The sequence below is a fragment of the Methylobacterium sp. AC433 genome (assembly GCF_979253015.1).
Map to the genome: position 1 here is coordinate 1 of NZ_CEEDBN010000003.1, position 56,378 is coordinate 56,378.

The window sequence follows — 56,378 nt, forward strand, 5'->3', positions numbered from 1 at the left end:
CTTCCGTCCCATGACAACATCCTCCACATGGCTCGAAGCCATACCTCAGGGAGGACCACTTTTCAGGAGGCAGGCCAGCGCATTATTCTTTACTCGCGGGTCCTATCACGGCTTTGAGCGGCATCCGATCAGCGTACGGTGTTTCCACGACCGCGAGTTAGTTAGACGGCCTATCCGGTGCGAGCTGCCGGCATCGCCTGCTTGCCTTGGCGAGGCTGATCCCGAAGCACTCGGCGGTTTAAATCCGCGAAAGCGTGAGCGCAACGGCGCCGATGGCGTGTTTGCGCTGGCTGGGGGATTTGGCTGAGGGCACTGGCGCTTTCCTTGCCCGAAACATTCTGAGGATGCCCGCCTGTTTTAAGCCGCTCAAATTACGCTCGGATCGTTCTAGAACCGCATTTCCGTCCATTTGGCGCCCTATCGCTCATGCGAACAGCGATGACATCGGGATAAACTATGCCTCCCCTAGAAAACGCAGGGCCGACAAAACGTAGCAACATAGAGGCCTACGTCCATGTCATCCGGGCTTTGATGCTCCGGGACATGCGGACCCGCTTCGGTGGCTCGTACTGGGGCTACGTAGTTGTCGTGCTTTGGCCGGTAGTCCACATTTTCGTCATTGTCGGAGTAATGATTTTCCGCGGCATGTCCTCTCCAATGGGCAATGATCCTATTCTTTTTGTTACGACCGGCGCGGTACCTATCCTAGTATTTCAATATACCTCTCGCGAAGCGATGAAGGCGGTTGTCTTGAATCGGCCTTTGATGTATTATCCGCAAGTTAAGTCGTTCGATGTGATGATTTCTAGGTTCTTCGTCGAGATCGTCAAGGGTTTCCAGGGGCTGATTATTATCGCCCTGATACTGCTTTGTCTTGGTGTCGATCCAATACCGACCGATCCTGCAATGTTGGTCGAAGCTTACTGCATGGCGCTTCTACTCGGTCTTGGGCTTGGCGCTGTCAATATCGGTATCATGTCGTTCTTTCCCGCCTGGTTGTGGGGCTATATCGTTGTAACCATCTCGATATATTTGACGTCGGGCGTTTTCTTTCTGCCCCATTTGTTGCCCGAGGAGCTATATCAGCTCATGAAGTGGAATCCGATGGTTCAGATCGTCGAGTGGTATCGACTTGCCTACAACCCTCAGCTCGGAGTTAGTGTTGATTATTTCTATGTCCTTGTATGGGGATTTGGATCACTATGCATAGGTTTGATCATGGAGCGAACCGTCGTGCGACGTTTTCTGTAATCTCATCTCCGGTCTCGGCCGGCTTTCGGTGGATTTTCTGATCAAAATCGATCCTGCCGCTATCCATTGAGATGGTGCTCGTTCGACCGAAAGATGTGCTGAGCGGGTGAGCGTAGATAGGGCAACGAGGGAACCATTCCCTCGACCCCGCCGGTCGACTCACTGCAGCGTATCGCATCCGCCCCTTCTGCCGGATCGGCCTGCCGGAAAGCGGATGAGCGCTTCAAAATGTGCTCAGCCAACGCAAGTCGCTAATCGTAGCAAAATCAGTGCATGAGGCATATTGGTCCCACGCCGCTGACTTGGCACTAGCGCTCTCGCTGCAGCTGAGCGCATCACGGCTGCATTGTGCAAACCTACCAGGTTCGCATTTAAATGAGGCGTTGGTTACTCAGGGCTCTCTCGAAACGTGCCCTCGAAGGCAGTACAGGCAGCCCCTCGCGCCTCTTCGCCCGTTCGTGTTTCCGGGTGTGGTGTAGCTGAGGGATGGTCATCGGCGGTTGCCGGTTAGGGTCGGGTTGCGACGACTAACCCCAAACCCGAGAACCTCCCGATGAGCGACGAGATGATGGCCCAGCGCGGGCTGATGGAGAAGGGTGCCGACGCCGATCTGCTACGCGAGATGATCGGCTTTGCCGCCGAGCGGCTGATGGAGTTGGAGGTAGGCGGCCTGACCGGGGTGGCTCACGGCGAGAAGAGCGCCGAGCGGCTGGTCCAGCGCAACGGCTACCGCGACCGGGACTGGCGGACGTGGGCCCGCAAGGTGGAGCTGCGTATTCCGAAGCTGCGCAAGGGCAGCTACTTCCCCGGCTTTCTGGAGCCGCGGCGGATGGCCGAGAAGGCGCTCACGGCATTGATCCAGGAAGCCTACATCCAGGGGCTCTTGACCCGGTCCGTGGATGATCTCGTCCAGGCGTTGGGTGGTACGGGCGTGTCGAAGAGGCAGGTCTGGTGCAAGTGCCACAAAATCGACGAGCGCGTGGGTGCGTTCCTCGACCGGCCGATCGAGGGCGAGTGGCCGTATCTCTGGATCGACGCGACCTACGTGAAGGTCCGCCATGACGGCCGGATCATCTCGGTGGCGGTGATCTTGGTGGTCGGTGTCAACAGTGATGGTCGCCGCGAAGTGCTCGGCATGGATGTCGGTCCATCAGAGGGCGAGACGTTCTGGACGGACTTCCTGCGCAAGCTCGCCCGGCGCGGCCTGCGCGCGGTCAAGCTCGTGATCTCTGACGCCCACGAGGGCATGAAGGCCTCGGTGGCCAAAGTGATGAACGCGGCCTGGCAACGCTGCCGCGTCCACTTGATGAGGAACGTGCTCGCCCACGCCGGGCGCAGTGGGCGGCGCGTCGTCTTCACCTTCATCGCCACGGCGTTTGCGCAGGACGACGCTGACGCGGCCCGTCAGCAATGGCGGCGGGTGGCCGATCAGCTCAGGCCCAAAGTGCCCAAGCTCGCCGCCCTGATGGACACAGCCGAACCCGACGTACTGGCCTACATGGAGTTTTCGTTCGCCCACCGGGTCAAGCTCCACTCCACAAACCTCCTCGAACGCCTGAACGGTGAGATCAAACGCCAGACTGAGGTCTTGGGCATCTTCCCCAGCGACGCTGTCATCACCCGCCTCGTCAACACAATCCTGCAAGAACAAAACGACGAGTGGGTTGTCCAGCGCTCCCGCTACATGACGCTGGAAAGCATCGCTCTAATCGGCGATGATCCCATCGTCAGCCTGCCGACCCTGGCAGCTTGATCCGCCCGGCTCAAGCCGGTGATCATGGTGGCCGTCACTGAGCTACAACACGCCGAGGGACACGATCAGTTCGCCCAACACCGATCTACGCGCAAACAGGGATGTTGCACGCAGTAAAGCCTCCGGGCGAAGCCGCGCAAGCGACGCGTGAGAACGCAGACGTTCGGCGATACGCTGGCGGTTTGAGCGTGAGACTAGATCGCGCGCTATTCCGGAAAGCGGATCACTGATCGCGAGCTGCTCGAATTTTCATCCGCTGGTCCCACGCGTCGTGGCTCGGCCTCGTGCAAGACCGGGGTGTCGAGCGGAGTAGCCGAAGGCGCGCTTGGAGGATTAGCGCCTCACCATACGCGCCTCAGGAAAGCGAGCATCGGCTTCATGCGCTTCCTCCGCTTGTCTCCGCTCTTGGACCCAGTTGATGCGTAAGGGGCCCGAGATCTCACTCCTGGGCAGCGATCGTCGATAAGCGGTTGGATGGACTGGCAAGATCTAAGCCGGCCTTGCGTCCCTCCACGGTCGCGCGATTTTGCTGGAATCGACGCTGACGGACGAGTTCGGGAATCCCCGTGTGCAGAGCGAACGCCCGGTCGCGCTCGTTCATACCGTTGATCGCCGCCTCCGAGTCCCGGTGGAGCTCGATCCCGAAACGTTCGGCCCAGAACCGGCCCTCTGTGGCCGAGACAGCGTATTGCTGCTTCACGTCGAAGGCGTGGGAGTGGTAGACCACCGCTTCGTCGACATAGGCCTTCTGGAAGCCAAGGCGCAGGGCCTCCGCCGCCCAGATCTGGTCCTCGCCCCAATCCACCTCGGGATAGGGCAGAATCTTCCAGGCTTCCCGGGACATCGCCGAATTGTTGTCGGAGTAGAAGTGCATCGTCATCCCCCAGCTCTGACCGCCGGGGTAGAAGTAGCTCGGCAGGCCGCCGTCGCGATCGATCACGTCGGGCAGCAGCGCGAGGCCGTCGAACATCTCCTGCATGTCGCGGCGAGTGAAAGGGTCATGTTCAGGGTAGGCCTCGTGTCGACCGATCACCCCCGCAATGCGCGGACCCCGCGCGAAGCCGCCGATCAGGGCCGACAGCCAGTGCGCGTCCTTCGGACAGGCATCCTGGGTGATGATCGCGACGTAGTCGCCCTCGGACCGGGCGATCCCAAGATTGCGTGTCCGGCCGTGCTGGAAGTCCGACTTATCGATCGTCTCGACCCGGAACGGGTTGCCGCGCTCGCGGACGCGCTCCGTGGTGCCGTCCGTCGAGCCGCTGTCGATGACAAGCACGTCGTAGGGGAATTCGCAATTCTGGCGGGACAGCGCGTCGAGGACGCGGGTGAAGTCCGAGCCGGCATTGTAGGTCGGGATGAAGACCGTGGCACGGGTGCCTTTCAGCGAGGCGGGCGCGGGAAGCGTCCCGAAGGAGACCGGTGTGAAGCCGTTCTCGCCGAGCCGCTCCAGGAGGGCGCCCTCCAATACGCGGGCGCTGCGTTCCCAGGAGGTTGCCTGCGTGAAGGCGAAGCCCCGCGCCCGTTGCAGGGCTTGGCGATCCCGATCGGCGGCGAGGCTCTCGATCGCATCGGCGATGGCATAGGGCATCGGCCCCGCGAAAGTGACCTCGTCGTTCTTGAAGATTGCCCGGGTGCTCTCGGTGTCGATCTCGATGACCGGAAGGCCGCAGGCCATCATCTCCAGCGGAATCAGCGAGTAGTTCGTCGTCGAGAAGACCACGCCGAGGTCACAGGAGCGGTAGAGCTCGCCGAGCTCCGTCGGCGTCAGGATTCCGTGCTGAACATGCGGGAACGCATCGTCGAACTGCAGGTCCGCCTCGCCGAACAATTCGGCCCGGAAGGGAAATCCGCGCTGCTGCAACAAGGCGAAGGCAGCGAAGCCGAGCGTGACCGCCCGGCGCGGCGTGTAGCGGCGTGCATAGAAGGCGATCCTGAGCGGCCGGTCGGCGAGCGCGGGCAGCGTCTTGCCCGGAAAATACACGTCGTGGTCGGCACAGAGCTCCCAGGCCCGCGCCCAACCGCCGCGCGCCTGCATACGCTCGAGGAGCCAGGTCCCGGCACAGAGATTGGCGAACCCAAAATCGTAGGTGGCCTCGGCGATCAATGCGAGGTCCCCGGTGGCATGAAAATAGGGCTCGAAGTCCTGGATCAGGTAGAAGCGTTCCTTGACGTTCTGCACCTGCGCCACCGGATAGGCCGTCCAGCAATCCGTCGCGATGATCACGTCGGCCGAGATCTGCCGCACGTCGTCCGGCAGGAAGCGGACATGGACGCGCGATCCGATCGGCCGATACCATCGCTGGATCAAGCGTTTAGCCAGTGCCTGATCGGCGAAGTGGCCGGCATTCTGCAGCCAGAGGGTCTGGTGGTGTCCGAAGCGCTCGAGACACTCGACGAGTCGGAAGATTGTCATGTGGCCACCGGCGCCACCCTGCGCGAAGGCGGGCAGGATCCAGTGCACGTCGAGGGCGCCCGGATTGTAGAGGCGGCTGACGGGCGCCACTGGGAGCGGCGGACGACGGGCGATCCGCGGCGTATCCCGCGGCCAGAGCGTCGCTGGCCGGCTGGCGCTGCTCTCGCGATCAGGCAGCCCTGAGACCGGAATCAATCGTTCCCGTCGCTCGGTCATGTAGTTGCGCACCGCGTAGCCCGAGGCGCGCACGACCAGCGTCATGATCCGCTCCAAGGCGTGCGCGAGCGTCAGGTCGACCTGATCCGCCTCCTCCTCGAATCGCTCCAGGGTCGTCAGCGCGTCGGCGAGCCGCGCCAGGCCTGCGGTCCGGTACCAGGCCATCGACCCCGCCGGGTAGTCCGGCTGGATGCCGGCATCGACCGGAAGTCCGAGGACGTCGAGGAAGTCGCTGATCGCGCGGCTATTCTGCTCGGCATTCACGTATTCCCGGATTCGGTAGAAATTGCGCGGATACAGGCAGCCGAGCTTCGGGTCCGCAGCGAAGCGCTCAAGGACCCAGTCGACCAGCGCCTCTGATCCCAGGGTCTGATCGAAGAGGTAATGCCGCCATTCCGCGCCCCAAGGGACGTGGGTGCTGACCTTGGTGTGCAGATGTAGGACGATGTCGAACGCGCGCCAGATGTCCTGGCACCCGACCAGGAAGGGGGCGATGTCGCGGCCCCGGTTCGGCACAACCCGGATCTCGGTGGGCTGCACCACCGAATGCCGGGCCAGGGCGCGGGCGATGAACTGCGCATCGGCCGAGGAGACGGTGGTGAGGACGAGGGTGGCGCTCGTCGGCAGGTTGCGGAAGCCCGGAATTAGCTCCTTGATCAGCTCCGGGTAGAAGCAATGCGCATGGACGCAGAGGCGCATCGCCGGCGCGGCGGCCTGGACGGAGTGGTTTTCCACGTCGACGGAGAGCGACTCGGCGTTGGCCGTTTGGGGGACGGTGCGCTGTACCTGCTCGTGATAGGTGTCGACGAGGCTTTTGCCGCGCGCCCCCTGCCAAACAACCGTCCGGTGATAGAAGTCGGTATCGAAGCCCGAGGCTGGATCCCGGTGCTCGAACTGTCCCATGTGAATGAAGTGCTGCAGCGGATCGATCTTTGCTGCCGCGACGTCCGAGTTGTGGGACACGTAGAAGTCGGCATCGAAGACCGACTGGAAGGTTGCTTCGGCCACCCTAGACGTCGTCGGCCGAGGCGCGGATTGATCGCGCCAGTGGTAGCTCCCGTAGAGTTCGACACAGTGCTCCGCTGGCGTCTTTTGTGTGACGTCGAGGGTCGGATGCGCGGCAACGAAGCCCTGGACGTCGAAGTCATCCGATGGCTTACGCAATTCGGGGCCGCCGTCCAACAGGTAATGGATCAGTGGATTAATACCGAAGTCTTGGACGTCGCGGTAGACACTGAGGTAGAACGGCGTGTCGAAGAAGGGTGACGGATTGAAGCCCATCTTCCAGCCGACGGTATAAAAATGCCGTTCCGCGCTGATATAGCGGCTCAGGCCGTAGCTCTTCCTGTAGAAATTTTTGTTGAACAGGACTGTCTTGCGAATCAAGCGAATATGTCGCTGAAAAGCTCTCCTCTTCCGCAGAAACTTCATGCCGATCCAAACCATGTTATGGAAAGTGAGACGCCTAGGTCCGGGATATGGTCTCGTCGAGAAAACGCCCGGAGACCTTCCCGCATCTGCCGGACCGGACACGGGCCGCCCGTGTTGCGCAGGCCCCCGATCCGAGTATGGCCTGTTAGCACTCGGCCTTTGCCGGCGGCAATGCATCGTGGACCGGGCGCCGTGCCGCTAGGCGAGATTCGCGCACGGTGTTGGTTTCCCGCTAGGCGGCCGACACCATGAGGTTGTTGTCTCGGTCGCTTCTGTCCTGGCGATCGTCGCGGGTCTTCGGTATTCCGACCCGTGTCGGGGTGCGATGGGCTTCCGGAGATCGGCTCCCTGGACCGGGCGGTTCGGTTTCGTGGTCGTCGCTTCTCAGTTCATGGACGTCGAATGAAAGCAATCTACACGGCGCGCGGTGATGGCCTCGGCACCCGGATGCTGTCGGCACTCTATGCCCGCATTCTAGCGCAACATCTCGGCCTGCCCGTAAAGGTGATCTGGTCGCCGCTGGGCGGTGCGAACATCTATGCCGATTACGTGCTGATGCACCCCAGATTCCTGCTCGAGATCTTCGCCGATCGGTCGATGTTCATCGACCCCGACCCCGACCTTTGTGGAGAGATCCTGACGAGCGAAGAGGCCGCGCATATCAGGCTTCGAAGCTTGTATCATTCTCAAAACAAGCTCTCCGGTTTGAGTCGCCAGGAACTGCCTGTTGCCTTGGATGCGTCCGAGGATCTGCTCTACGATTTTCCGGGGCGGCTCATCGACTTCATGTCCACCGAGATCGACCTGGGCAGCGCTCTCGCCGCTGCGTGGCTAAAGGTGAATTGGAGCGCGCCCGTCCGCGACGCCATCGCAACCGTCAGCAGGCGCATCGACCTCCCGACCTGCACCGCAGTTCACGTCCGCCGGGGCGACATTCTCGATGTCGTCAATCGCGGCGACCTGGAGCATCTCGTCAATGACGGGATGATGCAGATCCTGCAGCGCTACACGCCCCTGAGTGCCTTCTACCGGCAGATCGACACGTCAATGCAGTCGGGCGACATCCTGGTCTGCACGGAGGACGAGGATGTGGTGCGTCGATTCGGCGATCGGTATGGACGGTCACGCGTCGCCTCGAGCGTCGGGCTCGATCTGACCGAGAATCAGCGGGCGGCCACCGATCTGCTGCTGCTCTCGAAGGCTCGGCAGATCTTCGCGCCGGCCGTCAGCTACTTCTCGCATTGCGCCGCCGCCGTGAGCGGGGCCCGTCTCACGAACACGGCCTGGGAGCTTGGAGCGAGCATCGACGAGATCCTGGCCTTCGTCGATCGCAGCGATGCCACGCGGGTGCGGCAGATCTCCGCCATCGCCTATGCCGCCGCGAGCCGCCTGGTCGCCGCGCAGGACCCGAGCCTCGCGGGACGCTTCCGGGCCCAGGCTCTGACCTTCGACGAAGGACTGTCCCGCCGCGTGCTGGGCGAGCACGAACCGACGGCTTGAGCCGGTACGCCCTGTCCTCGTCCGCGCCGGCGAGCGGTCCGGTGGGTTCGGGTGCGGCTCACGGTCCTCCGGGCGCGCCCCGTATCTCGGCCGCCCGAACCAGCGCCGTCAGCGCCTGATTGACCGGTGTGGCGAGGCCGGCCGCCTGGCCTTTTCGCAGGATGAACCCGTTGAGATGGGCGATCTCGCTGGGCCTGCCCCGCGCCAGATCCTGGGCGGTGGAGGAGACCTGGTCCGGCATGGTCGCCGCGAGGGCGAGGACCTGGGCCAGGATGTCGGGCGCGACCGCGATGCCCGAGGCTTTCGCGACGGCGACGCATTCGGCTACGAGATCGGACATCATGGCGTCGATGCCGGGTACGGCGAGCAGGCGGCCGTAGGGAAGCTGCGTGATCGCCGAGAGGGCGTTGTAGGCGCAGTTGACGATCAGCTTGCCCCAGAGGGCGTCGAGGGCGCGCTCGGAGACCTCCGTCGGGATGCCGGCGGCGGCGAACAGGGCGGCCACCGCCTCGCTGCGGGGGAACGGACCCATCACCACGTCGCCGCGGCCGTTATGCCGGACGTGGCCGGGTCCCGGCATCCCGGTGGCGACGTAGACGGCCACCGGCACCACCGGCCGGCCGAGCACCGCCTGCAGCCGCTCCGGGTTGTCGACCCCGTTCTGGAAGCTCAGCACCGCCGCGTCCGGCGCCAGGAACGGGGCGATCGCCCGCCCGACCGTCTCGGTGTCGCCGGACTTGACGCAGAACAGGACCAGATCGGCGCCGGCCACCCCCGATGCCTCGGTGGTGGCCCGCAGGGGCACGGCCTGCCGACCGGTCGCGGTCTCCAGGAGAAGGCCGCGCGCCCGGATCGCGTCCACATGGACCGCCCGTCCGACCAGGGTGACGCTCGCCCCGGCGCGCGCCAGCAGCCCGCCATAATAGCACCCGACCGACCCCGCCCCCATCACGGTGACCTTCATCCCGTCGTCTCCCTGCGTTCGATCCGGCCGCGAAGGCTTAAGGGAGGGCGATGCCCGCGGCCAGCGCTCCCCCTGCCCCGTTTCCCACGGCCGGCGCCCGGGCGGCCGTCCTGCCCGCGCGGATGTCGCCAGGACGACGGACAGAACCAGGACGACGGACAGAAGAGGTCGCACCGGGCCGGGCAGCCCGGCCGGAGCAGGCTCGGCCAAAAAAATGGGTTCCGGCAGGAACCCGGCCCGAACGTCCGCGTTACGCGCGTGCGAGGCTCGATGGCTCGCGATGGGCGCCGGCTCACGGGGCCGGTGTCCCTCGTCATCACGTTGCTCAACGGAGGATGTGGTCATGAGGACTTACGATGTGTCGCCCCTGTTCCGGTCTTCGGTCGGTTTCGACCGGCTGTTCGACCTGCTGACCCAGGCCGAGCGGGTGGAGGCTTCCACGGCCTGGCCGCCCTACAACATCGAGAAGGCGGCCGATGACAGCTATCGCATCACCATGGCGGTGGCCGGCTTCACGCCGGATGAGATCGAACTCGTCCAGCACGACACCACCCTGCTGGTCTCGGGCCAGAAGAAGGGCTCGGAGGGCGAGCACCAATACCTGCATCGGGGCATCGCCGCGCGGTCGTTCCGCCAGACCTTCAGCCTGGCCGAGCACGTCACCGTGCTGGGGGCCGCGCTGGAGAACGGCCTGCTCACCGTGACGCTCGAGCGCGCGGTGCCCGAGGCCCTGAAGCCACGCCGCATCGCGATCGGCTCCACGCCGGGCGCCGTCGGACAGGACAATGCGCCCGCCCGGATCGCGGAGACGATGGCCGACGCGGCCGAGGGCGGCCGCCAGGAGATTCCGCGCGTCGGGCGCCCCGAGGCGGCCTGAGCGGGCGCGCGGTCCTGGCGACCAGCCCATCGATCCCGTGCGGATCGGCGGGGTCGCTACACGACACGAATACGACGCGGCGGACGCGGGCCCTCGATTCGCGCCCGCCGATCCCTTGCTCATCCAGCGATGCCTTGCTCACGAGAGAGGAGGATTCCATGCCGCTGTCGGACACCACGATCGAGCGCCTCGGACCGCTCGCCTCGGCCACGCTCCGGGCGACGGCCGTCGATCCCTTCGAGGCCTTCGTCGCGCCGGGCGACGTCTTCCGGCACCCCCGCGAGGTGCTGACCTATCCCGGCCTGTCGCAGGCGGAGAAGCGGGCCGTCCTGGCCTCCTGGGCCTCGGATTCCCGCGCCGTGGATTCCTGCCCGGCCCTGCGCTGCCTCGAAGGGTGCCGGGCCGAGCCGGTGCCCCTCGATGCGGTGCTCGCCGCGCTCCAGGCCCTGGACGGGGTCGCGCCCGCCCCGGCCGATGGCCTCAACTGAGCAGGGAGGTGCGGCATGCCGACCTTCCCTTTGCCGACCTTCCCTTTCGGGAATCGGCCGCGCGGAACCCGGCCGATCCGGATCCGGCGTCGACCGGACGTGCGCCGGTGGGTGGCTGCGCCGGGACGCCAAGCCGATGCGGCGCGCCTCGTCGACGGAATCCTGACGACGGGCCTCTGCGTCGGGCTCGCCGCGCTCCTGCCGACCGCGCAGATGGGGCCGGCGCTCGCGGCCCTTCTCGGTGCGGCCGGCTCCGTCTGGCTTGCCGTGGCGATCTCCGGCGACGCGATGGCCTTCGGTGCCCGGCGCGAGAACGCCTGGGACTCGACGGCCTGGGACATCGCCCTGGTCTCCCTCGCCGCCAGCGTCGGCGTGCGGATGATCGCGCCGCTCGGCCTCTGATCGGACGCGCGAGGCAGCCATGAACGCAGCCACGAATGCAGCCATGAACACACCGATGAACGCTCCCATGAACACGCGCGATCTCGCAGTCCGACCCGGGCCGTCGGAGCCCCGGCGCGCGCTCGTGCCGGGGCGCGCGCCCGTGGCCGATCCCGCGCGCCGCGATCCGGATTGGGAGCGGGCGCTGATCAACCCGGCCGCGGTGTTCGGCACCGTACGGGCCGTGCTCGACCACCCGCGCCTGATGCGCGGCTTCAAACGGGAGGTCCTGCGGCGCTGGGCCTGGGACGAGCACCTCAAGGAGGTGGCGGCCGCCGAGGGCATGGCGGAGGGGGAGCCCTCGCGCCTCGACGAGGTCAGGGCCGCGCTCCTCAGCCTCGACGCGATCTGGCGGCCAAAGCCGTCGGCCCCCGCGGCGGCGATCCCGCTCCTGCGCGAGACGGACGAGCGCCTCGCCGCCTGAGATCCCCCGTCGCAGCCGAGCCAGGGGCAGGTGCCGCTCGGGCCTGTCCGGCCGGCTGCGCGCTCGAACGCGCCCGCCCCGGCCTGCCCTTGCCGCCGGCGAGTGCGAACGAGGCCGCCGGCAGCGCTGTGCGTCGGGTCTCGGGCCGGCAAGCCGGCCGCGAGACGTGAGCGGGTCAGTCGTAGGGATCGTAGGCCGGTCCGTAGCCGTAGCCGACCGGGCGCGGACCGAAGCGGCGGGGGCCGTAGAAGTCCTCGCGCTCGACCACGACGTCGCGGATCACGGGCCGAGGCCGATAGACCACCGGCGGCTCCTCGATCACCTCGCGCAGGATGCGGCGCGGCGGCGCCGGCCGCTCCACGACGACCTCCCGGACGATCTCGCGGGGCGGGAGGACGACGCGCCGTTCCACCACCGTGCGGCGGGTCACCACCGTCTCGGGCGCATCGTCAGCGTCGTAGCCGTAATCGGCGGCCCGGGCGGCCGGAGAACCCAGGAGCGCTCCGGAGAGGAGTCCGGCGGCGGCGAGCCCAGCCAGTGCGATCTGTCTCATGCTCTCGAATCCTTTTCGTCATCGAACAGGGCCGCGCGGGGGCGGCCATGCCCGATAACGCGAAGGGACGGCGTTTGGCCGATTCTCGGCTTGGAATCCGGCGTGGTCAGTCGATGACCTCGACCACGCGGCGGGTGCCCGGCTCGACCAGGACCGGGTGGTCGTTGACGATGGTGTAGTTGTAGCCCTTGAGCGCGAATTCCGCCGGGACGTCGTAGTAGACCACCCCGTCCTCGGGCAGCACCGCGCCGACCCGGACAATGCCCTGGTAGGCGTAGGACGGGCGCCGCTCGGCGCTGGCATAGATCCGGAAGCGCTCGCGCCGGTCGACGCCGAGGATGCCGTTGGCCGTGCCGACGGCGGCGCCGATCGCGCCGCCGACCACCGCCCCGAGGGGCCCGGCCGCCATCTCGCCCCGGGCGGCCCCTTTCTGCGCGCCCTGGACGAGACCCTGCGCCTGGGCCGAGCCGAGACTGGCCAGGACGAGAGCCGAGGCGGCGGCGAGACACTTGAGCATCATGGGGACGGTTCTCCGGTCGAATCTTCGCGCAGGCGGGGCTTGGATGCAGGCAGGGTTCGGGGCATGCCTGCGAGCGGGCAACGCGGGTCGCTGCCTCCGGTGCCGGCCGCAAGGCCGACAAAGGCGGCCCGTGGCACGGCGGACACAGCGGCGTCACGGGCCTCGGTCATGGCTGAATCCAACCGGGTTCGGCGGCGGCGCCCGCGCCTGCCGCGCACCGAGCAAACGGGGAGAGGGACCGATGGCGGCCGTCGAGACGATCGAAGAGCTGGAGCGCATCTACGGAGCCTTCGGCGCCGTCGGCGAATCCTCGACGGCCAAGGTCGCCGACCACATCACCGCCGATTACGGGCGCTTCATCGCGGTCGCGCCCTTCGTCGCCCTGGCGACCGTCGGCCCGGAGGGGCTGGACTGCTCGCCGCGCGGCGATGTCCCGGGATTCGTCCGCGTCGCCGACCCCCGCACCCTCGTCCTGCCGGACCGGCGCGGCAACAACCGGATCGACAGCCTGCGCAACGTCGTGCGCGACCCGCGGGTCGGCCTGATGTTCCTCATCCCGGGCATCGGCAACGCGCTGCGCGTCAACGGCCGGGCCGTGATCGAGGACGATCCGGCCCTTCTCGAGTCCTTCGCGGTCGACGGCAAGGCGCCGCGCACCGCGATGGTGATCACGGTGGGCGAGGTCTATTTCCAGTGCGCCCGGGCGCTGATCCGCTCGGGCCTGTGGCGCTCCGACAGCCAGGTCGAGCCCCGATCCCTGCCGAGCCCCGGCCGGATCCTCGCCGGGCTCAGCGACGGGCGCCTCGGCGGCGAGGCCTACGACGCGGCCTGGGCCGAGCGGGCGCGGCAGACGATGTGGTGAAGGCCGCGGCGTGATCCGTTCGGCGCGGGAATGCGAATTCGCACCGCGCCTGGCCGGCTTGGCGCTGATGATGCATCAGAGCCGCCTCCGTCCCGAAGTCCCCCGGACCCGATGATCGCCCTCCTCTCTCGTTCCTCAGCCGATTCGGCCGACCGCCCTGCCCCGCCCGCGACCGGGACGGCGCGCGGCGCAGGGAGGCCCGCATGAGCGAGCTCGACGGCTGGGCCGAGCGCCGCCGCATCGCCGAGCAGGGGCGCGGGGAGCGGCCCTGGTCCCTCTGGGGGCCGTATCTCAGCGAGCGCCAGTGGGGCACGGTGCGGGAGGATTACAGCCGGGACGGCAATGCCTGGCGCTCGCTGCCGCACGACGAGGCGCGCTCGCGGGCCTATCGCTGGGGCGAGGACGGGCTCGCCGGCCTCTGCGACGAGCGCGGGCAGATGTGCCTCGCCCTCGCCCTGTGGAACGGGCGCGACCACATCCTCAAGGAGCGCCTGTTCGGCCTCGCCAACGAGGAGGGCAATCACGGCGAGGACGTGAAGGAGGTCTACCACTACCTCGACGCGGTCCCGAGCCACGCCTACCTCAAGTTCCTCTACCGCTATCCCCAGGGGGCCTACCCCTACGACGAGCTCGTGCGCGAGGGCCTGCGGCGCGGCCGCGACCAGCCGGAATACGAGATCGAGGAGACCGGGCTGTTCGCCGAGAACCGCTTCTTCGACGTCACCATGGAATACGCCAAGGAGGATGTCGACGACCTCCACGTGGTGATAACGGCGGTCAACCGCGGCCCCGAGCCGGCGGAGCTGCACATCGTCCCGCAGCTCTGGTTTCGCAACACCTGGTCCTGGCGCGAGGAGGCGGCGAAGAACCGCCCCAGCCTCACCCTGTGCGCCGACGGCGGCGTCGCCTGCGATCATCCCCGCCTCGGGTCCTACCGCCTGAACTTCGACGGCTATCCGGACCCGCTCTTCTGCGAGAACGACACCAACCTGCGCCTGCACGGCTGGGAGCCCGACGCCCCCGGGCCGTTCAAGGACGGCCTGCACGCGGCGATCGTCGACGGCGACGACGGCGCCGTGCGGCGCGATGCGGGCACCAAGGTCGGGCTGCACTACGAGCGGCAGCTCGAGCCGGGAGAGACCACCCGGGTCAGCCTGCGGCTCTCGGCCGGACCGCGCCTGCGCCCGGTCGATCGCGAGGGCACCATCGTCCATCGCCGGATCGCGGAGGCCGACGCCTTCTACGATTCCCTCCAGGACGGCATCGGCGACGCCGATTCCCGCGCCATCTACCGGCAGGCCGCCGCCGGCCTGATCTGGTCGAAGCAGCTCTACGCCTACGACGTCCGGCTCTGGCTCAAGGGCGACCCGCTCCAGCCAGTACCGCCCAAGGAGCGCGACGGCGGCCGCAACGTGCACTGGCGCCACTTCGCGGCGGCCGACGTGCTCTCGATGCCGGACAAGTGGGAATATCCCTGGTTCGCCGCCTGGGACCTCGCCTTCCACTGCCTGCCGCTCGCGCTGCTCGACCCGGACTTCGCCAAGAAGCAGCTCCTGCTCCTCACCCGCGAATGGTACATGCATCCGAACGGTCAGCTGCCGGCCTACGAGTGGGAATTCGGCGACGCCAACCCGCCCGTGCATGCCTGGGCGACCTACCGGGTGTTCGAGATCGACCGCGACCGGCGCGGCGGGCGCGGCGACCTCGCCTTCCTGGAGGGCGTCTTCCACAAGCTCCTGATCAACTTCACCTGGTGGGTGAACCGCAAGGACGCGGACGGCCGCAACGTCTTCCAGGGCGGCTTCCTCGGCCTCGACAATGTCGGGGTGTTCGACCGCTCGCGCCCGCCGCCGGGCTTCGGCCGCATCCACCAGGCCGACGGCACCGCCTGGATGGCGATGTACGCCCTCAACATGATGCGCATCGCCCTGGAGCTGGCGCTCCACAACGACGTCTACGAGAGCACCGCCTCGAAGTTCTTCGAGCACTTCCTCCTCATCGCCGAGGCCATGACCGACATGGGCGGCGAGGGCTTCGGCCTCTGGGACGAGGAGGACGAGTTCTATTACGACGAGGTCGACATCCCCGGCGGCGGCATGCTGCCCCTGCGGGTCCGCTCGGTGGTCGGCCTGGTGCCGCTCTTCGCCGTCGAGGTGATCGAGCCCTGGGTGCTCCAGCGCCTGCCCGATTTCGCCCGGCGCCTGAACTGGATCCTGGAGAACCGCCCCCACCTCGCCCGCCTGGTCTCGCGCTGGGACGAGGGCGGCGTGCAGGACCGCAAGCTGCTGTCGCTGCTGCGCGGCCACCGGATGAAGGCGCTGCTGCGCCGGATGCTCGACGAGGCCGAGTTCCTCTCGGCCCACGGCATCCGCTCCCTCTCGAAGGCGCACCGGGACCAGCCCTACGCGCTCAACGAGTTCGGGGCCTCCTTCACCGTGCGCTACGACCCGGCCGATTCCACCTCGAACATGTTCGGCGGCAACTCGAACTGGCGCGGTCCGGTCTGGATGCCGATGAACTACCTCATCATCGAGGCCCTGCGCCGCTTCCACACCTATTACGGCGACGACTTCCTGGTGGAGTACCCCACCGGCTCCGGCGAGCACCTGACCCTGGCCGCCATCGCGGACGCCCTGGAGGACCGGCTGATCGCCCTCTTCGCCAAGGACGCGGAGGGCCGCCGCCCCGTCTTCGGCGACCGCCCGCCGATCCCGCCGGCCCCCGGCGCCGAGGAGGCGCTGCTCTTCCACGAGTTCTTCGACGGCGACACCGGCCGCGGCCTCGGCGCCTCGCACCAGACGGGCTGGACGGCGCTGATCCTGAACCTGCTGCACACCCGTGCCCGCCGGGCCTCCGCGCCGGCGCCCGGCGGCCCGTCCTAGGCGTCGTGCCCGAGGATCGCCAGGATCTCCCGGCGCCGGCGGATCAGGTCGGGATCGTCCCGGTGACGCGGATAGGGCGCGTCGTTGGCGATGTCGGCGCGGATGCGCGCCGGGCGGTCGCTGAGGACGATGACCCGCTGGGTGAGCACCAGCGCCTCCTCCACGTCGTGGGTGACGAGGATGGCGGTCAGCCCGGTCTCCTGCCAGAGGCGGACGAGCTCGCCCTGCAGGGTCAGGCGGGTCAGGGCGTCGAGCTTGCCCAGGGGTTCGTCGAGGAGGAGCAGGCGCGGATCGTTGACCAGTGCCCGGGCCAGTGCGGTGCGCTGGGCCATCCCGCCGGAGAGCTGGTGCGGATAGGCCTCGGCGAAGCCCGAAAGGCCGACCCGCTCCAGCGCGGCATCGACCCGGTGGCGGTTGTGGCGCAGCAAGCCGCGCGCCTCGAGGCCGAGCGACACGTTCCCCCGCACCGTCCGCCAGGGATAGAGCGTCGGGTCCTGGAAGACGAGGAGCCGGCTCGGATCGGGGCCGGCGATGGCCGCGCCGTCGAGGTCGAGGCGCCCGGCATCGGGCGGTTCGAGGCCGGCCGCGAGGCGCAGCAGGGTCGACTTCCCGCAGCCCGAGGGTCCCAGCAGTGCGACGAAGGCGCCGGGCTCGATCGTGAGGTCGATCCGGTCGAGGACGGGCAGCGGCGCGCCCTTGATCAGGAAGGCGTGGGAGACGGTGCGGATGTCGAGCGCCGCGCCGCGGGGCGTCACGGGCGCGAGCGGGGCGGCTACCATTGGACGAGGCCTTTCTGCCAGGACAGCACCCGGTCGCGCAGGCGGAACAGCAGGGTGATCAGGCTGGAGCACATCAGCGCCATGGCGATGAGCGCGGCGTACATGTTGGCGTAGGCCGCCCAGCCCTGCGCCCATTGCAGGTACCAGCCGAGGCCGGACTTCACGCCGAGCATCTCGGCCACCACCAGCACGGCGAAGGAGGCGCCGAGCCCCATGAACAGCCCGACGAAGACGTGCGGCAGGGCCGCCGGGATCGCCACCTTGCGGATCAGGAAGCTCTGCGACGCCCCGAGGGTGCGGGCGACGTCGTAGTAGGATCTGTTGGCCGCCGCGATCCCCGACCAGGTCAGGACCGTGACCGGAAAGCCCGTGGCCAGCGCCACTAGGAAGGTCGAGGCCGACCAGGACGAGGGAAACACGAAGAAGGCCAGGGGCAGCCAGGCGGTGGCCGGCAGCGGGCCGACGAAGCGCAGGACGGGATGCACCCAGTAGCCGGCCCTGCGCGACCATCCCACCGCGACGCCGAGGCCGAATCCCGCCAGCGCCCCGAGCACGTAGCCCCCGGCCAGGAGCTTCAGGGAGGCCAGGATGCTCCCGCCGAGCTTCGGCCCATCCTCGAGGAAGACCTCGAGGATGGCCTGGGGCGGCGGGAAGAACGGCATCGGCAGGAGGGCGTACTTCGCCGTGACCAGCTCCCAGGCGATCAGGCCGAGGCCGAGCACGAGGAGCCACGGCCCCCAATGTCCGAGGCGTGCGCCGGGGTGCCCGAGCCGGGTCCGGACGAGACCGGCCAGGATCAGGAGGCCGCCGAGGGCCGCGGCGCCCTGGGCGAAGACCGCCGTATAGGGAAAGTCCCCGTCCTCGGGCAGGCCGAGGCTGACCGCCGCGACGCTCAGCCAGGCGGCCCCGGCGGCGACCAGGCTCCACCCGATCGCACCGGTGCGGCGCAGGCCCGCGGCCGCATCGCCGATGCGCGGCCGGGCCGGATTCTTCGCAGCGCCCCGCGCGGCGGCTGGCCCGGCGGAGTCGCGTCGCGGCAGGGCGTTCGAGAGGGCGCTCGTCATGCTCGCGCCCCTCAGCTCAGCACGTCGGCATAGACGCGATCGGCGAACTTCGCCGTGTCGGTGCTGCGGCGCAGGACGTTCACGCGCTTCAGCTCGTCGCCGTAGAGGGCGATCTCCTGCTTCAGCGTGGCGCCCACCGGGGCATGGCCGTGGGTGTGGCTGCGCAGCATCGCCGCGAGGTCCGCCACGGAGCCCTTGCCGCCGTAATTCGAGAAAACGCGGGCGGCCTCCTCCGGATCGGCATGGACCCGATGGCCGCCGGCCAGCACCGCACGGGTGAGCGCGGTGGCGACGGCCCGGTCGTTGCGGATCAGGCTGCCGCGCAGGGCCACGACGCAGCAGGAGCGGTTGGCGTAGATCCCGGTCAGGTTGGTGGCGACCTCCGTGAGGCGGGAATCCTTGAGCCAGATCCAGGTGCGCGGATCGGAATCGGCCAGCGCCTGGGCCTCGCCCTTCTCCACCGCGAGGTTGAGGAGGTCGGAGGGGTAGGGCCGCCACTCGACCTCGCGCTCCGGGTCGATCCCTGCATCGGCGAGCAACAGCGCGAAGAAGTTCTTGGCCGGGCTCGCGTGATCGCTGATCGCGATGGTCTTGCCCTTCAGGGAGGCGACGTCGCTGATGCCGGCGGACTTGGCGCCGAGCAGGCGCAGGCAGCCGCCATGCAGGCCGGCGGTGATCTTCACGTCGAAGCCCTGTTCCAGGGGCTTGAGCCAGCGCAGAGCCATGCCGATGCCGGCATCGGCCTTCCCGGTGGCGATGGCCTCCAGCAGCGCCTCGGTCGAGCCGCCGAAATTGATGAATTCCACGTCGAGGCCGTGCGCGGCGAAGATCCCGCTCTCCTTGGCGACCGGCGCGGAGGCCGTGCAGATCGCGTTGGCGTTCCAGGCCAGCTTGATCGGCCGCAGCGGACCGGTCGCGGCGCCGGTCTCGGCCGCGGCCCGGCACAGCGGTCCCGGATCGAAGGGCAGGCTGGGACCGGGTCCCCAGGCTCGCCCCGCGCCGGAGGCGAGGCCCAAGGGCAGGGCCGCCGCGACCGAAGCGCCGGCGCGCAGGAGGCGGCGCCGGGACAGGAGGGCATGCGTCATCGTCGTCTCCGAGGCTCGCGGGAGCCCGATCCGTCAGGTTGGTCGGTAGGTCGGTCTGGGGGGGCGTCAGCCGATGGGCTGGCTCAGGTAGGCCACCATCATCTCGGCGACGGCCCGGTCGGCGTAGTCCGATTCGCTCTCGCGCCAGGCGACGGGAAAGGCCTCGACGACCCGGCGGCCGGCCAGAAGCGCGGAGAGTTCGTCGGGCAGGAGCCCGTTCTCGAGTGCCGCGGCGACGGCGGCCCGGCCGTAACTGCGCCGGGCTTCGCGCGATCCGAGCAGGAGCGCGGGGCCGGCCGGCCCGGCCGGCTCAAAGGCTGTGGTGTGAAAGCTCATGGTCGTCGTCCCTGCCGAAATGTCTGCCTCTCTCCGTCGCGTCGGTGTCTACGCGGCGGCAACAGAGGGCGGGACGGCGGGATTGATGAAGCGGCTGGGTCATCGGATCGTCTCTGGTCGGCGGCGTGTGGGGACCGCCGATCGTCTTGAAAATAGCCGCGCTGGACGGGAATGTGCTTCCAAAGATCTGCCGGAACGGAGAGCGGCGTCGCACCGAGGGGCGATTCGACGAAAGGCTCAGGCGGCCAGGCGATCGCCCAGCCGGTCGGCCACCGCGCGGGCCAGGGGGCGGGCCGCGTCGCGAATGTCCGGCACCGCGATGCATTCCCAGATCACGCCGCGCAGCATCGGCCCGAAGGCCCAGACCGGGGCGTCGGTCGGCTGGCCGGCGACCCTGCCGTCGGGGCCGGCCGCGATCCCGAGGCCGAACGGACCGGGCCGGACGAGGCCGCGGGCCAGCAGGTTGCGGATCAGCGGGTCGCCGGTCTCGGCGAGCCGGCTGAAGCCGGTGGCGTCGAGGATGCCCTGGGCCTCGATCCGCTCGCGGCCGTCGGTGCCGCGCGGGCGGATCGTCACCAGCGCCCGGTCCGGCGCGTCGTCGATGGCGAGGATCCGCGCCGCCCGGACGACGAGGCTCCCCCGCCGGATCTCGTCCGCGATGGCCTCCGCCGCCGGGGGCGCCGTGCGGTGGCGGTGCACGTCCCAGTAGGGGCGGACGTGGCGCAGGATCCGGGCCTGCTCGGCCCGCGGCAGCCCGGTCCAGAGGGAATCGGTGATCGGGCGCAGGGCGTCGATGACCCCGCGCCAGTCGGCGCCGGCTTCCCGGGCCGCCGCGACCTCGCGCCGGACGGCGGCGAAGAGCTGTCGCGCCGAGGCGCGGATCTCGGGGCTGAAATCAGGACGCCGGCCGACCGGGACGGCGGCGTGGGGCTTCGGCAGCAGACCCCGGCGGGACACGGCCACGACCCGGCCGGCGAAGCCCTCGCGGCGCAGGGCCGCCACCGAATCCATCATGGTCAGGCCGGTGCCGACCACCAGCACGTCGCCCCCCGGATCCAGGGCGCCGAACGCCTCCGGGCGCCACGGATCGAGCCGGTGCCGGCTCCGCGCGATTTCGGGACCTGGCAGGTTGCCCATGGCCAGGACGAGGCCGGCGACCCGCCGGGGCGGAACGCCTTCCCCGTGCAGGACGAAGCCCTCCGGCACCGGCTCCACATCGACGATCGCGGCCCTGTCCGCGACGAGGCGGTCGCCCGCCCCTTCCGCCAGCCGGGTCCAGCGCTCGGACAGGTAGCGGCCGTACAGCCCCCGCGACGCGAAGGTGCCGGCCTCGGTCTCGCGCAGGCCCATGCGCTCGGTGGGGTCGAGCTCGGCCCGGACCAGCCAGTCCGAGAAGGCCCCGGCTTGCTCCGGGTCGGCGCTCATCTGCGTCGCCCGCAGGTTGAGAAGATGGTCCGGGTTGAGGGTCGAATAGGCCAGCCCGAGGCCGAAGGCATGGCCCCGCTCGCAGAGCAATACGGCGCGGTCGGGCGGCAGGACGCGCAGCAGCTGCTCCGCCGCCATCATGCCGCTGAAGCCGCCGCCGATGACCGCGATGGGCAGCGTCCGGGACGTCGGTCTCATCGTCATGGCTCCCGCAGCGTCGCATCCTTGCCCGGCTCATACGGACGTTCTTTTTAGAGAACAAGCGGCGAGGCCAGCGGGTGAGATGCGAAAGCTGTGGCGGAGTTCGAAGCGCAGTTCTCGCCAAAAAACCCGATCTGCGTGAAACCTTCTCGATCGGCTCGGTTTCTCGAAAGGCTTTCCTCCGAACGCGCGTTCTGAAAAACGAACGTTCTCGTTGACTCACGGCGGCGGGAACGGGACGATGGAGACGTCGCACGGCCCTTCGAACGAGCCGGCGAGATCCCGCTCCGGCGGCCCCCGAAACGTCGAGAGCACACACCCGCCCGATGCCGCCCGTTTCCACCCCGCCCGCGTCCGTCGCCGGCCTCGCCGCGCGCTTCGCCGCGCGGGCGGAAGACCACGACCGCGCCGGGCGTTTCGCGCACGAGAACATCGCCGACCTGCGGAAGGCCGGGCTCCTCGGCCTGACCGTGCCGGAGCGGCTGGGCGGCGCCGGGGCCGGCCTCGAACGGGCCGCGGCGACGATCGGAGCCCTCGCGCAGGGCGACCCGTCGACGGCCCTGGTGCTGGCGATGCACCTCATCCAGCAGGCGCTGATCGCCCGCGCCGGATCGTGGCCCACCGGCCTCGCGGACCGGGTCGGGCGGGCCGCCGTCGCGGAGGGCGCCCTGATCAACGCCCTGCGGGTCGAGCCGGATCTCGGGACGCCGGCGCGGGGCGGCATCCCGTCGACGGTGGCGCGGGAGACCGCCGACGGCTGGCGTGTCACGGGCCGCAAGATCTACTCCACCGGCAGCCCCGCCCTCGCCTACGGGCTCGTCTTCGCCCGAACGGAGGACGCCGCGCCGCGCATCGGCAACATCCTGGTGCCGATGGATGCGCCGGGTGTGCGCGTGGTCGAGAGCTGGGACCATCTCGGCCTGCGCGCCAGCGGCAGCCACGACGTGATCCTGGAGGATGTCCGGGTGCCGCACGACCATGCGGTGGACCTGCGCGCGCCGGAAGGCTGGCGGGCCCCCGATCCGGACCAGCAGGCCTGGAACGCGGTGCTGATCGCCGCCCTCTACGACGGCGTCGCGCGGGCGGCCCAGGATTGGCTCGTCGCCTTCGCCACCGCACGCCGTCCGGCGAGCCTCGGCGACAGCCTCGCCGCCCTACCCCGCTTCCAGGAGGCGGTCGGCGAGAATGCGCGGCTCCTGTCGCTCGGCGCCCGACTCGTCCGCGGGATCGCCGCGGAGGTGGATCGCGGTTCCACGCCCGCACCGCAGGAATCCGGCTTCCTCAAGCTCACCGTGACCGAGAACGCCATCGCGGTGGTGCAGCGCGCGGTGGAACTCTCCGGCAATCCCGGCCTGTCCCGCGCCAACCCGCTGGAGCGCCACCTGCGCGACGTCCTGTGCGGGCGCATCCACTGGCCCCAGGGCGATGCCGTGCGCACGGCCGCCGGCCGGGCCGCGCTCTCCCGCTGACTACGACCTTCACGCCTCCGCCCCACGCCGCAAGGAGATTCCATGAGCTTCCTCAGCCCGGACGCCGTCGAGTTCATCGGCTTCGCCGCCCCGCGCCACCAGTCCGAGATCCACGCGCCCGCGGGTCCGGCCATCGACCGGGACTACCTGCGACTGCTCGCCCAGGCGCATGAATGGGGCGGGTTCGACCGCATCCTCCTGGCGTTCTACGCCACCGCGCCCGACGCGATCCTGCTCTCGGCGCAGATCGCGGCTGTGACCGAGCGCATCGGCCTGATGATCGCCCACCGCACGGGCTTCACCGCCCCGACCGTGGCCGCGCGCCAGTTCGCGACCCTCGACCAGCTCACCGGCGGCCGCGTCGCCATCCACGCGATCAGCGGCGGCGACGACCGCGAACTGGCCCAGGACGGCGACCACCTGACAAAGGACGAACGCTACGCCCGCACCGACGAGTTCCTGACGGTCGCCCGCCAGGTCTGGACCGCCGCGAGCCCCTTCGACTTCGCCGGCGCGCATTACCGGGTCGCGGGCGGCTTCTCCGCGGTGAAGCCGGTCGATCCGCGCGGCATCCCGGTCTATTTCGGCGGCGCCTCCCCGGCCGCCATCGCGGTGGCGGGCCGCCACGCCGACACCTACGCCCTCTGGGGCGAGAGCCTGGACCAGGTCCGCGAGGCGATTCGGAAGGTCCGCGCCGCGGCCGCGCCGCACGGGCGCTCTCCGCGCTTCAGCCTGTCGTTCCGGCCGATCCTGGCGGCGACGGAGGAGGCCGCCTGGGCGCGGGCGGAGGACATCCTGGCCCGGACCCGCGCCACCCGCGCCGCGCAGGGGCTCGGCCCGGCGGCGGCCCCGGAGAACGAGGGCTCGCGCCGGCTGCTGGCGGCGGCGGCGCAGGGCAACCGCCTCGACACAAGGCTCTACACCGCCATCGCCCGGGAGACCGGGGCGTCGGGCAATTCCACCGCCCTCGTGGGCACGCCCGAGCAGGTCGCCGAGGCGCTGCTGGCCTATCACGACCTCGGGGTGCGCACCTTCCTGATCCGGGGCTTCGACCCGCTGGAGGACGCCCTCGCGTATGGCCGCGACCTCATCCCGGCCTTCCGCCGGCTGCTGGCCCGGCGCGGCGCCCAGGCGGAGGCGGCGTGATGCGGCGCGTCCTTGCGGTTCTCGCGCTTCTGGCCCCGACCCTCTTGACCCTCGCGGGGCTCGCCCGTGCCGACGAGCCGGTGTTGCGCGTCGGCGACCAGCGCGGCAACGCCCGCGCGCTGATGGAGGCGGCCGGCGTATTGGCCGACCTGCCCTACCGCCTCGACTGGAGCGAGTTTCCCGCCGCGGCGCCGCTTCTCGAAGCGCTGAATGCCGGGGCGATCGACGCCGGCGGGGTCGGCGACGCACCCTTCACCTTCGCGGCCGCCGCCGGGGTGCCGGTGAAGGCGTTCCTGGCCTTCCGCAACCGGCAGGACGGCCTCGCCATCCTGGTGGCGAAGGATTCGCCGATCCGGTCCGTGGCCGAGCTGAAGGGGAAAAGCATCGCCACCAACCGCGGCTCCATCGGCCATCAGGTCGTGCTCGCGGCCCTCGAGGAGGCGGGCCTGCCGGCGAGCGCCGTGACCCTGCGCTTCCTGCCGCCCGCGGATGCCAAGATCGCGCTCGCCAGCGGCAGCGTCGATGCCTGGGCGACCTGGGAGCCCTACACCTCCACCGCCGAGCTCGCCGGCCTCGCCCGGGTGGTCCGTGACGGCAACGGCATCACCCCGGGCCTGAGCTTCGCGGTGGCGAGCGACGCCGCCCTGAAGACCAAGCGGGCGCAACTCGCCGATTTCGGCCGGCGCCTCGTGGCGGCCCGCGACTGGGCCCTGAAGGACCCCGCCCCCTACGCGGCCGTCTGGTCGAAGCTCATCGGCCTGCCCGAGGCGGTGCCCCTGCGCTGGTTCTCCCGCGCCCAGTACCGGGCCGTGCCCATCGACGAGGCGGTCGTCGCCGACGAGCAGCGCAACATCGACCTCTACGTCCGCTCCGGGCTGATCCCGCAGGCCCGGGCGCCGAAGGCCGAAGCGATCCTCGATCGCAGCTTCGAACCGGCCGCCGCTGCGGTACGATGAGCCGCGACCCCCAGCGCGAGAGGCGAGCCATGCACGGCGACCACGACCACGACCACGGCGATCACCACCACCACCACGACGACCCCGCGCACGCCTCCCCGGCCGAGCGCTGGAAGCACGACGGCGTGCGGGTGATCCCGGGCGACGCGCTCGATGCCAACACCGCCCAGACGCCGGGCATGTTCCGGCAGGCGGCGATCAACCATGCCCGGGTCGGCGCCCAGAAGATCTGGGCCGGCACCGTGGCGATCGCCCCCGACGCCAAGACCGGCGTCCACCACCACGGCGCCCTGGAGAGCGTGATCTACGTGGTCTCGGGCCGCGCCCGGATGCGCTGGGGCGACAAGCTCGAATACGTGGCCGAGGCCGGCCCCGGCGACTTCATCTTCGTGCCGCCCTACGTGCCGCACCAGGAGATCAACGCCGATCCGGACCAGCCCCTGAACTGCGTCCTGGTCCGCTCCGACAACGAGGCGGTGGTGGTCAACATCACCGATGTCGAGCCCGTCGAGCGGCCCGAGACCGTCCACTGGGTCGATCCGATCCACAAGCATCCCGAAACCTGAAGAGACGCCATGATCCATCGCCGCCACGCGCTGCGCGCCGCCGCCGCCGCGCTCAGCCTCCTCGCCCTCGCGCCCGGCGCCGGCCGCGCGGCCGACGCGGACAAGCTCCGCATCGGCTTCCAGAAATCCTCGGCGCTGATCGCCCTCCTCAAGGAGGATTCCGCGCTGGAGAAGGCCCTGGCCCCGCTGAACGTCACCGTCTCGTGGCACGAGTTCACCAGCGGCCTGCCGATCATGGAAGCCCTCAATGCCGGGCAGATCGACGTCTCGGCGGATGTCGCCGACACCGTGCCGATCTTCGCCCAGGCCGCCCAGGCGCGGATCGCCTACATCGCGCAGGAGGCCCCCTCGCCGAGCGCGCAGGCGATCCTGGTCGCCGCCGATTCGCCGATCCGGTCGGTGGCCGACCTGAAGGGCCGCAAGGTCGCGGTCACCAAGGGGGCCGGCAGCCACTACCTGCTGCTGGCCGCCCTCGCGGCCGAGACGCTCCCCTTCAAGGCGATCCACCCCGCCTACCTGACGCCGTCGGACGGGCGCGCGGCGCTCGCCAGCGGCAGCGTCGAGGCCTGGGTCGCCTGGGACCCGTTCCTGTCGGCGGCCGAGCAGCAGACCGGCGCCCGCATCCTCCGGGACGGCACCGGCCTGTCCCAGTACAAGCGCTATTACCTCGCCGGCGCCGACTACGCGACGCGGCGCGCCGACGTGCTCGCGCTCCTGTTCGGCAAGCTGCGCGAGACGGGGGCCTGGGTGAAGGCCGAGCCGGAGGCCGCCGCCGCCCGCCTCGGCGCCCTGTGGAAGCTCGACCCCGCCATCGTCCGGCAGGCGAATGCCCGGCGCAGCTACCGGGTCGAGCCCGTGACCCGCGCCGCCCTCGCCGAGCAGCAGACCATCGCGGACGCCTTCCGCACCGAGGGCCTGCTGCCCCGCGCCGTCGACGCCGCCGCCCTGCCGATCTGGGTGCCGCCGGGCCTCTGACCCGGCTCCGGCCTCGGACGCCCCGTCGGGACATCCGGGGCCGGACCGGGCGGCTCAGCGGAGGCCGCCGCTGGCCGTGATGTTCTCGCCGGTGAGCCAGCGCGCGTCGTCCGAGGCCAGGAAGGCGACCACGTCGGCGATGTCGCCCGGGTGTCCGGCGCGGCCGAGCGGCGTCTGGGCGATGAGCCCGGTCTCCATCTCCGAGCCGGCGACGCCGGCGCTCTGCGTGCCCTCGGTCGTCACGTAGCCCGGGCTGACCGTGTTGACGCGGATGCGGCGGGGGGCGAGCTCGTTGGCGAGGACCCCCGAGATCGCGTTCACCGCGCCCTTGGTCCCGCTATAGACCGCGGCGGCCGGCGTGCTGACATGGGTGATGGCCGAGGAGATGTTGACGATGCTCCCGCCCTCCCCGAGGTGCTTGGCCGCCGCCTGGGAGGCGAGCAGGACACCGAGCACGTTGACGTCGAAGAGCCGGTGGTAATGCGCCTCCGTGACCTCCTCGATCGTGGCGAATTCGTAGACGCCGGAATTGTTGACCAGCACGTCGAGCCGGCCGAACTGCGCGACCGCCGCCTCGATCAGGGCCTGCGCCTCCGCCGTCTTGGAGACGTCCGCCCGGACCGCGATCGCCCGGCCCCCTTCGGCGGTGATCGCCGAGACCACGGCGTCCGCCCCCGCCTGGCTCGAGGCGTAGTTGACCACCACCGCCGCGCCGTCCCGCGCCAGCGCCTTGGCGATCCCCGCGCCGATCCCCTTCGATGCGCCGGTCACGACCGCGACCTTGCCCTGAAGCTTCGACATCTCTGCATCCTTCCGACATGGGCCGGTGCCGATGCGGCACCCGGCGTCCCACAGTTCGGAAGTTCGGAACTACCGAAGTGTGGGTCAAGGGTCCATATGTCGAAAACATGAGACCGCTGTTCCACCCCGCCCTCGAGGACCTGCAGACGCGTGCGATCCTGCACGCGCTGGCCGACCCGGATCGGGCCGCGATCTTCGCCAACATCATGCGCGCGGGGTGCGTGGAGGCCTGCTCGGCGCTCTCGGCGGTCGGTGACCGGGTGATTCCGAAATCCTCGCTCTCCAACCACTTCAAGGTGCTGCGCGAGGCCGGGCTGATCCGCAGCGAGCGCCGCGGCGTCGAGATGCGCAACCACTCGCGCTGGGCGGAGGTGGAGTCGCGCTTCCCGGGCCTGCTCCCGGCGATCCTGAACGCCTATGCGGGCGAGTGTGCGCGGGTCGCGGATGGGGCGGCGGCGGAGCCGTAGGCGAACGCGAGGCACTGGGCGCGTCTCGCCGCCGGGCACGGGTTCCCTCCCCCGCCGGAAGAGCGAGCGCCGTTGCGTCTCGGCGCAGCCCGACTCGCTCATCGGACATCGCCGTCGATGACAGCGGAGGAAGCAACGGATTCCGGTATCGCGCGCAGCGCGGGTCCCCTCTCCTTCCAGGAGAGGGAGCGCCGTCGCGTCTCGGGTCGTGCGTCGGCGACCTTCCGGTTCGGGATGCGGGCAGAGCCGCCCCGCTCCCATCGCCTCGCGATACGGTGCACCCGGTCCGGTCTCCGGTGGATTCGCGCCGTCGTTCCGACGCGCCGACCGGAGCCGCCGACGGCGTCAGGCTCGGCACCACCCGCGTGTCCGGATCCCGGGCTCCGCTGCTCGGCGCCGGGATGACGCGGTGCCGCGCGTCGAGGACGGCGGAATTCCCCCAGCCGAAACCCGTCACGCCGCGGCCGCGAGCGCCTTCTGGAACTCCGCCTCGGGCAGGAGCGCCCCGCCGGTCGTCCACACCACCTGGGTGGCGCCGCGCAGGTCCGGCAGGGCCGCCAGGGTCGGGCTGACGGCCGCGAAGGCGGCGGCGGCCGAGGGTTCGAGGCGCAGGGCCGCCCGCTGCCAGAGGTCGCGCACCCCGGCGAAGAGCGCGTCGTCCGCCACCGTGACGACAGCCGCGATGAGCGGGCCGACCGTGCCGGCGACGAGGAGCGAGGCGCTCGACACCGCGAGGCCGTCGGCGGCGGTGCGGTTGTCGAGGCCGATATCGTAGACGCTGACCGGCCGGTCGAGCCCGGCGGCGAGCTGCACCAGCATGCAGGGCGCGGCGACGGGCTCGACGAAGACGCAGTGGACGGCGTCGCCGAACAGGAGCTTCAGCCCCAGGGTGACGCCCCCAGGCGCGCCCCCGACCCCGCAGGGCAGGTAGACCACCAGGGGATGCGCGGCATCGACCCGGATCCCGGCCGCCGCCAGCTGGCGCTGCAGGTCGAAGGCCGCGGCGGCATAGCCGAGGAACAGGTCGACCGAACTCTCGTCGTCGACGAAATGCGCGTCCGCCCGGCCCGCGAAGGCGTCCCGCGCCGCCGCGACCGCGCTGCCGTAATCGCCGGCATGCTCGACCACCCGGGCGCCGATGTCGCGCAGGCGCTGCTTCTTCCAGGCCTTGGCATCGTGGGACATGTGGACCTCGACCCGGAAGCCGAGGGCGCGCGCCATGACCCCGACGCTGAAGCCGAGATTGCCGGTGCTGCCCACCGCGACCGTGTAGGCCCCCAAGGCGGCCCGGATCTCCGGCTCGGTCAGGCGCGCGTAGGAGTCGCCGTCCCGCAGCCAGCCCTGCGCGAGCGCCAGGCGCTCGGCGGTGACCAGCACCTCGTAGACGCCGCCGCGCGCCTTGATGCAGCCCGTCACCGGCAGGTCATGGTCGGCCTTGACCCAGACCGCCGGACCGTCGCCGCCGCGGACATGGGCCGCGACCTCCGGGGCCAGCGGCAGCAGCGGCGAATCGATCCGTCCGGTCTCCAGTTCGGGGAACAGGGCCGCCAGCAGCGGATCGAACCGGCGCCAGCGCGCCTCCGCCGCGCGCACCTCGGCGAGGCCGTAGGCGAGGCCGGGCAGGACCTCGCCGGCCGGGCGGCTCCCCGGGTTGCGCCAGACCGTCGGACGCCCCGCGCGCACGGCCTCCGGAATCCCCTGCGGCTGATCGGACATGGGCGTGACCCTTTTTCCTGGACTGATCGGGCGGACGTCGCGCGTCTCCGTGACCGCCGCCTTCGTATATCCCATGGGCGGCGCGGGTCCCGTTTCCTTCCAGGAGAGGGAGCACCGTTGCGTCTCGGGTCGCACGTCGGCGACCTTCCGGTTCGGGATGCGGGCAGAGCCGCCTCCGCCTCGATCTCCTCCCGACGCGCTGCAGCCGGTCTGATTGCCGATGAAGCCGCGGCGTCCGACCGCGCCAGGTTCGGCGCAACCAGCGGATCGGGATCTCGCGCTCCGCTGCGCGGCTCCGGGATGAGGGCGTGCCGCGCGTGGGGGTCCGGCGCGACCCTCCACCGAACGCCCCCCGTCGACGCCCCGCTCAGAGGTCGAGCGGGGCATTGTCGACCACCTCCTTCATCACGAAGAAGGTCCGGGTCTGGCGGACCCCCGGCAGGGCGATCAGCGTCGCGCTGTGGAGGCGGTTGAAATCCGCCATGTCGGAGACGCGGATCTTGAGGAAGTAGTCGAAATCGCCGGCCACGAGGTGGCAGTCGAGCACCATCGGCATGGCCCGGGCCGCGGCCTCGAAGGCGGCGAAGCTCTCCGGCGTCGAGCGGTCCAGCACCACGCCGACCATGACCAGGGAGCCGCGCCCGACCTTCTCCGGCGCGATCTGCGCCCGCACGCCCCGGACGTAGCCCTCGTCGAACAGGCGCTGGATGCGCCGGTGGCAGGTGGCCGCGCTGGTGTTCACCCGCTTGGCGATCTCGGCATTGCCCATGCGCCCGTCGGCCTGGAGCAAGCGCAGGATCTTCAGGTCCATGCGGTCCAGCCCAGCGTCCATGAAAGATCCTTTCGCGAGAGGGAGCAGAGACGCAAGGAATGTGCGCCGATACGGCCTGCCGGCTCCACTCTGCAAAATCCGAGCCCTGATTTCGAGAGCACCTTTCGCGAAGTGTTTGCTAGCTTTTCCGGGCTGACCACGAAGGATTCCGCCCATGCTGTCGAAATTCGAGCGCTACCCCCTCACCTTCGGCCCGACCCCGATCGAGCACCTGCCCCGCCTCACCGCCCATCTGGGCGGCGACGTGCTGATCTACGCCAAGCGCGAGGACTGCAATTCCGGCCTGGCCTATGGCGGCAACAAGCTGCGCAAGCTCGAATACATCGTGCCCGACGCCATCGCGAGCGGGGCCGACACCCTGGTGACCATCGGCGGCGTCCAGTCCAACCACACCCGCATGGTGGCGGCGGTGGCGGCCAAGATCGGCATGAAGTGCCGGCTGATCCAGGAAGCCTGGGTGCCGCACGAGGACGCCGTCTACGACCGCGTCGGCAACATCATGCTGTCGCGCATCATGGGCGCGGAGACGCAGCTCGTGGATGACGGCTTCGACATCGGCATCCGCGAGAGCTGGACCAAGGCCCTCGAGGACGTGAAGGCCAAGGGCGGCAAGCCCTACGCGATCCCCGCCGGTGCCTCGGTGCACAAGTTCGGCGGCCTCGGCTTCGTCGGCTTCGCCGAGGAGGTCCGCGCCCAGGAGGCCGCGATGGGCCTCCACTTCGACTACATCGTGGTCTGCACCGTCACCGGCTCGACCCATGCCGGGATGGTGGTGGGCTTCGCCGCCGACGGGCGCGCCCGCAACGTCATCGGCATCGACGCCTCCTGCACCCCGGCCCAGACCAAGGCGCAGGTGCTGGAGATCGCCCGCAACACCGCCGAGCTCATCGGCGCCCCGGCCATCGCCGCCGACGACATCGTGCTCAACGAGGACTACGCCTACCCGGTCTACGGCGTGCCCTCGAAGGAGACCGTCGAGGCCATCCGCCTCTCGGCCCGGCTGGAGGGCATGATCACCGACCCCGTCTACGAGGGGAAGTCGATGCAGGGCATGATCGACCTCGTGCGGAAGGGCTTCTTCCCCAAGGGTTCGAAGGTGCTCTACGCCCATCTGGGCGGCGCCCCGGCGCTCAACGGCTACAGCTATACCTTCCGCAACGGCTGAGTTGCTGGGCCGGTCCGGGGGCTGACACGTCTCCTCCGGTTGAAAGGCGAGCGCTTTCCTTCGGCGCCGCCGCGCGACATGGTTCGACCGCGAAGGCCGAACCTGCGCGCGGCCAGCCACGACGCGCCCTGCCGGAAGAACCCCCATGCCGGAATCCCTGTCGGATCGCGACGCCCTGACCCCGTTCGAGGCCCTCCTCGGCGCCGGCGGTGTCCTCACGGACCCGGCCCTGACGGGGCGCTACACCCGGGACCAGCGCGACCTGATGCAGGGCGAGACGCCCGCGGTGCTGCGCCCGCGCAGCGTCGAGGCGGTCCAGGGCATCGTCGGGCTCGCCCGGACCCACGGCTTCGGCCTCGTGCCCCAGGGCGGCAACACGGGCTATGTCGGCGGGGCGACGCCGGAGCCCGGCCGGCGCCAGCTCGTGGTCAGCCTGGAGCGGATGACCCGCATCCGCGGGGTCGACCCCCTGAACTTCACCCTCTCCTGCGATGCCGGGACCATCCTGGCCGACGCCCAGACGGCGGCCGAGGCGGAGGGGCTGTTCCTGCCGCTGAGCCTCGGCTCCGAAGGCAGCTGCCGCCTCGGCGGCAACCTCGGCACCAATGCGGGCGGCCTCCAGGTCCTGCGCTACGGCATGGCGCGCGACCTCGTCCTCGGCCTGGAGGTGGTGCTGCCGGACGGATCGCTGTTCTCCGACATGCGGACCCTGCGCAAGAACAACATCGGCTACGACCTGAAGCAGCTCTTCATCGGGGCCGAGGGCACCCTCGGCATCATCACCGGCGTGGTCCTCAAGCTCTGGCCGGCCCAGGGCCAGCGGGCGACCGCCTGGCTCGAACTCGCCGCTGGGGCGCCGATACCCGAGATGGCCGCCCTGGTGCGCCGGGAGACCTCCGACCTCGCCTCGACCTTCGAGCTGATCTCCGCCTCCTCCCTCGGCCTCGTCACCGAGATGCGCGGCGCCGAGATCGGACTGAAGGCCGGACCCGGCGGGGCCGTGCTCCTCGAGCTCACCGCCTCCTCGGACCGCATCCCCCTCGACGACGTGCTGATGGGCTGCCTCGAGGCCCTGATGGAACGGGGCTGGGTCGTCGACGCGGTGCTGGCCCAGTCCGAGACCCAGCGCCGGGCCTTCTGGGCGGTGCGCGAAACGATTCCCGAGGGGGAGAAGCATGCCGGCGGATCGGTCAAGCACGATATCGCCGTGCCGATCTCCCGCCTGACCGATTTCCTCGATCGCGGCGCCGCCCTGCTCGCCGAGCGCCTGCCGGACGTCCGCCTCTCGGTCTACGGCCATGTCGGCGACGGCAACCTGCACTACAACCTCGTCGTGCCGGCGGGCCGTGACCGGGTCGCGTTCACGCGCGAGATCGAGGCGGGTTTCGCCCACGACCTCTACACGATCGCGCTGGAATACGGCGGCGGATACAGCGCGGAATACGGCATCGGCCGCTTCAAGCGCGACCTCCTGGAGCGCTATTCCGATCCCGCCCGCCTGCGCCTGATCGCGGCCGTCAAGCGCGCCCTCGACCCCGACGGGATCATGAATGCCGGCGCCCTGGTCTGAGGAATCCTCAGCCCTGGAACGAGAGGGTGGCCCGGGTTCCGCTCCGGCCGCCGCCATAGACCAGGCCCGAGCGCAGGTTCGCCGCCATCGCCCGGATGATGCGCGAGCCGAGGCCGGTGCCTCGCGGCTGGCCCTCGCCGGTCCAGCCGATCCCGTCATCCTCCACCGTCAGGGTCAGTCCATCGGCGCCCTCGCGCGCGACGGAGACCCGGATTTCTCCTGGAACTTCCGGTGGATAGGCGTATTTGTAGGCATTCGTCACCAGCTCGGTGACGACGACGCCGATCGAGACCGCCTTGTCGGTGGCGAGCCGCACCGGCGCCGCGTCGAGGCGGATGGCATGGTCGCGCCCGGCCGCCTTCATGGCCGCCTGGAGCTCCTCCACGAGGCTCGCCAGGTAGGCGTCGAGGTCCACCGCCTCGACGTCGTCGGAGGTATAGAGCCGGCGATGGATGCCCGCGATCGCCGAGATCCGGGCCTGCATCTCCCGGAGCGCGGCCTTCGCGGCCGGATCCGTGACCGCGTTGGTCTGCATGTGCGCCAGCGCCGCCACCAGGGCCAGCGAGTTGGCGACGCGGTGGTTGACCTCCCGCAGCATGATCTCGGCACGGTCCCGCGCCTCCCGCACCGCCTGCTCGGCCTGCTCCTTGTCGCGCCGGAGCGCTTCCTGCCGGAGCGCCGTGTCGATGGCCTCGCCGAGGAGCTCGCGGAACTGGCCCTGGAGATCCTTCCAGACGTAGTCGACGGCGCCCGCCTTCAGGGCCGCCACCGCGACGCGGCTGTCCTCCGACCCGGTGACGTAGACGACCGGCGGCGCGTCTGGCAGCGCGCGGATCGTCGGCAGGATGTCGAGGCCGGTCTGGCCCGGCATGTGATGATCCAGCGCGACGACGTCGATGCCACCCTGCCCGAGACGCAGGAGGCCGGCATCGCCGTCGACGGCGATCTCCATGGCGTAGCCCCGAGCCGCGAGGGTGCGCTGGACGAGCCGCCCCAGGCCGGGGTCGTCGTCGATGTAGAGGACGCGACCGCGGCCTGAGGGGGCGGGCTCGGTCATGAGCGTGCGGACGTCATGGGTTTTCCGGCACCTGCATGACCGAGAAGAACAGCCCGAGCTGCCGGATGGCGTTGGCGAAGCCCTCGTAGTTCACCGGCTTGGTGATGTAGACGTTCGCCCCGAGATCGTAGCAGCGCTGGATCTCGCGCTGGTCATCGGTGGTGGTCAGGACGACGACGGGCGAGCGCTTGGTGTGGGTATTCGCCTTCACCTTCTCGAGGATGTCGATGCCGGTCATGTCCGGCAGGTTCAGGTCGAGGAGGATCAGCAGGTGACGCTTGGCGCTCGCCTCACCGGTTCCATCGGCGCCGAGAAGGTACTCGAGCGCCGTCGTCCCGTCCCGGAAGGGCAGGATGGTGTTGTTCACGCCGGCACGGCGGATGTTGCGCTCGATCAGGCGCGCATGGCCTTCGTCGTCTTCGATCATGACGATTTCGACGGCGTTCACGCTTCGCTCCGCACCTATTCCGCAGCGAGCCGCATCGGCGGCTCATCCTGTCCCCGACCTGTAGCGGTCTCGCGCGGCAGCGTCACGCTGAAGGTTGTACCGACCCCCAGTTCCGACGCGACCTCGATCCGACCCCCGAGCGAGCGCACCAGCGCCTTCACGTGGGCGAGTCCGATGCCCTCACCGGGCTTGTCCTGAGCGCCGGAGCGCCGGAACAGCTCGAAGACCCGCGCATGGTCGCGTTCCGCGATGCCCCGGCCATTGTCCGCGACGGTGTAGCGGATGCGACCGCCCCCCAGCGCCTGTGCCTTGACCTCGATGCGGCCCGGCCGCGCCGGGTCGAGATACTTCACCGCGTTGTCGATGAGATTGCCGAAGATCTGCTCGATCGCCAGCCGGTCGGCGACGAGGCGGGGCAGGTCCGGTGCGATCGTGACGCGGGCGTCTACCTGCTCGATCTGGTGCTGCTGCGCATCCGCGAGGCGCCGCAGGAGGCCCGTCATGTCGAGTCGCTCCGGCGTGAAGCTGCGCCGGCCCTCCCGCGACAGCTTCAGGATGGCGGCGATCAGACGCTCCATGCGCGTCACTGCAGCCTTGATGAAGCCGAGAGCCTCGCCGAGATCCGCGTCGATCCGCTCCGCCTGCGGATGCCCCTGGAGGGCGGCGCGCACGTCGTCCCGGGTCGTCTCCAGCTCGCTCGTGAACCCCATCACGTTGACGAGGGGCGCGCGCAGATCGTGACTGACGATGTAGGCGTAGCGCTGGATCTCCTCGTTGGATTCGCGGAGTTCCGCCTCCGCTTGTCGCTGCTCGGTGATGTCGGTGTGCACTCCAACCCATTCCCGGATCGACCCATCGGCATTCAGGACCGGCACGGCACGGATGGCATAGTGCCGCCAGGCGCCGTCGGCGGAGCGAACCCGATGCTCGTGCACGAAGGTCTGGCTCGCCCGGACGGTCTCGTTCCAGGCGTCGATACTGGCCTGCTGGTCGTCGGGATGAACCGCGTTGGCCCAGCCGTAGCCCTCGTATTCGGTCCGGATCTGGCCGGTGATGGCGCTCCAGCCGGGCTGCTCGCCGAGCATCCGGCCCTCTGCATCGTTGGTCCAGAGCACGCCGCGCACCGCCTGCACGGCGGCACGGAAGCGCGCCTCGCTGGCCTGCAGTTCGCCCTGGACCCGCTGCTGGTCGAAGGAGGACGCGAGCATTGCCAGGAACAAGATCAGGAAGGTCGCGCCGGCCACGGCCAGGGCGAGGTTCTGCTGCGCGGCGCTGAGGCCGGTCGCGTGCCCGACAGCGCCCTCGGCCGTGAAGGTCGCTGCGGCCATGCCGGTGTAGTGCATGCCCGCGACCGCGACGCCCATTACGCCGGCAGCGACGAGTGTCTGCCACACGCTGTTCCGACGCAGGGTCAGCCAGAGGGCCGCTGTCGCCGCCGTGACCGCGATGACGACCGAGAGCGCGACCAGCGGCCAAGCATAGGTGAGGTGGCCCGGCATGCGCATCGCCGCCATGCCGGTGTAGTGCATGGCGGCCACTCCAACGCCCATGACCGGCCCTGCGACGAACAGGTCGCGATGCGTCGCTCCCCGCCGGCCGATCCAGCCAAAGGCCGCTCCGGTGCAGACGACGGCGAGCAGAAGGGACAGGGCCGTGGCGCCAAGATCGTAGGCGACCGGCATGCCCATCTCGAAAGCCAGCATTCCGACGAAGTGCATCGACCAGATGCCTCCGCCCATGGCGCAGGCGGCGGCAGCGATCCAAGCCCAGCGGCGCCCGCCCGCCGAGACCCGGCCGCGTCCCCCAAGATCGAGGGCGGTGTAGGAGGCGAAAATCGCGATCGTGACGGACAGGGCGACGAGCGCCGGATTGTAGCCGGTGTGGACCATCGGAGGCGCTCAGAGACCGTTAATAGGCCAGCCTAGCCGGTCTTCGCCTCAAGGACCATCGGCGCCGAACTAGGAGAAGGCGCCGGCCCGGTGCCGCCCTGCACTACCCCTCGGCGCCCGCATGCCGTAAGGCCGCTGAACCCGCCCGAACCTCCGTGAAACCATGATCCGCCTCGAAAAAATCGGCAAGCAGAACGGTCGCCAGATCGTCTTCATCGAGGCCTCCGCCGCCCTTCAGCGGGGCGAGAAGGTCGGCCTCGTCGGGCCCAACGGTGCCGGCAAGACCACGCTGTTCCGGATGATCACCGGCGAGGAGCAGCCCGACGAGGGCCAGGTCGCCGCCGACCGGGGCATCACCATCGGGTACTTCAGCCAGGATGTCGGCGAGATGTCCGGCCGGACCGTGGTCTCCGAGGTGATGAACGGCGCCGGCCCGGTCAGCGAGATCGGGGCCGAGCTGAAAGAGGTCGAGCAGGCCCTGGCCGATCCCGAGCGGGTCGACGAGATGGAGGCGTTGATCGAGCGCTACGGCGAGGTTCAGGCCCGTTTCGAGGAACTCGACGGATACGCTCTGGAAGGCCGTGCCTACGAGGTTCTGGCGGGCCTCAGCTTTTCCCAGGAGATGATGGACGGCGACGTCGGCAAGCTCTCGGGCGGCTGGAAGATGCGCGTGGCGCTCGCCCGCATCCTTCTGATGAATCCGGACGCCATGCTCCTCGACGAACCGAGCAACCACCTTGACCTGGAGAGCCTGATCTGGCTCGAGGCCTTCCTCAAGGGGTACGAGGGCGCTCTGCTGATGACCTCGCACGACCGCGAGTTCATGAACCGCATCGTCACCAAGATCGTCGAGATTGATGGCGGGCAACTCACCACCTATTCGGGCGACTATGCCTTTTACGAGCAACAGCGGGCACTGAACGAGACCCAGCAGCAGGCGCAGTTCGAGCGCCAACAGGCGATGCTCGCCAAGGAGATCAAGTTCATCGAGCGTTTCAAGGCGCGGGCCTCCCACGCCGCCCAGGTACAGAGCCGGGTGAAGAAACTCGACAAGATTGAGCGGGTGGAGCCCCCAAAGCGCCGCCAGAGCGTCGCCTTCGAGTTCCTGCCCGCCCCCCGCTCCGGCGACGACGTCGTGATGCTCAAGAAAGTGCACAAGCGCTACGGCAGCCGCACGATCTACGAGGGCCTCGATTTTTCGATTCGGCGTCGCGAGCGTTGGTGCGTGATGGGCATCAATGGGGCCGGCAAGTCGACGCTCCTGAAACTCGTGACCGGCACAGCGGAGCCCGACGACGGCAGCGTCGCGGTGGGCGGGACCGTGAAGCTTGGCTATTTCGCCCAGCATGCGATGGATGTGCTGGACGGTGATCGCACGGTGTTCGGTTTTCTCGAGGATTCCTTCCCACAAGCCGGCCAAGGCTCACTCCGGGCGCTGGCGGGCTGCTTCGGCTTCTCAGGCGACGATGTGGAGAAGCGCTGCCGAGTGCTCTCGGGCGGCGAGAAGGCCCGCCTCGTCATGGCCCGGATGCTCTACGATCCGCCGAACTTCCTCGTTCTCGACGAGCCCACCAACCACCTCGACATGGGCACAAAGGAGATGCTGATCGCCGCCTTGGCGAACTATGAAGGTACGATGCTGTTCGTGAGCCACGATCGGCACTTCCTCGCCGCCCTGTCGAACCGCGTCCTCGAACTCACTCCGGACGGGATCCATCAGTATGGCGGCGGCTACACCGAGTACGTCGCCCGCACGGGCCAGGAGGCGCCTGGACTGCGAAGCTGACGGTCGGGAAACAGGCCGGCCGAGGCTCCGTCGAGCCGACGCCGGCTCGGCGATGCCGGATCGACCGCGATCCATATCGTGAGCCTGTCGGTATCGCGCGGAGCGGAAACGATCGCCCGGAGAACGCTCTGAGAGTGCCGTCGGACACAAAGCGGAGGATCGACGAAAGGCGCATTCCGATCCTGAACTTGAAATGAACAAAAAGTCAGATTAACTGAACATGAACGATCAGCCTTCCACACTCGGCTGCCACTCACCAACCAGGAGTACGGATATGTCCAGCGGACTGTTCCAGAACCTGCCGGGCGCTCACGAGATGGGAGGGCTTCAGGCCCTTCCGAGTGAGCCGTGGCTTCTTCCGATCTCGGACCGGATGAACTCCGTGACGACGGATGCCGATGGATTGGAAGCGGCCGTTCGGTTGTCCGTTCGTCCGTTCCAGCGAGCGGCGAACGTGCTGGTGGCGGCGCTTCTGCTCCTGCTGACCGTTCAGATCGGCGCAGATTGGATGAGTGCGCGCACCCCGCATCCGACTACGGGCCAGATCGCGGACGCGACCCCGCCAGAGATGCCGGTGACAAAGGCCACGCTCACCATCAACAACTGAACGCTCACTCCATCGGTCCCATGGTCGACCCGCTTCCGAGCGGGTCGTGGGGATCTCAGAGCAAGCGTCGCGTCAGCCAAATCTACCCAGCCACCTGACCGACCTCGCCATCGCGCCGGGTTCGTGCGTCGACCCGGTCATCGCCGCAAGAGCGAGGCGATCGATCGCTTCCAGCTGCGCCTTCAAGCGTTTCCTGATCACCCGCGTGAGACCCGTCGGCGGCCCCATGCCGCCTCGGGGTTTTGGGCGGGGTCAAGCGGTGATCGAAGCCGAGTGTGAAGCCGCTGTTGCCGGCATATCCCCATCCTCATCCTCGGCCAGTCCGGGCTTCCGCCGTGACAGCGTCATGATGAGCACCGGCAGGATCAGCAGGATCAGGAGCGGCGCCAGGCTCATGCCGCCGACGACCACCAGCGCCAGCGGCTTCTGAACCTGCGAACCCACGCCGTTGGAGAATGCAGCCGGCAGGAGGCCCACGCCAGCGACCACGCAGGTCATCACCACTGGCCGGAGTTGTGTGTGGCAGGTCCGAAGCATCGCGCGCACCCGCTCCTCGCCCTCGGCGATGAGACCGTTGAAATGCGAGAGCACGATGATGCCATCCATCACGGCGATGCCCAGCAGCGCGATGAACCCGATGGCGGCGGACACGCTGAACGGCGTGTCGGTGATCACCAGCGCGAGGACGCCGCCGGCCGCTGCCATCGGGATGACGCTGAGCGCCAGCAGCATGTCGATCACCGAACCGAAGTTCATGAAGAGCAGGATCGCGATGAGGCCGATGGCGATCGGCACCGTGACTGACAGGCGCGCCAGGGCGCCCTGCATGTTGTTGAACTCGCCCACGAGTTCGAGGCGATAGCCGCGCGGTAGGGTCACCTCGGTGTTCACACGCTCGCGCGCCTCCAGGATCGCGCTGCCGAGATCGCGTTCGCGAACGCTGAACTTGACCGGCAAGTAGCGCTCTTGGCCTTCGCGGTAGATGTAGGCCGGGCCTGAGACGAGGGCGACCTGCGCGACCTCGCTGAGGGGCACCTGCATCAGGGTTCCGTTCGGCCCCTGCCCCGAGATGCGCAGGTTGCGGATCGAGGCCACGCTCTGGCGGAATTGCTCGGCGAGGCGGATCACGATCGGATAGTGCCGGTCCGAGCCGCTGTCGTAGAGGTCGCCGGCGCTGTCGCCGCCGATGGCGGTGCGCACCGTGGCATTGATATCGCCGGGGGTGAGGCCGTAGCGCGCCGCGCGGATGCGATCGACGTCGATCTGCACCGTCGGCTGGCCGAGCGACGTGAACACACCGAGATCGGTGACGCCGGAGACTTTGCGCAGCACCGCTTCGACCCGGTTGGCAACCTCCGTCAAGGTTTCGAGGTCGGGTCCGAACACCTTGAAGGAATTCTCGCCCTTGATGCCCGACACCGCTTCGGCGACGTTGTCCTGCAGGTACTGGGAGACGTTGAACTCGACGCCGGGGAAGTCGGTCCGCAGCCGGTCCAGAAGGGCAGCGATCATCCGGTCCTTGCTCATACCCGGGCGCCACTTCTCCGCCGGCTTGAGGGGTGCGAAGAATTCACCGTTGAAGAAGCCGGCCGCATCCGTCCCGTCATCCGGCCGGCCGTGCTGGGAGACCACGCTCTCGACCTCCGGCACCGCGGCGATGATGCGGCGGATGCGGTTGACGTAGAGGTTGCCCTCCTCCAGCGAGATCGTGGCCGGCATGGTGGCGCGAAGCCAGAGATTCCCCTCCTCGAGCTTGGGCAGGAACTCGAGGCCGAGCTGGCGTCCCGCGACGCCGACGCCGGCGGTGAGCAGCAACGCGAGGCCGAGGGTGAGGATGCGGTTACCCAGGGCGGCGCGGATCGCAGGCCGGTAGAGCCGGTCGAGGGTCCGGACGAGGATCGTCTCGACTTCCTCGACATGGGCCGGAAGCAGGTAGGCGGAGAGGACCGGCGTCACCGTGAAGGTGGCGATGAGACCACCGAGCAGCGCATAGGCGTAGGTCTGTGCCATCGGCCCGAAGATGTGGCCTTCCACCCCCGTGAGAGTGAAGAGTGGCAGGAAGCCGGTCACGATGATGATCGCCGCGAAGACGATCGAGCGACTGACGTCGCCGGAGGCCTGACGGATACGCAGGAGCTTGCCGGCGAGGCCCGGCCGGACGACCTCCCCGGTCGGGGTACCGTGACCGGAGAGCCGCCGGAAAATCGCCTCGACCATGATCACCGTGCCGTCGACGATCAGCCCGAAATCCAGGGCGCCGACGGAGAGCAGGTTCGCCGACTCGCCTCGCACCACCAGGATGATCACGGCGAAGAACAGCGCGAAGGGGATCGTCGCCACCACGATGAGGGCGCTACGCAGGTTGCCGAGGAACAGCCACTGCACGATCAGGATCAGGACGATGCCGACCAGCATGTTGTGCAACACGGTGTGTGTGGTGACGGCGATGAGATCGGCGCGGTCGTAGATGCGCTCGATCTTCACGCCGGGCGGCAGCAAGCCCATGGCCTCGATGCGTCCGACCTCCGCCTGGACGGCCTCGATGGTTGGCGTGCTTTCCTCGCCACGCCGCATCAGAACGATGCCCTGGACGATGTCGTCGTCGTCGTTCATGCCGGCGATGCCGAGGCGCGGCTGATGCCCGATGGTGACGGTGGCGACGTCCTTGACCAGCACTGGCGCGCCGCCCGACTGGGTCAGCACGGTCTCGCCGATGTCGTCCGTCGAGCGAATCAGGCCGACGCCACGCACCACCGCCGACTGCGTCCCGAGGTTGATCCGGTTGCCGCCGACGTTGAGGTTGCTATCGTTCAGCGTTTTCACCACGCCCGAGAGGGTCAAGCCGTAGGCAGTGAGCCGGTCGAGGTCCACCGCGATGTCGAAGGTCTTCGTCTTGCCGCCCCAGCCGATCACGTCGATGACGCCCGGCACGGCGCGGAAGCGGCGGCGCAGGACCCAATCCTGAAGGGACTTCAAGTCGAGAACGCTGTAGCCAGCCGGAGCCGTAAGCTTGTAGCGGAAGATCTCGCCGATCGGGCTCACCGGAGAGATCGTGGGTTTGGCGCCGTTCGGCAGGGCATCGAGCTGGGCCAGCCGGTTGAGTACCTGCTGCTCGGCCTCGCGATAGCTGAACTCGAATCCGAACTGCAGCTTCACGTCAGACAGGCCGTAGAGCGAGACCGAACGGACCTGCTTTAGATTTGGCAGGCCCGAAGTGATCACTTCGATCGGCACGGTGACGTAGCGCTCGATTTCCTCACCCGAAAGGCCCGGCGCCTGCGTGATCACGTCGATCATCGGCGGGGTCGGATCCGGATAGGCTTCGATGTTCAGGGTTCGGAAGGCCACCAGCCCGCAGGCCAGCAACAGGACGAACGCGAGCACCACCAGGGCACGCTGGCGCAGCGCGAGATGGACGAGGCCGGTCATGCGTGGGTTTCCTGCTGCCGAGGGCCGACGGATCAGCCCCGGGTCACCATCCGGTCGATGAACAGGGAGCCGCGCGAGATCACGCGCTCGCCCGTCGCCAGACCTTCGAGGATCTCGATCTTGGCTCCGTCGATGATGCCGGGCTTGACCCGGCGGTTCTCGACGGAATTGTCGGTCTTGAGCACCCAGACGCTCGCCTTGCTGCCCTCGAGGACCACGGCCGCGCGCGGAACCGACTGCGACAAGGTCTCCCGCTCGTTGATGACGCGCACGGTGGCGTACATCTCGGGCTTCAGCAGGTTCTGGCTGTTGTCGATGTCGGCCCGGACAGTGATTCGGCGTGTCGCGGGATCGACCGAGGAGCCGATGAAATTGATCCGACCCTCGAAGGTCTTGTCGGGATAGGCCAGGACACGAAACTTGAGGCGGTCGCCGAGGTCGACCTTGGCCGCATCCGGTTCACGCAACTGCGCGATGAGCCAGACCTTGGACAGGTCGCCGATGATGTAGGAGGGGTCGCTGCCGCCGGTGCCGACATACTGGCCCGGTCCGATCTTGCGCTGGATGATGGTTCCCTTCAGGGGCGCATTGATCGCCGTCTCGGGATTGATCGAACCCTTCTGCAGGTTGGCGACCTCGTCGTCGCGCAGTCCGAGGATGCGCAGGCGGTTGCGCACCGCCTCGAGGCCGACCTCGGCCGTCCGGGCATCGTTGCTGGCCGTGTTCAGGTCGTTCTGCGCGGACTGGAGCTCCCGCAGGGTGGTGACCCGCGAATCATAGAGGTCGTGCAGGCGTTTCTCGGCCGCCTGGGCGTAGCCGAGCTGCGAGCGCGCCTTGGCCAGGACGTTGAGCGCTGCAAGATAGTCGTTCTGAGCCTGAACCATCTCATTGGCCTGGATCGAGAACAATCGCTCGCCCTTCTGCACCTGTTCGCCGGTGCGCGCGAAGATGGCGATGACACGACCTGGATAGGGCGAAAACACCGGTGTCGCCTGATACTCGTCGACGCCGATCTTACCCTCGGTCGTGATCTCCTCGTAGAAGAGGCGCTGCTCAACCGTCTCCGTGTCTATGGCCGCGAGTTGGTCGGCGCTGAGGACAAAGTCGCCAGGGCCCGAGGGCGCGACCGTGACGGCCGCCGGCGTCGAGGATGTCGAAGCACCCGCAAACGTGCCCGGAAGCCAGAGAAATCCAGCAACGAAAAGAATTGAGGCAACTAACAGAATTGAGATCTGTGTGCGATGCTTCAGGCCGGCGAGTGGAGCGAACGAACCCTGAGGGTCAGTCATCTGATTAATCTCGCGCGTCATCGCATTTATGCACTCAACCGACCCGACCGGATGGCGCGTCGGTCTGTAGAGGGCCGTCGCTAGAGATACAAGCGTGGCCGATTCACGTTTTGGTCGCCTCGCGCAACGCGCGATCGGTGTGGCTTCCTTGCCTACTCAGGCAGGTCATTCCGTTACGCGGAACGCTTCCTAAAACGAGGCCTTCACCCGAACCTCCCGTGACGCGGAATGTCGGGACGACAAAACCCCGCGGACCCTAAGGTCTGCGGGGTTAAAGTTGCGTCACATGAATCCCTGGGAGGGACCTTTGGTATACTACATGCCAACCGTAGCGCTGCAAGGGTCATCCGGCCCAGATGCGCTTTATTTTGCCGACAGCCATGTCGCTGACAGAAAGATTGTTCTGCTCTGACGGAGCCGCCCCGAGCTCACTCCCACTCGATCGTCCCGGGCGGCTTCGAGGTGATGTCGTAGGTCACTCGGTTGATCCCCTTGACTTCGTTGATGATCCGCGTGGCGACCCGGCCCAGGAAGGTCATGTCGAAGGGGTAGAAGTCGGCGGTCATGCCGTCGACCGAGGTCACGGCGCGCAGGGCGCAGACGTGGTCATAGGTGCGGCCGTCGCCCATCACGCCGACGGTCTTCACGGGCAGAATGACCGCGAAGGCCTGCCAGATCGTGTCGTACAGACCGGCCTTGCGGATCTCGTCGAGGTAGATCGCATCTGCCTTGCGCAGGGCTTCGAGCTTCTCGGGGGTGATCGTGCCCGGGCAGCGGATGGCGAGACCCGGGCCCGGGAAGGGGTGACGCCCAACGAAGGCTTCTGGCAGGCCCAGCTCCTTGCCCAGTACGCGGACCTCGTCCTTGAAAAGCTCGCGCAGGGGCTCGACGAGCTGCATGTTCATGCGCTCGGGCAGCCCACCGACATTGTGGTGGGACTTGATGGTGACGGAGGGGCCGCCGGTGAACGACACGCTCTCGATCACGTCCGGGTAGAGTGTGCCCTGGGCGAGGAAGGCGGCGCCGCCGATCTTCTTCGATTCGGCCTCGAACACGTCGATGAACAGGCGTCCGATCGTCTTGCGCTTCTGCTCCGGGTCACTGACGCCGGTCAGCTCGCCCAGGAACAGATCCTGGGCCTCCACGTGGACGAGGGGGATGTTGTAATGGTCGCGGAACAGGCGGACGACCTCCTCGGCCTCGCCCATGCGCAGGAGGCCGTGATCGACGAAGACGCAGGTAAGCTGCTCGCCGATCGCCTCGTGGATGAGCACCGCGGCCACGGCGGAATCGACACCGCCGGACAGGCCGCAGATCACCCGCTCCTGACCGACCTGCGCGCGGATCTTCTCGATCGCCTCCTCGCGGTAGGCACCCATGGTCCAGTCGCCGGAGCAGCCGGCGATGTCGCGCACGAAGTTCCGGATCAACAGGGCGCCGTGCGGCGTGTGTGCCACTTCGGGGTGGAACTGCACGGCGTAGTAGTTGCGCGCTTCGTCGGCCACCGCCGCGAAGGGAGCGTTCTTCGACATGGCGACCGTGGTGAAGCCGTCCGGCAGCTTGGTGACGCGATCGCCGTGGCTCATCCAGACAGGGTAATGTTCGCCCACGTGCCAGACGCCCTTGAAAAGGGGGCATTCCGAGAGGATCTCGATCTCGGCCCGGCCGAACTCGGCGTGATGCCCACCTTCGACCTCACCGCCGAGCTGGGCCGCCATGGTCTGCTGGCCGTAGCAGATGCCGAAGACCGGAACGCCGGAATCGAACACGATCTGGGGCGTCCGGGGCGAGGCCTCGGTAGTCACCGATTCGGGACCACCGGAAAGGATCACGCCCTTGGGCTTCGTCTCGGCAAAGGCTTCGGCGGCCTTGGTGAAGGGAACGATCTCGCAATAGACCCCCTCCTCGCGTACGCGGCGCGCGATGAGCTGCGTCACCTGGCTGCCGAAATCCACGATGAGGATCTTGTCGTGTTCTGTCGTCATGGAACCGGAGTTAGACGAGGCCTCGATCCGGTGCAACGGATCGGCCCGCAGAGTCGTCACGCGATCGGCATCGGGCTGGGGATGCGGGGCTCCCAGGCGTTAACTGTCCGTTCACCGCCCAGCGACGACACCGTGCCCCCCAGCAACGAACAGGAGCCTCAGCCATGAGAGCCACCATCTTCGGGATCGCCACCCTCGCCCTCGCCGGTTTCGGAACCACCTCGGCTTCCGCCCTGCCCGTCCCGGCCGGAATTGCACCGGCCAGCGGGCTGGAGCAGGTCCGCGTCGTCGAGCGCCGAGTGATCCGCGGCCCTCGCTGCACGACCGTCGTCACCAAGCGCCGCGGGCCGCTGGGCCGGGTGGTCGTGGTGCGCAAGCGCCGCTGCTTCTGAGACGTGCGCCGCCGCCTCTCAGGGGCAGCGGCTTGAACTTCCGGAATGGCCCCTCGCGGGGCCATTCCGCGTTTCAGTCGCTCCGCTGGAGGGTGGCGACGTAGAAGCCGTCGGTGCCGGTCCGGGCGGGACTCATCTGAAGGCCATGCTGCGTCAGGCGAATAGCCGGGCCGAGGTCGGGTGCGTATGCGGCGAGGATCTGCGAGGCGGAGACCACTGCAAAATCCTCCGAACGGCGCCCGAGAAAGCCGGCGATGGCTGCATCGTTCTCCTCGGTCAGAAGCGAGCACGTGATGTAGGTGATGCGACCACCGGGGCGCACCAGCCGCGCTGCCCGGTCGAGCACTGTGGCTTGGTCGGCGCTGCGGGTGCTCAGGGCATTCGGGCGCATCCGCCACTTGGCGTCGGGATTGCGCCGCCAGGTGCCGGAGCCGGTGCAGGGGGCATCCACGAGCACGCGGTCGGCGCTGCCGTCGAGGTCGGCGAGGACGTCGGTGCGGGCCTTGCCGGCGCGGGGCGTGCGAATCTCCGCGGTGGCGCCCGCCCGGCGCAGGCGTTCGTGGATTGGGGCGAGCCGGCGCGGATCGTCGTCGCTGGCCACCAGACGGCCCGAATTCTCCATCATCGCGGCCAGACTCAGGGTCTTGCCGCCGCCGCCGGCGCAGAGGTCGATGATGGTCTCGCCGGGCCGTGCGCCGCACAGGAGACTCGCGAGTTGCGAGCCCTCGTCCTGGATCTCGTACCAGCCGTCGATGAATTCCGGCTCGACATGGAGGGCGAGTCCCCGCCCGTCCTCGCCGATGGGGATGCGCAGGCCGTTCGGCGCGTGCGGGGTCGGCTCCGGGGTCAGGTGGGCGAGGCCTGCCAGGGCCTCCGCGTGGCTGCGCTTCAGGGTGTTGATCCGAATGTCGAGGGGCGCGCGCCGGCTCAAGGCACGCAACTCGTCGAGGGTCTCGGAGCCGAGAGTCGCTGCCAGTGAGGGCAGAACCCATTCGGGCACGTCGCCGGCGACATGCAGTGGTGCGTCGGCCAGCGTCCCCTCGGCCAGACGCCTCCGTTCGTCGTCGGACAGGGGCTCCGGGGCGAAGCGCTCGCCACTGAACATCTCTGCGATGGTTGGGGCGGCGCGGCCGTATTGCAGCCGCAGCATACCGATGACGAGGCTGCGCGGGCTCTCGTCCGCCATGATCCAGGCGGCGGAAGCGCGCCGGCGCAGGGCGTCGTAGACGAGGCTGGCGATGGCGGCCCGATCGCCCGAGCCGGCAAAGCGGTGAGCGAGACCCCAATCCTTCAGGGCATCAGCGGCGGGGCGGCGGCGCGCGGCGATATCGGCGAGGACCTCGATGGCGGCGGAGAGGCGTGCGGGGGGCGTCAGGGCAAGATCCTCGGATTCATCGGCGGGCGCCGCGATACGGCCACGCTTCGGGCGGCGGCCGGACACAATACAGTCGAGCTTCCGGCGCGTTTACGGCTCAGCTTGAACCTTGGAGCCGCGCGGAGCGGACGCCCGGAGCTTTAGAGAACCCCATGTCTCCCGTCATCCATCTCAGCCTCGCCGGCCTCGTCATGCTGGCGGTCGCCGCCTGTTCCCCGGCGCCGGACGCTCCCGACCTGTCGGCCCCGCCTCCGCGCCGGCTCGATGCCAAGACCCAACTCGAATACGGCGCGCCCCCTCCCCCGCCGCCCGGCCCGCGCTACTGAGCCGCCGTCTCGCGGCCGCGGCGGTTCTCGTAGGCCTTGAGATGCGTGTAGACGTGGTCGAGCATCGGGTGCCCGGCCGCGTCGGGGGCCCGCGCGATCAGGTCGCCGATGATGTGATCGGCCTCGATCCGGGCGCCGCCTTCGATGTCGCGCAGCATCGAGGCGGTGAAGGCCGAGCCTTCGGCCGTGAGGGTCTTGCGTGTGTTGTCCAGAGCGGTTTGCCGCGGCGCGTGGCCGGCGGCCTCGGCGATGGCGCGGCACTCCTCCATCAGCGCCTCGATGAAGGCGAGGCCGCCAGGAGCGGCGACGATGTCGCCGATGGTGGCGCGCATCAGGCAGGTGGAGCCGGCCAGCGTCGCCAGGAAGCTCCATTTCTCCCACATTTCCAGCACCATGGTCTCGCTGAGGCGCGGCTGGAAGTTCGCGCCCCGCATCAGGGCCTCGATGGCCTCGACCCGGGCGGAGCGGCCGCCGGCCCGCTCGCCATAGGTCAGGGTGTGGAGCGGATTCATCTGGCGGATCTCGCCCGCGGGGCCGAGGGTCGCCACGATGGCGCAGGCGCCGCCCAGTACCCGGTCCGCACCGTATACCATGTCCAACGCGTCGAGGTGGCGCATGCCGTTGAGCAGCGGCAGGATCGACGTGTCGGGGCCGACGGCCGGAGCGACGTCGGCGATGGCGCTGTCGAGATCGTAGGCCTTGCACGAGAACAGCACGAGGCCGAAGGCGCCGCCCTTGCCGGCGGCGAGGTCGGCGGCGGTCACCGTCCGGGGTGCCGGAATGTGCAGGTCGCCGGCGGGGCTCTCGACCGTCAGGCCGGCGCTGGCGAGCTTGGCCGCGCGGGTCGGACGCACGAGGAAGGTGACGTCGCGACCGGCCTCCGCGAGGCGCGCGCCAAAGTATCCACCGGTGGCTCCGGCGCCGACAACGAGCACGCGCATGGTCTCATCCCTTTCGTCGTTCTTGGATCAAGCCCCGACGTGGCTCCGATCCCGTCGATGCCGCGGGTCAGACGCCGATCGGCGCCAGCAATATTCGAATCGCGAAGAGGATCCACATCACCAGCAGCACCAGCGTGCCGATGGCATAGGCGCGGAAGCGGTAGGGGATGTGATTCGTGGTGAGGTAGACCCCGGCATGGACGAAGCGGGTCGCGACGAAGACCCAGGCCAGGATCACGAACATCAGGTCGGCCTTGCGCGTCGCCAGGGCGAAGCCGACGAGGACGTAGAACAGGACCGGGATCTCGAACTGGTTCGAGAAGCTGTTGGCGGCCTGCTGGGCTGGGGCGGGCCAGTTGCGCTGGCCCAGAGAGAGCTCACGGCCCTTCGCAGCGCCGCCGCGCACGGCGGAGAGGCGCCGGCGCCCCGTCCAGAACAGCAGCGCGAAGGTCAGGAGGACCTGCGCGAAGACGGGCGCCAGGATGGCTTGGACGGTCACGGCGGTTCCTTCGCGCGGTGGCCCGGCCGGACGTCCGGCGCGGGCGCCCCAGGGCTGTTCAGGCGCGACCGGGATAGTTCGGGCTCTCGCGGGTGATGGTCACGTCGTGGACGTGGCTCTCGCGCAGGCCCGCATTGGTGATGCGGATGAACTGCGCCTTCTCTTGGAAGTCGGGGATCGTCGGGGCGCCGACATAGCCCATGGCGGCCCGCAGCCCGCCGGCGAGCTGGTGCAGCACCGCCGCCACCGGGCCTTTGTAGGGCACCTGCCCCTCGATGCCCTCGGGGACGAGCTTGTGCGTGTCGCTGACCTCGGCCTGGAAGTAGCGGTCGGCCGAGCCGCGGGCCATGGCGCCCACCGAGCCCATGCCGCGGTAGCTCTTGTAGGAGCGGCCCTGGTGCAGGAACACCTCGCCGGGCGCCTCGTCGGTGCCGGCCAGGAGCGAGCCCAGCATGGCGACGGAGGCGCCGGCCGCGATCGCCTTGGCGAGGTCGCCCGAGTACTTGATGCCGCCGTCGGCGATGACCGGCACGTCGGCGCTCTGCGCGGCCTCGACGGCCTCCATCAGGGCGGTGAGCTGGGGCACGCCGACACCGGCGACGATCCGGGTGGTGCAGATCGAGCCGGGGCCGATGCCGACCTTGATGGCGTCAGCGCCGGCATCGATCAGGGCCTGGGCGCCGTCGCGCGTCGCGACGTTGCCGGCCACCACCTGCACGGCGTTGGAGAGCTGCTTCACCCGTCGCACGGCGTCGAGGACCTTGATCGAGTGGCCGTGGGCGGTGTCGACCACGATGACGTCGCAGCCGGCATCGATGAGGCGCTCGGCCCGCTCGAAGCCGCCGTCGCCCGTGGTGGTGGCGGCGGCGACCCGCAGGCGGCCCTGCTCGTCCTTGACCGCGCCCGGATAGGCGACCTGCTTCTCGATGTCCTTGACGGTGATGAGGCCGATGCAGCGGTAGTGGTCGTCGACGACGAGCAGCTTCTCGATGCGGAACTGGTGCAGCAGGCGCTTGGCCTCGTCCTGGCTCACGCCCTCGCGCACGGTGATGAGCCGGTCGCGGGTCATCAGGTCGGCGACGGTCTCGGTCGCGTTGGTGGCGAAGCGCACGTCGCGGTTGGTAAGGATGCCGACGAGCTTGCCGCGCGAGCCGTTGGGGCCGCGCTCCACCACCGGAATACCCGAGATGCGGTTCTGCTTCATCAGCGAGAACGCGTCCGCCAGGGTCTCGTCGGGATGGATGGTGATGGGGTTCAGCACCATGCCCGACTCGTACTTCTTGACGAGGCGGACCTGCTCGGCCTGCTCGGCGGGCTCGAGGTTGCGGTGGATGACGCCCATGCCGCCGTTCTGCGCCATGGCGATGGCCATCGGCGCCTCGGTGACGGTGTCCATGGCCGAAGCCAGGATCGGCAGGTTGAGGTGGATCGAGCGGGTGAGCCGGCTCGCGATCTTCACGTCCGCGGGCATGACCGAGGAGGCTGCGGGGCGCAGCAGGACGTCGTCGAAGGTCAGGCCCTCAATGATGGACTCAGCGGTGATGCGGGCCATGAACCAACTCCGGAACGGGTGCTGCGCCGGGCCCTCGCGGGCGTTCCGACGTCACTGGGTTGGCACGGGCCAGTATCATGCGCGGGGAACCGGCGCAAAGCCGCCGGTGAGCCCGTCCGACAGGAAAATGCGCCCGCGGCGCCGTTCTCCGGTGGGGGTTGCGCCTAGCGCACGCCTCGCGGTGCGCCCGGCAGGCCCTCGGCCGGTCCCTTGTCCGTCCATTCCGGCGGCGCGCCGACATAGTCGCCCAGAATGCCGTCGAGGCCGGGGGCGCGGCCGAAGGCCTCGCAATCCGGGTCGAGAGGCGCTTCGCCGAGGGTGGTGATGCGGACGCGGTCGTAGGTCGGCAGCGTGAGCGGCGCCTTGAACGGGTCCTGCCCGGTGGCGAGGTAGAAGCCGAAATCCTGGCCGAATTCGCCGGCGAGGTCGTAGGCATCGCTGGCCGGCGAGAACCGGGCCTGGTTGGTGAAGGCATTGCTCGCCCCGCCCCAGACCATGGCGGCCCGCTGCACGTTGCGGCTGTCGAGCGCCTCGGCCTCCACCGTGAGGCTGCCGAGGCCGATCGGGATGCGCGGGATCGGGATGCGGCCCACCGCCGTCGCGAAGCCGGCGCCGAGCTGGGACGCGATGGTGATGCCCGCCGAGGTCGCCACCGTGGCGCCGGCCGCCGGCACGTTGGTGAGGTCGATCCGGGTCACCGCCGAGCGCACGGTGAGGTCCGCTTTCCGGCCGGAGACCACGTCGTAGCGCAGGGAGAGTTCGTAGCAGAGCGCGCGGTCGGCCGCGTTGGCGACGAGCTTGCGCTCGGCCGGGGTCAGCCCCGGCGCCACGACCTCGGAGAAGGTGGTGGGCACGATCCGCACTGTACGGGTGGCCGCGAGGGCCGCCGGATCGACGAAGATCCTGGAAGAGCTGGCCGTCTCGTCGCTGCCGGCAAGGCGGTCGTATCGGGTCAGGGCGCCCGATTCGGTGAGCACGACGGTGCCGCACCCGGCGACCGCGGCCGCCAGGGCGAGGCAGGAGACGAAGCCTGCCAGCCTGCGTCGATGTTCGAACCTCGGAAGCATCGGTGACTTTCTTGGGGACGCGCGGGTGGACGCTCGGCACGCCTCCCGGAGGAGACCCGCGGCGTCCAGATCATGCCGCCGAGCTTAGCGGCTCCAGCAACATTGTGGAAAGGTGAGCGAGGGCGCCGATCGTCCGAAGCTGGACCGATGTGGCCGCAGGGCCACGCCGTCGGAAGCCCCAGGCTCTGCACGTGCGGCATGCCCCTTTCATCCCGTGCCATTCGTCACCGGACGTGTACTTGGCGCAGTGCAGCTTTTCGTCGGTATGAGGCACCCGAACGGCCCGACCGGACCTATGTCTCGCCGATGCGCACGTCCCAGATCGTTCCCCTCGTCGTCGCCACCGCGCTGTTCATGGAGAACACGGATTCGACCGTGATCGCCACCGCGCTCCCGGCCATCGCCCGCAGCCTGAACGAGGACCCGATCGCCCTCAAGCTCGCCCTGACCGCCTATCTCGTCAGCCTGGCGATCTTCATCCCGATCAGCGGCTGGATGGCCGACCGCTTCGGCGCCCGCACGGTGTTCCGGGTCGCGCTCGGGGTGTTCATGGCCGGCTCGCTGGCCTGCGCGGCCTCGAACTCGCTCACGGGCTTCGTCGCCGCGCGGTTCTTCCAGGGGGTCGGCGGTGCCATGATGGTGCCGGTGGGACGCCTCGTGATCCTGCGCAGCGTGCCCAAGAGCGAGCTCGTCAGCGCCTTGGCCTACCTGACGATTCCCGCCCTGATCGGACCGATCTGCGGGCCGCCGCTGGGCGGCTTCATCACCACCTACTTCGACTGGCGCTGGATCTTCTTCATCAACATCCCGATCGGGATCGTCGGCATCGTGCTGTCGACGATCTATTTCGAGAACGTCCGCGAAGCCGAGCGCCCGCCCCTCGACGTCCTCGGCTTCCTGCTCTCCGGACTGGGGCTCGCCACGCTGATGCTCGGGCTCGCCTCCACCGGGCGCCACCTCCTGCCGGACGGCGTCTCCTGGGGCTGCCTCGTGGCCGGCGCCGTCCTGCTGGTGCTGTATTTCCGGCATTCGCGCGGCATCGCCCATCCGGTGATCCGCCTCGACCTGCTGCGTTATCCGACCTTCCGCGCCGCGGTGACCGGCGGCAGCCTGTTCCGGATCGGCACCGGGGCGATCCCGTTCCTGCTGCCGCTGCTGCTGCAGATCGGCTTCGGCCTCGATCCCCTGCGCTCGGGCCTGATCACCTTCGCGGCGGCGGCCGGCGCGCTCCTGATCAAGATCATCGGCCCGCGCATCCTGCGCGCCTACGGCTTCCGGCGGGTGATGCTCGTCAATGCCCTCGTCGCCTCGGCCTTCCTGGCGGTGAACGGCCTCTTCACCGCGGAGACTCCGCACGCGGTCATCATCTGCATCCTGCTGATCGGCGGCTGCGTGCGCTCGCTGCAATTCACCTGCGTCAACGCCATCGCGTATGCCGAGCTGGAGAACCGCGACATGAGCGCCGCCACCAGTCTCGCCAGCGTGGCGCAGCAGCTCTCGCTGAGCCTCGGGGTGTCCCTCGGGGCGCTGGCCCTGGAGGGCGCCGCCGCCGCGCATGGCCGCACCGAGATCGCGGCGCAGGATTTCGCCCCCGCCTTCCTCGCCGTGGCGCTGATCTCGGTGATGTCGTTCTTCGCGTTCCGGCGGCTCAGCCCGGATGCCGGCGCCGAGGTCTCGGGGCACCGCCTCGTCGCCACCGCCCCGCGCAACGCGATGCCGTAGGACCCGAACGGGGTTCGGGGCTCAGGCCGCGGCCCGGGCCGGAGCGCGCCTGGGGGCACGCTTCGGCTTCTGCCCGCCCCGTGCGGCGGGTGTCGGCTTGGTCGGTGCCTTGGCCGGGTTCGCGGCGGCGCGGGCGCCCTGGCGCCAGCCCTGCCAGCTCCAGCGGCCCGGACCCGTCATGGCGTACATGAGGAAGCCGCCGGCGAGACCGAAATCGGCCAGCAGCAGGGTCCGCTCGGCCACCGCGCTCGGACCCACGAACTGCCAGAAGGGGTGGAGCAGGACCGCCATCACCCCCGCGAAGGCGGCGAGGGCCAGTCCGCTCAGGCGCGGCAGCACGCCGAGGATGAGGGCGACGGGGCCGAACACCTGCACGATCACCGCCGCGGTGGCGACGGCGTTCGGTGAGGGCAGGCCGGTGGCCGCGAGGGTGACGGCGAAGCCGGAGACGTTCAGGGCCCGGGCGATGCCGGTGGGCAGCAGCGCGGCGGCGAGCAGCAGCCGGGCGAGGAGGAGCAGTCCGTCTTGGGCTCGGCCGGTCACGTCTGGGGCTCCGTCTGGCATCCTGGAATGCCGAGCTTTGTCGCGACCGGCTGAAGACGGCGTTAAGGCCGCCGCGCCCTCAACCGGAGACGCCGCCGCGGAACAGGCGTCCCCGCTCGGTCCAGGCCACCACCGCGAGGGCGAGGCCGCCGAGGAGCGCGTAGCCGATGCCGATGGGCAGCACCGATCCGTCGAAGGCGTGCCCGATCAGGAACCCGCAGAAGGCCCCGAGGATCGTGGTGTAGAAGCCGAGGAAGGACGAGGCCGTGCCGGCGATCTCGCCGAGGGGCTGCAGGGCCAGGGCGTTGAAGTTCGGCATGGCGAAGCTGATCAGGAACTGGTTGGCGGCCAGGATCCCGAGGAACAGGGCCAGGGGCGGGTGGCCGTGATAGGCGAGCCCCGCCACCACCTGCCCCACCGCCACGACGACGAACAGGCTCAGGCCCGCATGGGAGAGCGGGCGCATGCCGAGGCGCCGGACGAGGCGGGCATTCACCAGGGTCGCCGCCCCCATGGCGCCGGCGACGAGGCCGAAGGCCAGGGGGAACAGGCCCCCGAGATGATAGAGCCCCGTGTCGAAGACCTGCTGGGCCGAGCCGACATAGCCCATGATGCAGCCCGTGAGCAGGCCGAGCGCGGTCGCGTAGCCCACCGCGACGCGGTTGCGGAAGGTGATCGCCACCGCCTGGGCCACGGCCCCGAGGGAGAAGGGCCGCCGGTAGGCGGGATGCAGCGTCTCGGGCATCCGCCAGGCGAACCAGACCACCAGGATGCCGGCCAGCGCCAGCATCGAGACGAAGACGTAGACCCAGGAGCCGAACAGCAGCATCGCGCCGCCGATGGCCGGCGCGATCATCGGCACGATGAGGAACACCATCATGATGAGCGACATCACGCTCGCCATCTCGCGCCCCGCGAAGCGGTCGCGCACGATCGCCGTCGACAGGACGCGCCCGCTGGCGGCGCCGATGCCCTGGATGATCCGCGCCGCGAGCAGCCAGCCGAAGGACGGCGCCACCATCGCGAGGCCGGTGCCGACGACGTAGATCGCCAGGCCCGCCAGCAGCACCGGGCGCCGCCCGTAGGTGTCCGAGAGCGGCCCGTAGACGATCTGCGCCGTGCCGAAGCCGATCATGTAGACGTAGACCAGGAGTTGCAGGCTGTTGGGATCGGCCACGCCGAAGCGGGCCTGGATCGCCGGAAACGCCGGCAGCAGGTTGTCGATGGAGATCGCCGTCACCGCCATCATCAGCGCGACGATGCCGACGAACTCGCCGAAGCCCGGGCCCTTCCACGGCCGGGCGGCGGGTTCGGAAAGCCGCGCCGTCGGGGCGTGCGCATTCGTGGCCGGGGTGGTGCTCACCTGGGACGGTCCTCGGGGGCTGGGGCGGCGCGGCGGGTCACCCGTCGAGCCAGAACGCTTCGTCCGGCTCTTGGTGCCTTCGGCGCGGCCGGGCCATCGGGGGCGCCGCATGGCAGCCGCGCGGCCCCCTCGGCGCGTTCGCGCCACAATTCCGGAGAACCGTGCCCGGGCGCCGGGATCGCGGCGCGTCGCGGAGCGGACCAGCGGCAGCATGTACGAGACGCGTCGCCGCATCGTTCAGTTCGCCCTCCTCGGCGCCCTCCTCCCGGTCCGCTCCGCATCGGCCGAGGCCGAAGCCGAAGCCGAGGCCGTCGCGGGCGAGGCGCCGCCCGCGGGCGATCTCGCCGGCCGGGCCGACGCCCTGGTGCGGCCCTATGCCCGCGCCGGCATCTTCTCCGGCGCCGTCATCGTGGCCCGCGACGGCGCGGTGCTGTTCCGCCGGGCCTACGGCGCCGCGCAGCGCGAGTGGTCCGTGCCGAACACGCCCGAGACCCGCTTCCGCATCGCGTCCCTGACGAAGCAATTCACCGCCGCCGCGATCCTGAAGCTGCAGGAGGCGGGGTGGCTCGGCCTCGCCGATCCGGCCGCGCACCACATGCCCGGCCTGCCGGCGACCTGGGCGCCCATCACCCTGAGGATGCTCCTCGACCACACCGCCGGCCTGCCCAACGTGACGGCGCTGCCCGACTTTCCGACCACGATCGCCCGGGCCGCCCGGACGCCGATGGAGGTCGTCGGCCGGCTCTTCCGCGAGGAGCTGCTGTTCCCGGCGGGGACGGCGCAGGAATACAGCAACACCGGCTACATCCTCCTCGCGGCGATCATCGAGCGGATCACCGGCGCGCCCTTCGCGGACGCCCTGCGCAGCCTGGTCCTGGCGCCGGCCGGGCTCGCGGAGACCGGCGACGCCGATCCCGACGCCGTCGTCCCGCAGCGCGCCGCCGGCTATCACCGGGTCGCCGGGCAGTGGCGCAACGCAC

The 56,378-nt window shown here is 69.3% G+C and carries 48 protein-coding genes (1 of these 48 running past the window's edge); 23 read left to right on the plus strand and 25 right to left on the minus strand.

Features of this window, described 5'->3' with window-relative positions:
• The first annotated feature begins 456 nt into the window (after positions 1-456).
• Complete coding sequence (locus AC0IWM_RS05955) at positions 457-1,251, plus strand: ABC transporter permease (RefSeq protein ID WP_471753526.1); 795 nt, start codon at positions 457-459, stop codon at positions 1,249-1,251.
• 553 nt (positions 1,252-1,804) lie between these two features.
• Positions 1,805-3,004, plus strand: a complete 1,200-nt coding sequence (locus tag AC0IWM_RS05960) for an IS256 family transposase (protein ID WP_471753527.1) — start codon at positions 1,805-1,807, stop codon at positions 3,002-3,004.
• Positions 3,005-3,443: 439 nt separating this feature from the next.
• On the opposite strand, the gene AC0IWM_RS05965 is transcribed toward AC0IWM_RS05960, so the two are convergent.
• The gene (locus tag AC0IWM_RS05965) at positions 3,444-7,079 is read right to left on the minus strand and encodes a rhamnosyltransferase WsaF family glycosyltransferase (protein ID WP_471753528.1); all 3,636 of its coding nucleotides are present in this window, start codon (positions 7,077-7,079) and stop codon (positions 3,444-3,446) included.
• A 387-nt stretch (positions 7,080-7,466) separates the two neighbouring features.
• Here AC0IWM_RS05965 and AC0IWM_RS05970 point away from each other — a divergent pair, with 387 nt between their 5' ends.
• A complete protein-coding gene (locus AC0IWM_RS05970) occupies positions 7,467-8,564 on the plus strand; it encodes an O-fucosyltransferase family protein (RefSeq protein WP_471753529.1) in 1,098 nt (365 codons plus the stop codon).
• A gap of 58 nt (positions 8,565-8,622) precedes the next feature.
• On the opposite strand, the gene AC0IWM_RS05975 is transcribed toward AC0IWM_RS05970, so the two are convergent.
• Positions 8,623-9,528 (minus strand): ketopantoate reductase family protein, encoded by a 906-nt coding sequence (locus AC0IWM_RS05975; protein WP_471753530.1) that lies wholly within the window; start codon positions 9,526-9,528, stop codon positions 8,623-8,625.
• Positions 9,529-9,871: 343 nt separating this feature from the next.
• Between AC0IWM_RS05975 and AC0IWM_RS05980 the strand changes: the two genes are divergently transcribed.
• The 4 genes from AC0IWM_RS05980 to AC0IWM_RS05995 all read left to right on the plus strand — a co-directional run bounded on the left by AC0IWM_RS05980 (position 9,872) and on the right by AC0IWM_RS05995 (position 11,758).
• Complete coding sequence (locus tag AC0IWM_RS05980; protein WP_471753531.1) at positions 9,872-10,405, plus strand: Hsp20 family protein; 534 nt, start codon at positions 9,872-9,874, stop codon at positions 10,403-10,405.
• A 158-nt stretch (positions 10,406-10,563) separates the two neighbouring features.
• On the plus strand, positions 10,564-10,893 hold the full coding sequence (locus AC0IWM_RS05985; protein WP_471753532.1) for a hypothetical protein: 330 nt from the start codon (positions 10,564-10,566) through the stop codon (positions 10,891-10,893).
• 111 nt (positions 10,894-11,004) lie between these two features.
• Positions 11,005-11,295: a hypothetical protein gene (locus AC0IWM_RS05990; RefSeq protein WP_471753533.1), complete on the plus strand. Its 291-nt coding sequence runs from the start codon at positions 11,005-11,007 to the stop codon at positions 11,293-11,295.
• A 67-nt stretch (positions 11,296-11,362) separates the two neighbouring features.
• The gene (locus AC0IWM_RS05995; protein ID WP_471753534.1) at positions 11,363-11,758 is read left to right on the plus strand and encodes a hypothetical protein; all 396 of its coding nucleotides are present in this window, start codon (positions 11,363-11,365) and stop codon (positions 11,756-11,758) included.
• Between the two features lie 175 nt (positions 11,759-11,933).
• On the opposite strand, the gene AC0IWM_RS06000 is transcribed toward AC0IWM_RS05995, so the two are convergent.
• Both AC0IWM_RS06000 and AC0IWM_RS06005 read right to left on the minus strand, forming a co-directional pair.
• On the minus strand, positions 11,934-12,311 hold the full coding sequence (locus AC0IWM_RS06000; protein ID WP_471753535.1) for a hypothetical protein: 378 nt from the start codon (positions 12,309-12,311) through the stop codon (positions 11,934-11,936).
• 106 nt (positions 12,312-12,417) lie between these two features.
• Positions 12,418-12,831, minus strand: coding sequence for a DUF1236 domain-containing protein (locus AC0IWM_RS06005; protein WP_471753536.1), 414 nt, complete (start codon positions 12,829-12,831; stop codon positions 12,418-12,420).
• 241 nt (positions 12,832-13,072) lie between these two features.
• Between AC0IWM_RS06005 and AC0IWM_RS06010 the strand changes: the two genes are divergently transcribed.
• Positions 13,073-13,693, plus strand: coding sequence for a pyridoxamine 5'-phosphate oxidase family protein (locus AC0IWM_RS06010; protein WP_471753537.1), 621 nt, complete (start codon positions 13,073-13,075; stop codon positions 13,691-13,693).
• A 203-nt stretch (positions 13,694-13,896) separates the two neighbouring features.
• Positions 13,897-16,575: an MGH1-like glycoside hydrolase domain-containing protein gene (locus tag AC0IWM_RS06015; protein WP_471753538.1), complete on the plus strand. Its 2,679-nt coding sequence runs from the start codon at positions 13,897-13,899 to the stop codon at positions 16,573-16,575.
• Here AC0IWM_RS06015 and AC0IWM_RS06020 read toward each other — a convergent pair.
• The 5 genes from AC0IWM_RS06020 to AC0IWM_RS06040 all read right to left on the minus strand — a co-directional run bounded on the left by AC0IWM_RS06020 (position 16,572) and on the right by AC0IWM_RS06040 (position 21,462).
• On the minus strand, positions 16,572-17,354 hold the full coding sequence (locus tag AC0IWM_RS06020) for an ABC transporter ATP-binding protein (protein WP_471753539.1): 783 nt from the start codon (positions 17,352-17,354) through the stop codon (positions 16,572-16,574). The genes AC0IWM_RS06015 and AC0IWM_RS06020 overlap by 4 nt on opposite strands.
• Entirely contained in the window at positions 17,348-18,418 is a 1,071-nt protein-coding gene (locus tag AC0IWM_RS06025; protein ID WP_471753540.1) for an ABC transporter permease, read from the minus strand. Before AC0IWM_RS06025 ends, AC0IWM_RS06020 begins: the two co-directional genes overlap by 7 nt.
• 11 nt (positions 18,419-18,429) lie before the next feature.
• Positions 18,430-19,503: an ABC transporter substrate-binding protein gene (locus AC0IWM_RS06030; RefSeq protein WP_471753541.1), complete on the minus strand. Its 1,074-nt coding sequence runs from the start codon at positions 19,501-19,503 to the stop codon at positions 18,430-18,432.
• 66 nt (positions 19,504-19,569) lie between these two features.
• The gene (locus AC0IWM_RS06035) at positions 19,570-19,839 is read right to left on the minus strand and encodes a hypothetical protein (RefSeq protein WP_471753542.1); all 270 of its coding nucleotides are present in this window, start codon (positions 19,837-19,839) and stop codon (positions 19,570-19,572) included.
• 237 nt (positions 19,840-20,076) lie between these two features.
• Positions 20,077-21,462: an FAD/NAD(P)-binding protein gene (locus AC0IWM_RS06040; protein ID WP_471753543.1), complete on the minus strand. Its 1,386-nt coding sequence runs from the start codon at positions 21,460-21,462 to the stop codon at positions 20,077-20,079.
• Between the two features lie 329 nt (positions 21,463-21,791).
• On the opposite strand from AC0IWM_RS06040, the gene AC0IWM_RS06045 reads away from it, so the two are divergent.
• The 5 genes from AC0IWM_RS06045 to AC0IWM_RS06065 are packed head-to-tail and all read left to right on the plus strand — an operon-like array spanning position 21,792 to position 26,577.
• The gene (locus AC0IWM_RS06045; protein WP_471753544.1) at positions 21,792-22,934 is read left to right on the plus strand and encodes an acyl-CoA dehydrogenase family protein; all 1,143 of its coding nucleotides are present in this window, start codon (positions 21,792-21,794) and stop codon (positions 22,932-22,934) included.
• Positions 22,935-22,976: 42 nt separating this feature from the next.
• Positions 22,977-24,080 carry an LLM class flavin-dependent oxidoreductase gene (locus AC0IWM_RS06050; protein ID WP_471753545.1) on the plus strand — a complete coding sequence of 368 codons (1,104 nt, stop codon included), beginning with the start codon at positions 22,977-22,979 and terminating at the stop codon, positions 24,078-24,080.
• Positions 24,080-25,036: an ABC transporter substrate-binding protein gene (locus AC0IWM_RS06055; RefSeq protein WP_471753546.1), complete on the plus strand. Its 957-nt coding sequence runs from the start codon at positions 24,080-24,082 to the stop codon at positions 25,034-25,036. The genes AC0IWM_RS06050 and AC0IWM_RS06055 overlap by 1 nt, the downstream gene beginning before the upstream one ends.
• Positions 25,037-25,065: 29 nt before the next feature.
• Entirely contained in the window at positions 25,066-25,602 is a 537-nt protein-coding gene (locus AC0IWM_RS06060) for a cupin domain-containing protein (RefSeq protein WP_471753547.1), read from the plus strand.
• Positions 25,603-25,611: 9 nt separating this feature from the next.
• On the plus strand, positions 25,612-26,577 hold the full coding sequence (locus tag AC0IWM_RS06065) for an aliphatic sulfonate ABC transporter substrate-binding protein (protein ID WP_471753548.1): 966 nt from the start codon (positions 25,612-25,614) through the stop codon (positions 26,575-26,577).
• A 54-nt stretch (positions 26,578-26,631) separates the two neighbouring features.
• On the opposite strand, the gene AC0IWM_RS06070 is transcribed toward AC0IWM_RS06065, so the two are convergent.
• Positions 26,632-27,378, minus strand: a complete 747-nt coding sequence (locus AC0IWM_RS06070; protein ID WP_056470494.1) for a glucose 1-dehydrogenase — start codon at positions 27,376-27,378, stop codon at positions 26,632-26,634.
• 107 nt (positions 27,379-27,485) lie between these two features.
• Here AC0IWM_RS06070 and AC0IWM_RS06075 point away from each other — a divergent pair, with 107 nt between their 5' ends.
• Positions 27,486-27,845, plus strand: coding sequence for an ArsR/SmtB family transcription factor (locus AC0IWM_RS06075; protein WP_471753549.1), 360 nt, complete (start codon positions 27,486-27,488; stop codon positions 27,843-27,845).
• Between the two features lie 453 nt (positions 27,846-28,298).
• On the opposite strand, the gene AC0IWM_RS06080 is transcribed toward AC0IWM_RS06075, so the two are convergent.
• Together AC0IWM_RS06080 and AC0IWM_RS06085 are read right to left on the minus strand one after the other, a co-directional pair.
• On the minus strand, positions 28,299-29,561 hold the full coding sequence (locus AC0IWM_RS06080) for a D-serine ammonia-lyase (protein WP_471753550.1): 1,263 nt from the start codon (positions 29,559-29,561) through the stop codon (positions 28,299-28,301).
• Between the two features lie 367 nt (positions 29,562-29,928).
• Positions 29,929-30,393 carry an Lrp/AsnC family transcriptional regulator gene (locus tag AC0IWM_RS06085; protein ID WP_056470483.1) on the minus strand — a complete coding sequence of 155 codons (465 nt, stop codon included), beginning with the start codon at positions 30,391-30,393 and terminating at the stop codon, positions 29,929-29,931.
• A gap of 154 nt (positions 30,394-30,547) precedes the next feature.
• Here AC0IWM_RS06085 and AC0IWM_RS06090 point away from each other — a divergent pair, with 154 nt between their 5' ends.
• Positions 30,548-31,558: a 1-aminocyclopropane-1-carboxylate deaminase gene (locus AC0IWM_RS06090; protein WP_056470481.1), complete on the plus strand. Its 1,011-nt coding sequence runs from the start codon at positions 30,548-30,550 to the stop codon at positions 31,556-31,558.
• Positions 31,559-31,703: 145 nt separating this feature from the next.
• Positions 31,704-33,128, plus strand: a complete 1,425-nt coding sequence (locus AC0IWM_RS06095) for an FAD-binding oxidoreductase (RefSeq protein ID WP_471753551.1) — start codon at positions 31,704-31,706, stop codon at positions 33,126-33,128.
• 7 nt (positions 33,129-33,135) lie between these two features.
• Here AC0IWM_RS06095 and AC0IWM_RS06100 read toward each other — a convergent pair whose 3' ends face one another.
• Genes AC0IWM_RS06100 through AC0IWM_RS06110 form a run of 3 tightly spaced genes read right to left on the minus strand, consistent with a single transcriptional unit; the run spans position 33,136 to position 36,522 of the window.
• On the minus strand, positions 33,136-34,185 hold the full coding sequence (locus AC0IWM_RS06100) for a sensor histidine kinase (protein WP_471753552.1): 1,050 nt from the start codon (positions 34,183-34,185) through the stop codon (positions 33,136-33,138).
• A 13-nt stretch (positions 34,186-34,198) separates the two neighbouring features.
• A complete protein-coding gene (locus tag AC0IWM_RS06105; protein WP_056470588.1) occupies positions 34,199-34,612 on the minus strand; it encodes a response regulator in 414 nt (137 codons plus the stop codon).
• 35 nt (positions 34,613-34,647) lie between these two features.
• Positions 34,648-36,522, minus strand: coding sequence for an MHYT domain-containing protein (locus AC0IWM_RS06110; RefSeq protein ID WP_471753553.1), 1,875 nt, complete (start codon positions 36,520-36,522; stop codon positions 34,648-34,650).
• 163 nt (positions 36,523-36,685) lie between these two features.
• Between AC0IWM_RS06110 and AC0IWM_RS06115 the strand changes: the two genes are divergently transcribed.
• Together AC0IWM_RS06115 and AC0IWM_RS06120 are read left to right on the plus strand one after the other, a co-directional pair.
• Complete coding sequence (locus AC0IWM_RS06115) at positions 36,686-38,308, plus strand: ABC-F family ATP-binding cassette domain-containing protein (RefSeq protein WP_471753554.1); 1,623 nt, start codon at positions 36,686-36,688, stop codon at positions 38,306-38,308.
• A gap of 274 nt (positions 38,309-38,582) precedes the next feature.
• Positions 38,583-38,915: a hypothetical protein gene (locus AC0IWM_RS06120; RefSeq protein ID WP_471753555.1), complete on the plus strand. Its 333-nt coding sequence runs from the start codon at positions 38,583-38,585 to the stop codon at positions 38,913-38,915.
• Between the two features lie 252 nt (positions 38,916-39,167).
• On the opposite strand, the gene AC0IWM_RS06125 is transcribed toward AC0IWM_RS06120, so the two are convergent.
• The 3 genes from AC0IWM_RS06125 to guaA form a co-directional block, all read right to left on the minus strand.
• Entirely contained in the window at positions 39,168-42,344 is a 3,177-nt protein-coding gene (locus tag AC0IWM_RS06125; RefSeq protein ID WP_471753556.1) for an efflux RND transporter permease subunit, read from the minus strand.
• A 32-nt stretch (positions 42,345-42,376) separates the two neighbouring features.
• Positions 42,377-43,327 (minus strand): efflux RND transporter periplasmic adaptor subunit, encoded by a 951-nt coding sequence (locus AC0IWM_RS06130; RefSeq protein ID WP_471753557.1) that lies wholly within the window; start codon positions 43,325-43,327, stop codon positions 42,377-42,379.
• 734 nt (positions 43,328-44,061) lie between these two features.
• A complete protein-coding gene (guaA, locus tag AC0IWM_RS06135) occupies positions 44,062-45,618 on the minus strand; it encodes a glutamine-hydrolyzing GMP synthase (protein ID WP_471753558.1) in 1,557 nt (518 codons plus the stop codon).
• Between the two features lie 164 nt (positions 45,619-45,782).
• Between guaA and AC0IWM_RS06140 the strand changes: the two genes are divergently transcribed.
• Positions 45,783-46,010, plus strand: coding sequence for a hypothetical protein (locus AC0IWM_RS06140; RefSeq protein WP_471753559.1), 228 nt, complete (start codon positions 45,783-45,785; stop codon positions 46,008-46,010).
• A 73-nt stretch (positions 46,011-46,083) separates the two neighbouring features.
• Here the strand turns inward: AC0IWM_RS06140 and AC0IWM_RS06145 are convergent, their stop codons facing one another.
• Positions 46,084-47,385: an RsmB/NOP family class I SAM-dependent RNA methyltransferase gene (locus AC0IWM_RS06145; protein WP_471754105.1), complete on the minus strand. Its 1,302-nt coding sequence runs from the start codon at positions 47,383-47,385 to the stop codon at positions 46,084-46,086.
• 152 nt (positions 47,386-47,537) lie between these two features.
• On the opposite strand from AC0IWM_RS06145, the gene AC0IWM_RS06150 reads away from it, so the two are divergent.
• The gene (locus AC0IWM_RS06150; RefSeq protein ID WP_471753560.1) at positions 47,538-47,711 is read left to right on the plus strand and encodes a hypothetical protein; all 174 of its coding nucleotides are present in this window, start codon (positions 47,538-47,540) and stop codon (positions 47,709-47,711) included.
• Here AC0IWM_RS06150 and panE read toward each other — a convergent pair.
• The 4 genes from panE to AC0IWM_RS06170 all read right to left on the minus strand — a co-directional run bounded on the left by panE (position 47,705) and on the right by AC0IWM_RS06170 (position 51,770).
• Positions 47,705-48,652, minus strand: coding sequence for a 2-dehydropantoate 2-reductase (gene panE, locus AC0IWM_RS06155; protein ID WP_471753561.1), 948 nt, complete (start codon positions 48,650-48,652; stop codon positions 47,705-47,707). The genes AC0IWM_RS06150 and panE overlap by 7 nt on opposite strands.
• A 67-nt stretch (positions 48,653-48,719) precedes the next feature.
• Positions 48,720-49,151: an MAPEG family protein gene (locus AC0IWM_RS06160; RefSeq protein WP_471753562.1), complete on the minus strand. Its 432-nt coding sequence runs from the start codon at positions 49,149-49,151 to the stop codon at positions 48,720-48,722.
• A 58-nt stretch (positions 49,152-49,209) separates the two neighbouring features.
• Positions 49,210-50,703, minus strand: a complete 1,494-nt coding sequence (guaB, locus tag AC0IWM_RS06165; protein WP_471753563.1) for an IMP dehydrogenase — start codon at positions 50,701-50,703, stop codon at positions 49,210-49,212.
• 164 nt (positions 50,704-50,867) lie between these two features.
• On the minus strand, positions 50,868-51,770 hold the full coding sequence (locus AC0IWM_RS06170) for a DUF3313 domain-containing protein (protein WP_471753564.1): 903 nt from the start codon (positions 51,768-51,770) through the stop codon (positions 50,868-50,870).
• A gap of 306 nt (positions 51,771-52,076) precedes the next feature.
• Here AC0IWM_RS06170 and AC0IWM_RS06175 point away from each other — a divergent pair, with 306 nt between their 5' ends.
• Positions 52,077-53,492 carry a DHA2 family efflux MFS transporter permease subunit gene (locus AC0IWM_RS06175; RefSeq protein ID WP_471753565.1) on the plus strand — a complete coding sequence of 472 codons (1,416 nt, stop codon included), beginning with the start codon at positions 52,077-52,079 and terminating at the stop codon, positions 53,490-53,492.
• A 21-nt stretch (positions 53,493-53,513) separates the two neighbouring features.
• On the opposite strand, the gene AC0IWM_RS06180 is transcribed toward AC0IWM_RS06175, so the two are convergent.
• Together AC0IWM_RS06180 and AC0IWM_RS06185 are read right to left on the minus strand one after the other, a co-directional pair.
• A complete protein-coding gene (locus AC0IWM_RS06180) occupies positions 53,514-54,035 on the minus strand; it encodes a DoxX family protein (RefSeq protein WP_471753566.1) in 522 nt (173 codons plus the stop codon).
• Positions 54,036-54,114: 79 nt separating this feature from the next.
• Complete coding sequence (locus tag AC0IWM_RS06185) at positions 54,115-55,284, minus strand: multidrug effflux MFS transporter (protein ID WP_471754107.1); 1,170 nt, start codon at positions 55,282-55,284, stop codon at positions 54,115-54,117.
• 325 nt (positions 55,285-55,609) lie between these two features.
• Between AC0IWM_RS06185 and AC0IWM_RS06190 the strand changes: the two genes are divergently transcribed.
• Positions 55,610-56,378, plus strand: partial view of a serine hydrolase gene (locus AC0IWM_RS06190; protein WP_471753567.1) — the 5' portion only. 674 nt of this gene lie beyond the right edge of the window; only the first 769 of its 1,443 coding nucleotides appear in the window; the start codon lies at positions 55,610-55,612; its stop codon lies beyond the right edge, outside the window.

What these genes read in the sequence shown, in the direction of transcription:
- AC0IWM_RS06150 (WP_471753560.1), top strand. Translation starts at nt 47,538, where the DNA reads ATGTCTCCCGTCATCCATCTCAGCCTCGCCGGCCTCGTCATGCTGGCG.
- AC0IWM_RS06055 (WP_471753546.1), top strand. Translation starts at nt 24,080, where the DNA reads ATGCGGCGCGTCCTTGCGGTTCTCGCGCTTCTGGCCCCGACCCTCTTG.
- AC0IWM_RS06045 (WP_471753544.1), top strand. Translation starts at nt 21,792, where the DNA reads ATGCCGCCCGTTTCCACCCCGCCCGCGTCCGTCGCCGGCCTCGCCGCG.
- AC0IWM_RS06065 (WP_471753548.1), top strand. Translation starts at nt 25,612, where the DNA reads ATGATCCATCGCCGCCACGCGCTGCGCGCCGCCGCCGCCGCGCTCAGC.
- guaB (WP_471753563.1), bottom strand. Translation starts at nt 50,703, where the DNA reads ATGGCCCGCATCACCGCTGAGTCCATCATTGAGGGCCTGACCTTCGAC.
- AC0IWM_RS06050 (WP_471753545.1), top strand. Translation starts at nt 22,977, where the DNA reads ATGAGCTTCCTCAGCCCGGACGCCGTCGAGTTCATCGGCTTCGCCGCC.
- AC0IWM_RS06060 (WP_471753547.1), top strand. Translation starts at nt 25,066, where the DNA reads ATGCACGGCGACCACGACCACGACCACGGCGATCACCACCACCACCAC.
- AC0IWM_RS06035 (WP_471753542.1), bottom strand. Translation starts at nt 19,839, where the DNA reads ATGAGCTTTCACACCACAGCCTTTGAGCCGGCCGGGCCGGCCGGCCCC.
- AC0IWM_RS05985 (WP_471753532.1), top strand. Translation starts at nt 10,564, where the DNA reads ATGCCGCTGTCGGACACCACGATCGAGCGCCTCGGACCGCTCGCCTCG.
- AC0IWM_RS06040 (WP_471753543.1), bottom strand. Translation starts at nt 21,462, where the DNA reads ATGAGACCGACGTCCCGGACGCTGCCCATCGCGGTCATCGGCGGCGGC.
- AC0IWM_RS06010 (WP_471753537.1), top strand. Translation starts at nt 13,073, where the DNA reads ATGGCGGCCGTCGAGACGATCGAAGAGCTGGAGCGCATCTACGGAGCC.
- AC0IWM_RS06185 (WP_471754107.1), bottom strand. Translation starts at nt 55,284, where the DNA reads ATGATGGCGGTGACGGCGATCTCCATCGACAACCTGCTGCCGGCGTTT.
- AC0IWM_RS06070 (WP_056470494.1), bottom strand. Translation starts at nt 27,378, where the DNA reads ATGTCGAAGCTTCAGGGCAAGGTCGCGGTCGTGACCGGCGCATCGAAG.
- AC0IWM_RS06095 (WP_471753551.1), top strand. Translation starts at nt 31,704, where the DNA reads ATGCCGGAATCCCTGTCGGATCGCGACGCCCTGACCCCGTTCGAGGCC.
- AC0IWM_RS06140 (WP_471753559.1), top strand. Translation starts at nt 45,783, where the DNA reads ATGAGAGCCACCATCTTCGGGATCGCCACCCTCGCCCTCGCCGGTTTC.
- AC0IWM_RS06085 (WP_056470483.1), bottom strand. Translation starts at nt 30,393, where the DNA reads ATGGACGCTGGGCTGGACCGCATGGACCTGAAGATCCTGCGCTTGCTC.
- AC0IWM_RS06000 (WP_471753535.1), bottom strand. Translation starts at nt 12,311, where the DNA reads ATGAGACAGATCGCACTGGCTGGGCTCGCCGCCGCCGGACTCCTCTCC.
- AC0IWM_RS06115 (WP_471753554.1), top strand. Translation starts at nt 36,686, where the DNA reads ATGATCCGCCTCGAAAAAATCGGCAAGCAGAACGGTCGCCAGATCGTC.
- AC0IWM_RS06120 (WP_471753555.1), top strand. Translation starts at nt 38,583, where the DNA reads ATGTCCAGCGGACTGTTCCAGAACCTGCCGGGCGCTCACGAGATGGGA.
- AC0IWM_RS06110 (WP_471753553.1), bottom strand. Translation starts at nt 36,522, where the DNA reads ATGGTCCACACCGGCTACAATCCGGCGCTCGTCGCCCTGTCCGTCACG.
- AC0IWM_RS05970 (WP_471753529.1), top strand. Translation starts at nt 7,467, where the DNA reads ATGAAAGCAATCTACACGGCGCGCGGTGATGGCCTCGGCACCCGGATG.
- AC0IWM_RS06020 (WP_471753539.1), bottom strand. Translation starts at nt 17,354, where the DNA reads ATGGTAGCCGCCCCGCTCGCGCCCGTGACGCCCCGCGGCGCGGCGCTC.
- AC0IWM_RS06170 (WP_471753564.1), bottom strand. Translation starts at nt 51,770, where the DNA reads ATGCTTCCGAGGTTCGAACATCGACGCAGGCTGGCAGGCTTCGTCTCC.
- AC0IWM_RS06005 (WP_471753536.1), bottom strand. Translation starts at nt 12,831, where the DNA reads ATGATGCTCAAGTGTCTCGCCGCCGCCTCGGCTCTCGTCCTGGCCAGT.
- AC0IWM_RS06030 (WP_471753541.1), bottom strand. Translation starts at nt 19,503, where the DNA reads ATGACGCATGCCCTCCTGTCCCGGCGCCGCCTCCTGCGCGCCGGCGCT.
- AC0IWM_RS06075 (WP_471753549.1), top strand. Translation starts at nt 27,486, where the DNA reads ATGAGACCGCTGTTCCACCCCGCCCTCGAGGACCTGCAGACGCGTGCG.
- AC0IWM_RS06025 (WP_471753540.1), bottom strand. Translation starts at nt 18,418, where the DNA reads ATGACGAGCGCCCTCTCGAACGCCCTGCCGCGACGCGACTCCGCCGGG.
- AC0IWM_RS05995 (WP_471753534.1), top strand. Translation starts at nt 11,363, where the DNA reads ATGAACACGCGCGATCTCGCAGTCCGACCCGGGCCGTCGGAGCCCCGG.
- AC0IWM_RS05975 (WP_471753530.1), bottom strand. Translation starts at nt 9,528, where the DNA reads ATGAAGGTCACCGTGATGGGGGCGGGGTCGGTCGGGTGCTATTATGGC.
- AC0IWM_RS06105 (WP_056470588.1), bottom strand. Translation starts at nt 34,612, where the DNA reads ATGATCGAAGACGACGAAGGCCATGCGCGCCTGATCGAGCGCAACATC.
- AC0IWM_RS05960 (WP_471753527.1), top strand. Translation starts at nt 1,805, where the DNA reads ATGAGCGACGAGATGATGGCCCAGCGCGGGCTGATGGAGAAGGGTGCC.
- AC0IWM_RS06090 (WP_056470481.1), top strand. Translation starts at nt 30,548, where the DNA reads ATGCTGTCGAAATTCGAGCGCTACCCCCTCACCTTCGGCCCGACCCCG.
- AC0IWM_RS05965 (WP_471753528.1), bottom strand. Translation starts at nt 7,079, where the DNA reads ATGGTTTGGATCGGCATGAAGTTTCTGCGGAAGAGGAGAGCTTTTCAG.
- AC0IWM_RS06080 (WP_471753550.1), bottom strand. Translation starts at nt 29,561, where the DNA reads ATGTCCGATCAGCCGCAGGGGATTCCGGAGGCCGTGCGCGCGGGGCGT.
- panE (WP_471753561.1), bottom strand. Translation starts at nt 48,652, where the DNA reads ATGCGCGTGCTCGTTGTCGGCGCCGGAGCCACCGGTGGATACTTTGGC.
- AC0IWM_RS06175 (WP_471753565.1), top strand. Translation starts at nt 52,077, where the DNA reads ATGCGCACGTCCCAGATCGTTCCCCTCGTCGTCGCCACCGCGCTGTTC.
- AC0IWM_RS06125 (WP_471753556.1), bottom strand. Translation starts at nt 42,344, where the DNA reads ATGACCGGCCTCGTCCATCTCGCGCTGCGCCAGCGTGCCCTGGTGGTG.
- AC0IWM_RS05980 (WP_471753531.1), top strand. Translation starts at nt 9,872, where the DNA reads ATGAGGACTTACGATGTGTCGCCCCTGTTCCGGTCTTCGGTCGGTTTC.
- AC0IWM_RS05955 (WP_471753526.1), top strand. Translation starts at nt 457, where the DNA reads ATGCCTCCCCTAGAAAACGCAGGGCCGACAAAACGTAGCAACATAGAG.
- AC0IWM_RS06015 (WP_471753538.1), top strand. Translation starts at nt 13,897, where the DNA reads ATGAGCGAGCTCGACGGCTGGGCCGAGCGCCGCCGCATCGCCGAGCAG.
- AC0IWM_RS06100 (WP_471753552.1), bottom strand. Translation starts at nt 34,185, where the DNA reads ATGACCGAGCCCGCCCCCTCAGGCCGCGGTCGCGTCCTCTACATCGAC.
- guaA (WP_471753558.1), bottom strand. Translation starts at nt 45,618, where the DNA reads ATGACGACAGAACACGACAAGATCCTCATCGTGGATTTCGGCAGCCAG.